The sequence below is a fragment of the Nocardia aobensis NBRC 100429 genome (assembly GCF_000308375.1).
Lineage (GTDB): Bacteria > Actinomycetota > Actinomycetes > Mycobacteriales > Mycobacteriaceae > Nocardia > Nocardia aobensis.
Genome location: NZ_BAFQ01000118.1, coordinates 1 through 56,326 on the forward strand (window position 1 = coordinate 1; position 56,326 = coordinate 56,326).

Below are 56,326 nucleotides of genomic sequence, written 5' to 3' on the forward strand. Positions count from 1 at the left end.
CCCCCCGTCGATGCTGAATTACGGCCCATTGCCGTGAATTCGCCATATTCGCTCCGCCCGGTCTCAGTGTCGAGCGCTGTAGCGGACGAACTCTGTCTACCCCCTTTATATTTCGATAAGTCGGCGTCGCGGGGCGGCCCGGTTGCTTCGCCGCCTCGTTTCGCGCCGTTCACAGAGAACGCCGAAAGACCCCGGAAATCTTCGGGCATTCGATACCTTTCGTCGCGGCGGCGGGGTCGGTCGACCGCGACCGGACCGACGGGTCGGGCCACGGGTTCGCCGGACCCCAGCCGGCATGACGGGCGCGGCTGAGTCGGGCGTGGATCGCACGACGCGGCCGATGTCATGGGCGGCGAAGAAGCTCGTGTCCGGAACATGAATCCGATTGCGCTGAAAGCTTTCTCCTCAGCGAGCGCTTCGGAGATCCACGCCGGGGCGCAAGCCCCGTGATACTGGACATCACCCAGTCGATCGACGAGGAGGATGTCCGTGCCCGCACTGTTCTTACTCGAAGGCCAGGGCCCTGAGGTGGCACTGCAAGGGTTCCTGCGCCGACACCCGTGGGTCCGGATGAGTACCGACCCGCTGTTCGTGCACCACGATCGCGGTGCGCCGACACGGCGGGTCGCCCTCGTCTCCGGCGGCGGTTCCGGCCACGAGCCGATGCACATCGGATTCGTCGGGATGGGAATGCTCGACGCGGCAGTACCGGGGAAGATCTTCGCCTCGCCACACAATCGCCAGGTCTACGAGGCGAGCAAGGCCGTCGCTCGTGACGGTGGGGTGCTGCACATCGTCAAGAACTACACCGGAGACAAGATCAATTTCGGTATCGCCGCCGAACGGCTCGCCGCCGACGGTATCGAGGTCGACCGGGTGCTCGTCGACGACGACGTCGCCACAGAATCCGGCGAGACGGCCACGGGACGGCGCGGGACAGCCGCGACCATCGTCGTCGAAAAGATCGTCGGCGCCGCCGCGGACCGCGGTGACACCCTCCCCGCGCTGGCCGCGCTCGGCCGCGAGGTGGCCGGGAACAGCCGCAGTATCGCGGTGGCCACCGAGGCACTCACGTCACCGAATACCGGGGCGCGTGCCTTCGAACTCGAACCGGATCAGCTCGAATACGGCGTGGGAATTCACGGCGAACGCGCCTCGACCTCGATCACCAGGCCACCACTCGCCGAACTCGTCGAGCGGATGCTCACCGATATCCTCACCTCACTGCCCGGTGATCATCGAAAGCCGTTGTTACTGTTGGTCAATGGACTCGGCGCGACGACGGAACTCGAACTGTGCACAGTTCTCGAACTCGCGGCGCGCACCCTCACCGCCCGGGGCTGCGAAATCTCGGCGGTCCAGGTCGGCACATTTGTTTCAGCACTGGACATGAGCGGCTTTTCGATCACCCTCACTCAACTCGCCGACGGCTGGCTCGATCTCTGGCATGCCCCCACCACCGCACCCGCCTGGAAGGACGTCGCGCGATGACCGGTGAGGCGATGAAGACACTCGACAGCCTCGTTATTCGACTGCAAAAGGTGTTCGTCTCGGCCGAGCCCGCGTTGACAAGGCTGGACGAGATCACCGGCGACGGAGATTTCGGCGTCAATCTGCGCGAGGGCTTCGCGGAGGTCGCCGACCGCCTCGGCGCACCGGACTCCCCCGAACCGTGGGATACGGTGCGAGCGGTCTTCCTCGACGAGGTCGGAGGCACGAGCGGCCCGCTGTTCGGACTGCTGTTCCAATCACTCGGCACCAACGCGGCACAGTCGGATTCCTATATCGACGCCCTCCGGATCGGTATCAGCGATGGGCTCGCCGCAATCCAGCGCGTCGGCGAGGCACAAGTCGGCGACCGCACCATGGTCGACGCTCTTGCTCCAGCCGTCGAGACTCTGAATGACAATCGCGAGATCGCCGCGATGGTGAGCGCCGCCGTGGACGGGGCGTTGTCCACTGCGACCCTGCGGGCACGTCGCGGTCGCGCGAGTTACCTCGGCGAACGCGCCGTCGGCCACCCCGACCCCGGTGCGGTAGGCGTGGCGCTGCTGCTGTGCGTGCTCGCGGAGCCGGTCTCCGGAACAGAGATATCGAACGGGGAGCGCGAGCGTCTGCTCGATTCGGTTTCCCGGGCGGCACCTGACAACGATTGAGGCGCAGGCCTTTTCGGATTTCCGAGACGATCGGTCGACAACTGCAGCCCCGACTTCGCCGATGCCGATAGCTCAGGCGGCGGCTGTCGTCCAGGTCGGGGGCGTGACAAGCGCGAAAAGCGCAGACGAGGGACGGCAATGACTACCGCCGAAACTTCCTTCCATTGGGAAGTACTTTCCGGTATGCATACGATTTTCGGGAATTGTTCTGCAGTACAGCGAAAGTGAGACCTCGGTGTCCACTCCCAGGAGAGGTACGCGGCGGCTATCGATCGTCGGCGCGGCGATATCCGGTCTCGCGGCCGTGACGGTATCGACGACCGTCGGCGCGGGATCCGCTCAGGCCTCGCGGCCCCGTGAAGCGTTCTGCTCAGCGGTTCCGGTCGACAGCCGTGTCGATATCGAATGCACGAATACCGACGTGGGCCCGGCAACCGCCGGAATATTCGTCATGTGCAGCGACCTCCGCCCGCTGGTCCAGGAGGTACGGATCCGGCCCGAATCGACAATCACGTCGAGCCAGGACTGCGGCCCCGGCGCACACCCGATCTCGTGGAACGTGAACGCCAAGAGCGACCATGAGCGCGACCGCGAACGCGACGCCGAGATCGACCACGAACGCCTCTCCGGCCACGATCACATCTGAGTCCGCCGTTCGGTCACCGAGCGTCCGAATCGAGCTCGCGCCAGCAGGCACCCTTATGCCTCGGACGACCGTGCCGCCGCCGTCGGTCCGCCAGGGATCTCACCCAGCTCGTCCGATCTCTCCCGCGGCGACAAGGTCCGTGACAACCTGTGGAATGACAGCGCCGCGATAATCGGCCTCACGACGGGTAGTCGCAGGGTGTTGTCGCCCGGTCGAGTCCTGGCACCTTCGACGAGGGAGCTGATATGGCATCCACCACCGCGCAGCAGTCGGGCAAGCTCGATCGCAGCGTCATCGTCACAGGACTCGTCGTCGTGTCCGGCATGATCATGGTGGTTCTCGACACCACCATCGTGAACGTCGCCTTGGACTCGTTGAGCACCGAACTCGGCGCGACCCTGTCCACAACGCAGTGGGTGGTGACGGGTTATCTGCTGGCGGTCGCGCTCGTCATCCCGGCCACCGGATGGGCGATGGACCGGTTCGGGCCCAAACCGGTCTGGCTCACCGCGGTGAGTCTGTTCGTAGCGGGGTCGGCGCTGTGCGCAGCCGCTTGGTCGATCGAAAGCCTGATCGCCTTCCGCATCCTGCAGGGACTCGGCGGCGGCATGCTGCTGCCCGCCGGGCAGGCGATCATCACCCGAGCCGCAGGCCCGCAACGCCTCGGAAGGGCCATGGCCATCCTCGGTGTCCCCATGCTGCTGGGGCCGGTTTTCGGACCGGTGATCGGCGGCCTGCTGGTCCAGTACACGAGCTGGCACTGGATCTTCCTCGTCAACGTTCCGGTCGGTGTCGTCGCCCTCATGCTCGCGGTCTGGAAGCTCCCCCACGGTGACACCGTGCCCGAGCACGGCCGCCTCGACCTGCGGGGGCTGATCCTGCTTTCCGGCAGCCTCGTCTGCCTGCTCTACGGGCTGTCGCAGGCCAGCTCGCACGGCGGATTCACCGAGTGGGGTGTGCTCGGCTGGCTCATCGCCGGCGTCGTGGGCCTGGCCCTCTATACCTGGCACAGCCTGCACAAGGGAGCCGACTCGATCGTCGACGTCCGCCTGCTCACCAACCGGGTCTTCGCCAGCGGAACCATCGCGGTCTTCCTCGTCGCCATCGGATTGTTCGGCGGCATGCTGCTGCTGCCGCTGTACTACCAGACCGTGCGCGGACAAGGCCCGCTCGACGCCGGCCTGCTGCTCGCGCCCCAGGGATTGGGCGCGATCGTGGCAGTGGTGATCGGTGGCCGGCTCACCGACCGTATCGGCGCAGGCTACGTGGTTCCCGTCGGCGTCGTGCTCGGCCTCATCGGCACCCTCCCGTTCACGCACGTGGGCACCGGCACCTCATACGTCTGGCTCTGTGTGGCCTTGTTCGTGCGCGGTATGGGCCTCGGTGCGGTGATGATGCCGACCATTTCGGCTGCCTACACGGAACTGGGCAAGGACGCCGTGACCCGCGCGGCACCCACGCTCTCGGCCATTCAGCAGGTCGGCGCGTCGCTCGGCAGCGCCTTGCTGGTGACGGCGCTGACGCAGCATCTCTCCGGACAGCTGGCCGAGCACGGAATGCCTTCCGGCAGTGGCGGTTCCGGCCAGATCAGCTCCGTCCCGCCCCAACTCATGCCGATCGTCGGGCCACTGCTCGCCGACTCCTTCGGCTTCGCGTTCTGGGTGGCGTTCGGGCTTACCGCGGTGATCATCATTCCGGCCATGTTCCTGCCTCGCCACGCTGCGCGGGAGCGGGAGGAGACACCGGTGGCGCCGGGCATCTGATCGACTCGGATCGTAAGACTCGCACGGCCCCGCTCCCGCAAACTGCACATACTTGTGTCGCAAATTGAACATTCAGCACTCGCATATCGAATATGGAACCGTCGCATATCGCACATGCCGGGATGTATCAACAGCACCATGCCTCCTGGAAACCTGCTGCCCAGACGTGCTGCCGCGGCCATCGGAGCCGCCCTGGCGGACGCTCGCGTGGTGCTGGTCAATGGAGCACGGCAAGCCGGTAAGAGCACGCTCGTTCGGCACATCGCCAGCCAATCGGCCGCGGAACGGCGCGACCGACCGACCACGGAACCGCGAGGCAGCAGTGGCCGATCCCGAGGGGTTCATCGAGACATCATTCTCGAGGACGCACACGGCCGGGTCGTCGGAATCGAGGTGAAGGCATCGAACACAGTCCGCGGTGACGACTTCCGCGGATTGCGGCGGCTCGCCGACCGGCTCGGGGATGACTTCCTGGTCGGCATCGTCCTCTACACCGGCACCGATACCCTGCCGTTCGGCCCTCGGCTCCGCGCTATGCCGGTTGGGGCCCTATGGGAGACCGGAACCAGCTGAACGAGACTGCACGCTTGACCGGCGGATTTTGAAGCAGGCAGTATCGTCGGCAACTCCTGCTCGAGCCTCGAACACGATTCGCGGAGCGCCTGCCGCAGGAGCCCATTGTCGACGCCGCCGTAGGTATAGTCGAACAGATGGAAAACGAGCGAGAGGTGCAGCGCGCCAAGGGGAAAGTCTGGCGCTGGAACGAGAAGCGTGCCACCGGGATAATCGAGACCGAAGACGGTTCGCATGTCTGGTTCGGCCTCGACTCGCTGGGAGAACACAAGAATTTCGGTGACGTTGCCCTCGACGACTCGGTTGAAGTGGAATACGAGGCAGCTCAACAGGATTCACACGATCTTCGGGCCACCAAAGTTACTTGGCCCTGAACCTCGCCACCATAAGTAGGGCTCTGCTCGAACCATGGTGCGACCAGAGCCCCTGAACTCCGTAGCCACTGACGGTCAGGCGCTGAAATCGATCGCTGTCACAACATTCGACGGCGTGGGACCAGCATCCGTCATGACCTTGAAGTCACACCGACTGCGAAGGCTGTAATTCACCCCTCCCCGGATCGTCACACTCGAATGCAGCAGGTAGTCCGCCGGGATATCCGCATGATTGTCGGAGTATCCCGAAACTCCGCTGATCGTGGTCCAACAACTCATCGGCCCCAAGACGATCGCCTGAACCGAAGGACTCAACCGGAGCGACCAGGCAAACGTCATGCTCGAATAGGCCACCTGACCGGTGAAACGCGCGACATTGTTCTCCCGGACCCACGACGGATCATTGGGTGTGAACTGATGAGATGCGGGAACCGGCTGTGCCGATGCCGGTACAGCCACCCCAACGGATAAACCCCCCAGCAGGAGAACTACTGCTGCGACCGCCCTCTTTATAAACATGTTGCCCTCCCCAACAACGCAGGGGCGTGAAACCGATTGCTCCACAATGTGTTCCCCCGCGACTATGTTGCTCGCTAGTTATGACGCAGTGACGACCGGGACGGTTCCCCACCGTGCAAATTGATCCATATCTTTCTGAGACGGCGGTGACCGCGAAAGAGATTCAGCCGCCGGTCACGGAAGAGTCCACAGCCGCTCACACGGCAGTCGGCGCCAATCCTGGAGCGGCACTTCGAAAGTCACGCTCATGGCCGCGTAGTCAGCGGACCAGTGCATGACGAATCGCATCGCGGCCGATATGCACGCAACGAACCTCAGCTCATGTTCGCTGGGGACCTTGATCAGAACACAGAGGCCGATATCCGGTTCATCCGGCAGCGGCGACTCTCGTTGATTTCCAGTAGGTTCGGCGAAGCTCATCGCGACCCGCTAAGGCTTCCCGACCGGGAAGTACTCGGCCAGACCTGCGAGAACATCGAGCAGCGTTTCGAGGTTCACACCCTCCGGTAGCGGGGCGTCGCTGTCAGGTCGCGGCCGGAACGGAATGTCGCGCGCAGCTGCACGTTCGCGCGGGGTGTCAACGGGCGGGACGATCTTGCCCTCGCGCACGAGGAGGCTGTACGCGCTCGACTTCCGGGCGCAGGTAACCGCTTGGCACTTCAAGTGCTGCTGCATGATTCGCTGTGCCGAGACCACCGTGAGCGGATGCTCCGGGTGTGCATGGTCAGCGTCTCCCGGGCTCAGCACAGCTGCGGCCCACGTCACCGGAGGGCAGACGGTCTCCAGGTCGAACAGCTCGCACACCCGGCTCGGAGTGTGCCCGACCGTTTCCAGGTCGTAGACGATCATCGCGTCGACACCGAGGCCGGCGGCGAGGCCGAGCGCGTACCCAGTCGGATCGGCATCACCTGCTGGTGGCTGCACGGTATAGGAGTAGACGTATCCCATACGCTCAGCATGGCGACGGATGCGCTCCGCGTGCTCCGGAGCTCGCGGGCCAGAGACATCGGCGCGTATCAGGCCGACTGCGATGGGTCGCCGCGCTTTCCGTGTTCCGGCATTCATACCCTGTCCTCTCGTTTGGCCATCCTGGTCGACACCCGCCCTCGAGCGCGGGCGGTGCATTCAGTAGGCCAAGGCGCACAAGACTTTTCGATCACACAGCGGGGATATCACCGGCCAATCTGATAATCTCGCGGTGAGATAAGCTAAGCGCTGGTGGGCGCTTAGAAGGGGGCAGGCGTGCATGGATCCGCGTTCGCACCGGTCGTGGTTCCCTCCGAAATCTGGACACGTGAGGATGTCCGGCGTCTTCTCACCGATCGGGATGTCGCCGGCATCCTCCGGCTGGTGCAGCAACACACCGGCGCCAGCCAGCAACGCTTGGCCACGGCGCTGGCCATTTCCCAAGGCCGAATCAACGAACTGATCAACCGGCGTCGGCAGGTCACCAGCCTCAGTTCATTTCAGCGACTGGCCGACGGACTGGGAATGCCGGACCCAGCCCGGATCGCGTTGGGACTCGCACCCAGGAACGACCGTTCGATGACATCGGACAGTCCCATCGAGATCACCCGCAACTACCCGACTCAGGCCGACGCTGCCGCGGACATCCGTACCGCGGTCCGTAATGCGGCGACCGTCGATGTCATGGCGGTGCGCGGGCTCGGCATACTGGGATTGAAGGACTCACTTCTTCGCGAGGTCATCCCGGTCGAGACCCGTCTACGCGCCCTTCTCCTCGACCCCGACTCGGCTGCCGCCGCATACCGTGCGCAGGAGGTCGGTGAATCAGGAGAGTCGTTCTCTGCCGGAATTCGCCTCTCCCTCTCCCGATTGCGTGAATTCGCCTCTGCCGGACGTCCAGTCGAGGTCTACCTGTACGATCACGTCCCGGTATGGCGGATCATCAGCATCGATGGGCCGCGCGGAATCATGTTCGTCTCCGCCTTCACCGATCACCGCGACGCCCATGCCTGTCCCACCCAACGGATCGAGCCAAATCCCGGCGGGATCCTGCACCACGCCCTGCGCCGGACTATGGAACAGACCATCACCACTGCACACCGCGTCGTCTGACCAGCGACAGAAAGGCAGCGCCGTGATCGAGGCAGAGTACAAAGCCAGACTGACCGCCCCAGAGCGGGTCCGGGCCGCCCTACGCGAGCGAGCCACTCCCAATATCGTGTTGTACCAGGACACCTACTACGACACCCCGAGCGGCGACCTCGACCGCGGCGGCCGTGAATTCCGCCTCCGCACTGTGGAGGACTCCTCCGGCGGACAGCGGCATGTACTCACCTTCAAAGACCCCGCCATCGACGAGGCGACCGGGTCCAAACCCGAATTCGAAACCCTTGTCGCCGATCCAGACGCCATGGACGACATCATCGCCCGGCTCGGCTACCAACCCGCCCTGTGCTTCACCAAGCGATGCGAGAACTTCGAATTCACCGCATCTGGTAGGCGCATGCTCGCCACAATCGCGAGCGTCCCGGAGATCGACGGCACCTTCCTCGAGCTGGAAACCCAAGCCGAAGAACCCGAATTGTCCCATGCTTTCACGGACCTGAAGACGATACTGACAGAACTCGGCGTCACCTCCGAAGAGCTGACTACCGAGCTGTACACCGACGCGGTACGAAAGGCACGTCGCTCAGTGGATCCTCGTTGAGCGTGCACGGTCGTCTGGACCACAGAAGCGTTGGCAAACGGCGAGCTGGACGGCCTATCGGTGTTTCGATGGTCCTACGGCCGGGCGTTCAGTGCACTGGCACGGCAGAAAGGCCGCCCGTAGAAGTCATGTGGCCTGACGGTGCAGTGCGCGATTAGTAGCCATCAAACCTGAGACATACCGAACGAAGGTGTGTCGCCAGATCTGGTACCTCTGATGCCTCTCACTCCGGCAGAAGGCTTGCGGCTCAGCATCAGCGCGCACCCAGGAGATCCTTCGGAACCTACCGGGGAATGAGTTCCGGCGATCGGCCGGAGGGGAGGCCGTATCGAGACGACAAGATGTGGGCCGAGGACGACGATCGTGGCCGGAAATCGATCGCGAATTTTGACATCGCTGTGCGAGCGTGTCATCAGGGGCTGCGGAAGAGGCCCCTCCGAATGGGGTCAGCCGGCTGACAACGCGAGCCGAGCTCTGACCGCTGTCAGTGTCTCGGCCGGTTCAGTCCCAGAAGTTGAAGAGAGCTTCGCCGAGAGTCTGCGGCTTCCAGTACCTGACGTCATCAGCGTCGATTGTCAGGCCAGCACCGATGTTGGTAGTTCAAGCCTCGATGACGAACGGATCGGCGGGTCGGCGATGTCGGGATTCGCGGTCAGACGCCCAGTTTCGCCATTAGAACCACCTGGAGTCTTCTCGACAAGAAGCCTTCGGACCAAACTGCCCAACTCCTGTTTCCGGCGCCTACCAAGCGTTCCGGCCGCGGCATCATGTGCGAGTCGCCGATCAGTGGTATGGGCTCAGCTGCCGTACAACGATTCTCGCGCCCGCGCATAGACGTGACGGATCCGCGTCCCCAGAGCACTGTCGACAGGTGCCGCAATCTCGACAGTCCCGGCAGCGGTCCATTGCGGCGGTTCGGCGCGGCCGCGCAACGCCCACGCGGCCTGTCGCGCCGCGCCCAACGCCACGTACTCCTCCGGCTCCGGCACGGTCACTGCCGCACCGAAGATCTGTGCGGCGGTCTCGGCGACGAATGCCGAACGCGATGCGCCGCCGATCAGCAGCACTCGCCGAGGGGTCGCGCCGGCTGCGCGTAGGCGGTCGAGCGCATCGGCCATGTTGCACAGCATTCCTTCGACGGCGGCGCGGGCCAGGTGTGCGGGTCGCATTGTCTCCGAACGCAAGCCGTGCAGGCTGCCCGCCGCGTGGGGCAGGTTTGGGGTGCGTTCGCCGGACAGGTACGGCAGCAGAACGAGTCCGTCGGCGCCCGGCGGGGCCTGGCGGGCGAGTGCATCTAGTTCGTTTATGCGGATTCCCAGAGCTGTAACCATCGCCTCGAGCACCCGGGCGGCGTTCAGCGTGCACACCAACGGCAGGAATTGTCCTGTCGCGTCGGCGAATCCGTTGACGAACGGATCGGTGTTCAGCCGCGAGGTGCGTGCGAACGCGGTACCGCTGGTGCCCAGCGAGATCACCACGTCGCCGTCACCGATTCCGAGTCCGAGCGCCGCCGCCGCGTTGTCCCCTGCGCCGGCAGCTATGACCGCGCCCGATGCGGTGCGTCCGGCACTCTCGAACGGTTCCAGCACTGTCGGAAGCTCCGGGGTTCGGCCGCGGAAAGCACTGGCCAACAGGTCTTCTCGATACCGGCCCGCCACCGGGGACCAGTACCCGGTGCCCGAGGCGTCGCTCCGATCGGTCGCCGGCGCAGCATCACCACCACCGCGCAATCGCCAGGTGAGGTAGTCGTGCGGCAGCATCACCCGGGTCACCCGGTCCGCGAGCTCGGGCTCGTGGTCGGCCATCCAGCGCAGTTTCGCGACAGTGAAGGCGGCGACCGGGACGCTGCCGACCGCGTCCAGCCACGCTTGCGGTCCGCCCAGTTCCGCGACGAGGTCGTCGGCTGCCTCGGCGGAACGAACATCGTTCCACAGCAAGGCATCTCGTACCGGTCGGTGCGAGCTGTCGAGTGCCACCAAGCCGTGCTGCTGGCCGGCGATCGACACGGCGTCGACGTTGTCGAGCAACCCCTCCCCTGCCTGCCGCAACGCGGTCCACCATGCCTCGGGCGCGACCTCGGTGCCGTCGGGGTGCGGTGCGTGTCCGCGCGCCAGGACCTCACCGGTGTCCGCGTCGCACACCACGACCTTGCAGGATTGGGTGGAGCTGTCCACTCCGGCGACGGTGGCCATCTATCCGCGCGGGGCGATCTGAATCTTGCGGCCGACGCCGTCGCGGAATGCCTGCAGCGCTTCGGAGAACTGGTCGAGGGCGAAGGTGTGGGTGACCATGGTGTCGGCGTCGATCGCGCCCTTGCAGACGAGGTCGACGGCGCGGCCGAAGCTGTGCACCACTGCCATCGAGCCGACGACCGTGATCTCGTCGTTGTAGATGCGGAAGGGGGAGAACGACGCCGTCGCGTCGCCGGGGGCTACGCCGAACTGCTGGTAGGTTCCGCCGCGGCGGACGCGGGTGAGGCCGTCCTCGATTGCCGGGATCGCTCCGGTGCAGTCGATGACGACTTCCCAGCCGCGCGGGCGGTCGAACTCGTCGGCGTTCGTGGCGACCGCGTCCGCGCCGAGTGCGCGGGCGACCTGCAAGCGGTCGGTGTTGAGATCGACCACCGAGATCGAGGCCGCGCCCGCGGCGACCGCGAGTTGCAGCATCATCAGGCCCATCGTGCCGGCGCCGTAGATCAGGTAGTGCGAGCCCAGCATTCGTGGCAGGCCGTCGAATCCGTGGACGGCGCACGACAGTGGTTCCACCAGGGCGCCGTGTGAGGCGGGGAGGTCGTCGGGCAGTCGGTAGCAGTTGGCGGCCGGGACAGCGACGTACTCGGCCATTGCGCCGTTCACCGTGTCGCCGATTGCGCCCCAGCGTTCGCAGAGGTTGCCGCGGCCGATTCGGCAGTAGTGGCAGGCGCCGCAGAACAGTGACGGGTCCACGGCTACCTTCTCGCCGGTGCCCGGGCCGTCGACGATTTCGCCGCAGAACTCGTGGCCGGGGACGATCGGGTATGGCGTGGGCGGAAATTCGCCTTCGACGATGTGGATGTCGGTTCCGCAGATCCCCACCGCGGCCACCTGGACCACAACCTCGCCTGGGGCGGGAGTCGGGTCGGGAATCGTTTGCACCGAGTACTCGCCGGGTTTCTCGATCACCAGCGCGCGCATCTACCTTCCCCTTTCCTGGTACCACCATGCGGTGGTGGCGATATCGGCGTCGGCCAGCGGCAGATACCGCCCGCCGTCTTGCCAGCCCAGCGCTTGCAGCGTGACGCGTAGTTCCTCGTGGAAGCGGATCGGATCACGGACGTGCCAGCGATACATGCCGAACCGTTGTTTCGGCGTGTAGATCTCGTCATGTGGAAGTACTTGGTGCAGGCCGAGATACGGGCTGGAATAGTCGCGGTAGGAGCCGTCCAGGTCGAAGTTCCAGGCGCCGCCGAAATAGTCCTCGGTGCCGGTGCCGCAGATGGTCGGGAATTCGTCGTCTCCGTCGAGGTGGAACTTGATTTCGCCCTCGCCCCACCAGCCCGGCGCATTCGGTGCGATCGCCAAATAGGTGCCGACGTAGCGGCCGCGGCCTCGGACCTCATCGACAATGGTGTGAACTGCCGGTGTTCCGAGCGGATTGCTTTGTCGCCGTTGGGAATGCAGGTAGCCGACGTCCTCGCCTACCGCGGTCTCGTCGTAGGTGAGCTGATAGTAGACCGGCACCGAGCGGTCGGTCGGGTTGTGCAGGGTGACACGCGCGTGCTGACGAAAAGGCATGGGCCAGAAACTGTTCAACCCGCCGGCGGGTGCGACCACCACCATTTCCGAACTCACCAGTGCCAGTTCGTCCCAGCCGTTGCAGAAGAAGTCGCCCAGCGGCACGTCGATCGACGGCTGCGATTCGTCGTCCCAGGTGAAGTTCAGTGTCAACCCACGCAGCACCGTGCGGTCGGTGGTCAGCCAGAAGTGCCGGATCACGCCCGGCCCGGAGACGTCGGCCAGTGTCGCGGTGGATCCGGCGGCCAGGTCGATCGACGGTGATACCTTCCAGCCGATACCGAGATCACGTGCCGCGCCCGCACCGGTGCCGGTTTCGGCCCGTGCGCCCGCGCCCGGCGCGCCGGTCGGGTTCTCAGGGCTGATCGAGCGGGTACGCGCCCGGTCCAGCCGCCAGAGTTCAGCCATGGTCCGCCGTCCGATGTTGTTCTGCGGCAAGAAAATGCGCGATATCCACAGTCGATTCGTAGAGCTCGCGATAGCGCCGGTAGTACTGGTCGTAGATCGCTTGCCGCTCGGCGTCCGGCTCGATCGTCGACGTCACCGGATTCCAGCCGGACGTGTCGACGCCGGCGGCTTCCGCGGCCAGCAGGGCATCACCGAGGCAGGCCCCGACAGTCTCCGCCGGCAACTCCTGTGGCAGACCGGTCACGTCGGACACGATCTGGGTCCACAACCCGCCTTTGGTGCCACCACCGACCGCGACCAGGCGTCTGGCGCGGCCACCGGCCTCGGACATTGCCTCCAGGTTGTGCCGCACCCCGAATCCGGTTGCCTCCAAAGCCGCGCGGTACAGCTCGGCGCGGCCGTGGCTGGTGGTGAGTCCGGCGACGATGCCGCGTGCGTCGGGATCGAACAGGGGTGTTCGTTCACCGGCGAAATACGGCAGCATCAACAGTCCCCGGCTGCCTGCCGGAACCTTGCCCGCCTCCTCGATCAAGTCGCCGAATTCTCCGCCGACCAGGCGGCGCAGCCACTCGGTGACCGCACCCGAGGTGGCCATTCCCGCTGCCAGCGAATAGGTTTCGGGCCAGGCGCCGCAGGTGCCCCACAGGCCGGGGTGTGGACGCGGTTGGGTGAGGATCTGGACCAGAAACATCGTGGTGCCGTACATGACCATCGCGTCGCCGGGCGCGCGCACGCCGACACTGGCGGCTTCCGCCCACGCGTCGACCGTGCCGGTGGTGACCGGTAACCCTTCCGGAAGTCCGGTCGCGGCCGCACCTTCCGCGGTCACCTGACCCACCACCTCTGTGGGCCAGGCGAGTTCGGGCAACCGCAGCCCAGGAGCGCAGCGCTCGGCCCACTCCGACCACTCTCGTTTACGCAGGTCGTACATGGGCACGCACTGACTCGCCGACTGATGGTCGAGGACGTATCGCCCGGTCAACCGGTGCACGAGAAAGGAACTCGCCATCAGCAGCATGCGGGTGCGCTCATAGACGTCCGGCTCGTGCCGCGCCAACCACCGCAGCTTCGGGCCGACGGCCTGGCTGGTCAACGGCGAACCAGCCCGTTCGAGGACGGCCGCCTCGCCCAATTCGTCTGCCAGCTCGGCGATTTCGACCGTCGCCCGGGTGTCGACGCCGTACAGGATGGCCGGCCGCAGCGGATTCCCCTGCGCGTCGGCGGGCAGCAGACACGGACCGATACCGCTGATCCCGAGCCCCTCCAGCCGTGCACCGGCGGCGGCGTCGACCAATTCGCGGGCGATGGCGACGAAGTCCGCCCACCACACCGATTCGGCGTCGTGCTCGACCCAGCCCGGTCGCGGCATCGACACCTCGTGCGGGCGCTCGGACCGGGCGAGCACCGTTCCGTCGGCGTCGGTCAGCACGCCCTTGGAACCGGATGTGCCGATGTCGATTCCGATGAACATGGTCACCGACTGAATTCGTCCACGGTGACGCCCAGCAGATCGCACGCGGCCCGCACGGCCGCGCGATGGTCACCGGGTACGGCGTGAATATGGTTGGCGCCGAACCGGGACAGGAAATCCTCGGCCCGAGCGTCCAGCCGCGCGAACGCGTGCGGCCATTCGCGGGTCGACTGGCTCATCAACTCGTCGTTGGTGGCGTCGTCGTAGGTTTCGAAGTCACCGAGCATCACCTGCATGCGGTAGTTGCCGTCGTTGCGGGTCAGCCGGCCGAAAGTCATCTGTCCCGGTGCCGCGAGATGATGGACGGATGCCCCACCGGCGGGGAAGAAGAACACCTCGGGGTACAGGTGCACCCGGGACAGGTTCTCGGCCGGATCGTCGCTGCGGGCGGCGAACCAGGTGGCGTGCTGGCCGGAGTTGCACAGATCCCAGATGTCGCGGTCCGCATGGTAGTGGCGGACGTCGGCGAACAACACCGGTGTCTTCGAAATCTGTTTGAGCAGTTGCATGGTCAGTGCGCCGTCCATGTCGGCCTCGGTGGCGCACACATGCGTCGGCTTCGGGCCGTTCCAGTCGTACGGGTCGTTGAGGAACGCCTCGGTGATGTCCATCGTGGCGAAGTACTGGGTGAGCTCGGGCTGACCTTTGATACCGGAGAAGTCGATGTTCCATTCGTCGATCAGCTCGCGCACCGCGAGGTAGGAGCGGATCTGGCGCTCCAGCAACTCCGGAGTGAGTTTGTCACCGTCGTAGTGCACGCCCGCGGTGGTCTCCTCCAGCCATGTCCGGGCCTTCGATACCTCGGCCGCGTCGGCCAACTCGGCGCGGCGGACGATCTCCCACTGGTCGATTTCTTCGACGTCGACACCGAAAATGCGTTGCCACTGATCGGTATTCGCGACGGCGGTGTTCATCCCCATCGGCCGGCCCCCGAACCGGCCGAACGTCGAACCGCGCAAGCTCGACACCGCCGCTGCGGCGCAAGCCTGCACACCGATCTTCTCGATCAGGTCCGGGTCGGCCGGGTCGCCCCACAGCCGGGTGTGCGTGCGGCCGATCTGATCCAGCGCTCCCCCGGCGGCCAGCATCCCGACCATTCCGGGCTGCACCGGGTCGATATTCGACAGCAACAGCAACGCGCCCGGCGTGGCTCCCTGCACGAGCATCGTGAAGTGCGGGAACGCCCACACCGCGTAGTGCAGCACGGTGAGATCTACTCCGGCCGAGGCGACTTCGCGTGCCACCGAGACGGCGAGTGTGTTGGTGCTGACCGGAGCGGAGCCGCGCACCACCTCGTGTCCCGCGCCGGTGAGTTCGGCGACGAGCCGGTCCTCATTGGTACGGATGAACTCGGCTATGCCGTCGTGCACATAGTCGCGTCCGTCGGAAATGCTGATTACACCGATACGTGCCACGCCGGATCCCTCCAAGAGACGAACGGTCGGACTACTCGCCTAGAGATATCACTCAGGGTGCGGTTTCCGGTGGAGTTCTCCCGATCTCGAGGGCTGCCAACGACACTCCGCCCTGTCCCCAGCCGCAACTGGTGATCCACAGGTCGCCGTCGTCGATCACCTCGGCGGCATGGGCGGCGATGTGGCCGACGCGGTCGTCGATCCGGAAGTGGTAGGGATCGTCGCTGCGGAACACGTCGGTGCCGAGGTAATCGGGTCGCGGGCCGATGAACAAATACCAGGAACCGTTGTGGCACAGAATGAATGGGGATTCGGTATTGCCGGCCTCTGTTCCGGAGGTGGGGTCGGTGAACGCGATCCGCCGCTCGCTCCAGGTGCGCAGATCGGTGCTCGTGCGGTAGGCGACCACATAGTTGCCGCCCGTCGGCGAACTCGTCGCGGCGTAGTACATCACCCAGCGGCCGTCGATCCACGCAACCATCGGATCGCGGGCATCGTATCCGTCGCGGAACACCGGTCCGGAAGGTTCGCGGGTCCACTCGAACAGGTCGTCGGAGGTGGCCGCGCAGATCAACGCCGCGGTGCGGTCCTCGCCGCCGCCCGCGTAGAACATGTGGTAGCGCCCGTCGGCGCGGATCACGTACGGCGCCCACAGATGAGTCTCGCCGTAGTCACGGTCCACGACCAGTGCCGAGGGGTGTTTGGTCCACGGGCCGTGCAGGTCGTCGGCGGTGGCGTGGGCGAATTCGATCTCGTCGAACGGATTCGCCGGTTCGGTATGGGTGATGCCGAACAGGTGCCAGCGGCCCGATTCGTCGCGAATGATGGTGTGGTCGTTGATGTACCACGGCTGCGGCTCGCCGACGCTCGGGTCGTAGATCGTGTGGAAATGCTCGGCCCGGACGCGCACTGCGGGTCCTGCGGGTCGATCATCGACACCGAGTCGGTCGGCGGCCGGTCCTTCTCGAAACTCGATCTCGGGCTCGGCCATCCGGCACCTCTCTCCTCGGTCTCGTTTTCCCGTCCCGATGCACATCTGCCGGGTGACGCCCGATGCGGATAGGTTCCTCGTGCAGCTCCCGCCGGGGCGATATCAGCCACGCCGCTCCTCGCGCAGGACAGCCACATCGCGATGCCATCCGCTGAGCAGAATTCAACCACGCACTCCCCCGCAGCCGGCAGAATTCCGACCACAATCGCCGTCGGCCTGAGCGGCGAATTCCGCGCGAATAGCGACGATCAGCGGGATCGCCGACACCATCCCCAACGGTGGCGGAGACCGGTATCGCTGTCCGAATAGACTGCGCCCCATGCGGACAGCGATGACGCTCGACAGCGGCCAAGTCGTCAGTTACATCGACCACGGCGGTTCCGGCCCGGCCGTCCTGCTCTTGCACAGCTACCTGATGGACGCGGACATGTTCGCCCCACAGGTTCGTTCGCTCGGCCGGACCTACCGGTTGATCGCCATGGACGAACGCGGTCACGGCCAAACCCCCGCCGACAGTCCGTTCACCTATTGGGACGTGGCCCGCGACGCACTCGAACTGCTCGACCACCTCGGGGTTGACCGGTGCGCGGTGCTGGGGACCAGCCAGGGCGGATTCATCGGTCTGCGGATGGCCCTACTGGAGCCGGACCGGGTTGCCGCGCTCGCGTTGCTCGGAACGTCGGGCGCCGCCGAGAATCCGCAGGTCGCCGCCGCCTACCGGCAGGCTGCCACCGCATGGCGCGAACTCGGGCCGACGCAGAATCTGCTCGATATGAACGCCGCCATCTGCCTGGGTCAGCACGATGCGACCGAGTGGCAGGCCAAATGGCGTGAACTTTCCGGAGATCACATCGACCGTGTCCTGACCCCACTGGTCGAGCGGGACAGCATCCTCGATCGAGCTTCCGAGATCGGCTGCCCCGCCGTGGTCCTGCACGGCTCGGCGGACGCCGCCTATCCGGTCGACCGGGCCGTCGAGTTGGCCGCAGCGCTGCCCAACGCGGGACCGCCGGTGATCATCGACGGCGGCGCGCACTTCCTGTCGCTCACGGATGCGGAGGCTGTGGAGCCGCACCTGCTGGCCTTCTTCGCGAAGTCGCTGCCGGGCTGAGGTCGACATCCGGATCACCGCCGGTGCCGGGGCAGATCAGTCGTCGATGGAGACCTTGTTCTTGTAGAAGGCGACGTACCCCTCTATGTCGGCTGCCGCCCGCTTCGTCTCGGGGTAGTACCAAGCGGCGTCGATGAGGGGGTTTCCGTCACCGACATCCACGGTGTAATAGCTCGCGCGACCCTTCCAGGGGCAGATGCTATGGGTCTCGGTGGGCGTGAAGTACTCCTTCTTGATCGATTCCGGCGGAAAGTAGATATTGCCTTCCACTGTTTCGTAGTGGTCGGACTCCGCGATGGTGACGCCGTTGACCGTTGCCTTTGCCATGCGTCCATTCTGCCCCGGCCAGCGAGCGAGCCCCAGCGCCGAACAGTGGCGAGAGAGCCTACGATCGCCCGGTGACGCTTTCCCCCGCCGACCTGATCGGCTATGTCGCCAGTGGCCTCGACGCCGATCTGAGCCGCTGGTTCCCCGACGCCGAACCTGTTGTCGTGCCCGAACAAACCCGTTCGGCCACACCGTTTCTCGAACGACTGGCACCGACGGACGCGACCGCGCTCGCCGCGCTGGACGCCCGGGTGCGCTCGGGGGTGATGCCGCACTTCCTCGACATATTCGACTGGTCCTACGGTTTCGACTTCGCCGGGAACGACTGCGGGATCCTCGACGCGGACTACACCACCGAACTCACCGATGCCGACGTCTTCTCCGTCGGTGCCGACGGCGGCGGAAATCTGTTCTGTGTACTCACCAATGGTCAAGTGGCGCTGTGGTTTCACGAGGAGGAGGTTCTCGAGGGCGGCACTCGCTTCGACCATCTCGATGTGTTCATCTGGTCGTTCCTGCGCTACCGCGCGGTTCGCGCGGGCCGTCTCGAGCTCGAGGCCGTGGAGGCCGATTTCCGTGCCCTCGGCCAGGATGGCGCAGTGGAACCGGAGCTGGGCCTGCTGAGCCACATGTCGCGACCGACTTCCCACGCGGTGGAGTAGCCGGTCGAGTCCGGTCACGGTCGTGCGGTGTGCTCCGGCCGGCCGTGCGTGCGGCGACGTTCCTTCATCTCCGCCTCGTGGACGTGGCGCCGGCCTTGAACAAGCTGGTCGCGAACCATGCGTTCCATGTCGGCGAACGCGGCGTAGTACCCGTCGTCGTACTCCTCCATGATCTGAAAGGTCCATCGCCCCGGCAGTACGTTGCGGCCGATCAACTCGCCACGCACGCGCCCGGCCAAATCCGGGCGACCCGCGGCGCGAAGCTGGTCGACAACGCTGTCCAGCAGCAGATCGGCATGCCCGGTCAACCGGTGGAACGCATACAGATTCCCGCGCGCCTGTTCGATCGTCTCCAGCGCTTCGGACAAGGTTCCGGCCGCGCGGACCGCGTCGTCGCCGACATCGTCCGGACGACGATGCCGGATCTCGGGTCGATCCTCGGTGGCGGTGCCGCGGTCTGCGAATTCTGATGTATCGGTGTCGTTGGTCATGCACTGGCTGTACCCAGCCACATCGATTCGATGCACAATCGATGCATCTGATCGATCGGTGAAGCACTGCGGGCGCTGACCGCCCGGCGGAGCCCCACGACAGGGCCGCGCGTGACGGATCCACTACCTCTGCCGAAGCCGTCCACCGCTGCGCGGCCTGCGGCGCAGCGGATCGCGATTCGGTGGCATCGTCGGGGCCGGTCAGCCGACACCGGCATCTACTTCGCTGATGGCCGGTAACTACGACGCGTACGCGAATTCCCTCGGGGACTGTGACAGGGCCGGGACGGCACCGTATCGGTGGCCTCATCCGCCCCGAAAGGCGTTGCGCTCAAAGATAACTCGATCCGCGGGATCTTCGACAAGCCGACGCCGCCTTGTCTTTTCGCGCGTTCGCCGCAGTGCGATTACCGAGGCCGTGTTTCCCGAGGCTGGTCTTCGGCTCTGCGCACGCCACCGTGATGTCCTCCCTCGGCTCCTTCGTCGGTGGCCTCGGTTTCGGGTGCCTGCGCCGCCGGTTGCTCTTCGGCCGGGGACGCGGTGGTCCCGCCGGGAGTCTCGTCTGGGGCCGGAGCCTTGAAATTCGGGTCGGTCACCGGGTGGGTCGCGCCCGCTGTTCTGGCGCCGCCCCCACCTTCTGTGGTGCCGCCTACCTCGTCCGCGCTCGTGCGCCGGCCTTCATAGGGCGGGACAGCGGATTCGACGTCGGCGGGTGGGAGCGTCCCGGTCGTGGCGACGTCGTCTTCGGACTGGTTCTGATCACGGACTGAAGTAACTTCTTCGTGGTCGAAGGTGCCGCCCGGGCGATCGGCCGAGCCGCCGCCCGCTGTATTCGACCCGGTGTCTCGCGAGCCTTCGGCTCCTCGCTGCGATTGAGGCTCTTCGGACAGATGTTCGCTGGACATAGCTCCATCGTCTCCTCGAGTAGAGCGCTGGATTATAACCTCTGCGTTCAAGCGTGGTGCCCGATTCGACTGCAGTCAAGCAAACCCGTGATGCGGAATTTTGCGACATTTTCGGCGTCGGCCGCCAAGACGATGTGGACCGTGCCACCGCGGCCCGGTCAGCGTCTGACGTGGGCTGATCTGTTCGCGATGAGGGCCTCGATCTCGGCGAGCGAGGCCATGGATGCATCTCCCGGTGTCGTCATGACGAGGGCCCCGTGAGCCGTGCCGTAGGCGAGAGCGCGCTCGACCGAGACACCGGCGAGCAGACCGTAGATCAGGCCGGCGGCGAAGCCATCGCCGGAGCCGACACGGTCCAGGACGTGCAGGCCATACACCCGGGGCCCGGCCACGAAACCGGTCTCGGTGGACCAGGTAGCCGAGGACCAGTCGTTGACATGGGCAGAGGAGACCTCACGCAGCGTGGTTGCCTTCCGCAGCTCGCCCGTGGCGGGCTCAGCCGACGGCGTATGTGGTGCACCAGCAGGCGACGGCGAGTTCGGCTGGTTCATTGTCGGCGGTCTTTCCGGTTCGGGGCGGCAGGGCCCGGTGATCCCGCGGGATAGTCGTCGAGCGGCACCAGATCACGTGACCAGGCCGAGATGACGGGGGTGACCACTCGCCACGACTCCTCCGCCTCGTCACCGCGGATGGACAGGGCCGGATTGCCGAGCAACACGTCCAGCAGGAGCCGTCCGTAGGCGGGCAGGTCGGGCGGCGGGATCGCCGCGCTCATGGTGAGCGGGACCAGAGTGTCCACGGCGGCGCCGATGGCGGTGAGGGTGAGCGTGAGGTTTTCCGGCTCGAGCCCGAACCGGAGGACGTTCGGCGCCGTAGTCCCGTGGTGGCCGAAAGGCATATGGGGGATCGGCCGGAAATGAATGGCGACTTCCTTGCGGTCGGCGGCGAGGGCTTTGCCGGTGCGCAGCACGAATTCGGTTCCGGCCCATCGCCAGTTGTCGATCGCCAGCCGGACTTCGGTGAAGGTTTCGGTCCGCCGTTGTGGATCCACGCCGGGCTCGTCGATGTAGGACGGGACGTGCCGGTCGCCGATCACGCCGGCGGTGTAGCGGGCTCGGCGGGTGCGGCGCCGGATATCGTCGTCGGTCAGGGTGCGGATCGACCGCAGTACGTCGACCTTGCGGTCACGCAGATCGCGTTCGGACAGGGTGATCGGCGGTTCCATGGCCACCAGGCAGAGCAGTTGGAGCAGATGGTTCTGCACCATGTCCTCGAGCGCTCCCACCTGGTCGTAGTACCCGGCACGATCCTCGAGGGTGAGAGTTTCTTCCCAGACGATCTCGACCTCGGCGATATGCGCGCTGTTCCACAGTGATTCGAGCACCCGGTTGGCCAATCGGCTGCCGAGCAGGTTCTGCACGGTGGTCATCGCCAGGAAGTGGTCCACCCGGAAGACGGCCTGTTCCGGAACCAGATCTGCCAGCAACGTGTTGAGTTCGTGCGCGCCGGCGAGATCCTCCCCGAACGGCTTTTCGAATACGAGCCGGCTACCGGAGGGAAGCTGCGCGGCGTCCAGGGTCCGAATCGCGGTGGCGAACAACGACGGCGGCAACGCCAGATAGACGGCCACCGCTCCCGCACCGCCGATCGCCTCCGCCACCTGCGCCGGATCACCTATGTCGGCCTGCTGGTATCGCGCAGCCGCGAGGATCGCCCGCCGGGTGTCGGCCGAAATGGCCGGGGCGTACCGATCGAGCTGGGCCGCAGCCCATTTCCTGAACTGTTCGTCATCGCGGCCCTTGCGGTCGGCGCAGACGACCTCGAAACCGGCGTCGAGGTGGCCGGTTTGGTGCAGAGCGGCCAATCCCGGCAGCAGATAGCGTCCGGCCAGGTCACCCGTGCCGCCGAAGATGACGAGTCGTCGGATCATCGCGTGGCCGCCTGTACCGGTGCGAGGGGGGCGTTCTCCGGAGGCAGGTGGCCATCGGCCCGGTGGGCCGGGCGACACGGTGGATCGAGATCGTGCATCACATCTCCTCCACGGCACACGCGGCGAAGCGGCGGCGGATCAACCGAAGCGGGTCAGCACCTTCACGAGATCGTCGATCTCCTTGCCCTCAATCTAACAGCCACCCACCTGTCCGCCGGCGATCGTTATCGCCACGCGATCCGCCGCCGACGGACACACCCGAGGTCACGCCGCTTCACCGGACAAAACCGACCGGTCATCAGTAGCATCGGATCCATGCGGTCGATCTGGAAGGGTTCCATCGCGTTCGGGCTGGTGAATGTCCCGGTGAAGGTCTATACCGCCACCGAGGACCATGACATCAGGTTCCATCAGGTCCACGCCAAGGACGGCGGGCGGATCAAATATGACCGTGTCTGCACGGTGTGCGGGCAGTCGGTGGCCTTCGCCGATATCGACAAGGCTTATGAGTCGCCCGAGGGCGACAAGGTGATTCTCACCGACGAGGATTTCGCGAAATTGCCGGTGGCCGAGAAACACGAGATTCCGGTGTTGCAGTTCGTGCCCTCCGAGCAGATCGACCCCATCCTGTTCGACCGCAGCTATTACCTCGAGCCCGATTCCACGACACCCAAGGCGTACGTGTTGCTGGCGAAAACACTCGATCAGGTGGATCGGGTGGCGCTGGTGCATTTCACGCTGCGGCAGAAGACGCGGCTGGCGGCGCTGCGGGTGCGGGACGGGGTGCTGGTGTTGCAGACGCTGTTGTGGCCGGACGAGGTGCGCGCGGCCGAATTCGAATCGCTCGACGATGCCGCCGCACCGCGATCGCAGGAGGTCGCGATGGCGCAGACTCTGGTCGACAGCATGTCGGAGGATTTCGATCCCGATCAGTACACCGACGAATATCAGATCGAGCTGAAAAAGCTGCTCGACGAGGCCATCGAATCCGGATCCGACCGCGTCACCCGCCACGAAGAGGCGGAACCGGCGCAGATGGATGCCGAGGTGGTCGATCTGGTGGCCGCATTACAGCGCAGCCTCGAAGCCACCGGTCGCGGTGGGGAATCCGGCAAGTCGAGCCGGGGCCGCGCCTCGAAATCCGCCGCCAAGTCGACCGCGAAGGCGACCACCAAGCGGGCCGCGTCGAAATCCACCGGTACCAAATCGGCGAGCAAGTCGACTGCGAAGAAGGCGGCGCCGAAGGCCGCCAAGCAGACCCGCAAGGGAGCCTAGGCGGCGATTCCGGCGTCGTCGCCGAATCAGGCAATCGTGAGATATCCGACTGTTCGGCGCGCCCACTGCGCGCGGGTCGGCCATACTTTGGCGGGGCCTGGCGGTTACCGTACGGTGCAATCACAGTTCGACCCGGTCGGGGCCCGGATCGTCCCCGTACCACCAGCTTCCGGAGGAACCACATATGACCAACCCGTCGGACCCGAACGGCCCGTACGGCCAGCCGGGGCAACCGGGCTACGGGTATCCGCCCGCCGGCCAGCAGCCGGGCTACGGCGCACACCCGCCGGGTTACGGCGCACCGCCGCCCGGATATGCCGCTCCCCCACCTGGTTACGGCACTCCCGCTCCGGGATACGGTGCGGCACAACCGAATTACGGCGCTCCCCCGCCGGGCGCGGGCTACCCGCCGGCCGGCCCGGGCTACGGGTATCCGCAATCCGGATACGGGCCGCCCGCACCCTATGCCCACTGGTTCGCCCGTGTCGGCGGGTATCTCGTCGACGCGCTGATCATCGGCGTACCGTTCGGCATCCTGTACGGACTCGCGTTCGGCCTGGGCACCAAAGATCTCGATTGCTCGGGCAGCGATGACTCCTACGGCTCCTCCTACTCCTACTCCGCCGCCTGCACCGGCGGTGGAATGACGGCCGTCGGCGTCATACTGATGTTGCTGGCGTTCGCCGTCATGGCCGCGGCGGCGCTATACCTGATCTATCTGGAAGGCACCACCGGGCAGACGCCGGGTAAGAAACTGGTCGGCATCCGTGTGATCAAGGAAGCCGACGGTCAGGTGCTCGGCTTCGGTATGGCCTTCGTGCGCAAGCTCTGCCACATTCTCGACAACGCTCTGTGCGGCCTCGGCTATCTGTGGCCGCTGTGGGACGAGAAGAACCAGACCTTCGCCGACAAGATCGTCGGCACCATCGTGGTGCAGGCTCAGCAGTAACGTCGCTGCTCAGCGTTGTCACGGCCCCGCGGTTCCCTGATCGGACGCGGGGCCGTTTCGTGTGGTGAGCGCCGGTGTCGGGCGGTTTCACACGCCCTTGGGCGCGCGGGAGGACATGAATCCGAACAGATAACCCGCTACTCGCCGCATCTGAATCTCCTCCGCTCCCTCGGTGATTCGATAGCGGCGGTGGTGGCGGTAGATGTGTTCGAACGGCTGGTGGCGCGAATAGCCGAGGCCGCCGAACACCTGCATGGCGCGATCGGCCGCCTCGCAACACAATCGGTTGGCCCAGTAGTTGCACATCGATACCTGCTCGGAGGCGGCGAAGGTGCCGCGGCGATCCATGGTCCACGCGGTTTTGTGGATCAGCGTGCGCAGCATCTCGCACTGGGTGTGCAATTCGACCAGCGGGAATTGGATCGCCTGATTGTCGGCGAGCGCTTTACCGAAGGGTTTGCGCTCCTTGGCGTATGCCACGGCCCGGTCGATGCAGTATTGCGCCGCTCCGAGACTCGACGCCGCCTGGCGAATCCGGTTCTCGTTGAAAAAATGCTGGACGACCGCCAGCCCGCGGCCCTCGGGTCCGAAGACGGCGTCGGCGCCGACGCGCACGTCGCGCAGGGTGACCCGCCCGTGATCGGTCGGCATGTTGAAGGTCCACAGATATTCCTCGACCGTGAATCCGCAGGTATCGGGCGGCACCAGGAATGCGGTGATGCCGGTGCCGTCCCCCGCTTCGCCGGCGGTGCGCGCGAAGATCAGATCGGCGTCGGCGGTGTGAATGCCGGTATTCCAGGTCTTTTCGCCGTTGATCACCCAGCCGTCGCCGTCGCGCACCGCGCGGGTGTCCATATGGGTGGCGTCGGAACCGTGTTCGGGTTCGGTGATGCCGAAGGCGAAGAATTTCGCGCCCGCCGCCAGGCCCTCCACCCATTCCGCTTGCTGTTGCGGCGAACCGTATTCCAGCATCAGCAGCAGGCCCACATTGTTGGCGACCACGGCGTGTTCGTTCTGCAGATCGCAGTGCAGGCCGAGACCCCGGCGGGCGAGATGTTCGCGAATGACGGCCATATCGAGATTGGTGCCGCCGCGGCCGCCGAATTCGGGCGGGAACGCGTAGCGGTAGTGCCCGGCGGCATCGGCGCGGCGGCGGGTCTCGGCGAGCAGATCCTCCCAGTCGGCACTGGGCAGCCCGCCGCGATCCCAGTCGGTGCGTGCGTCTTCACGGCGATGGTCGAAGAAGCGGATGTTGTCGTTCTCGCGTTCGAGCGGCACGATCTCGCGGTCGATGAAGGCATCCAGTTCGGCCAGATAGTCGCTGAGCTCCGAGGGTATGTCGAAATCCACTGCTGCTCCTACCGTTTCGGCCGGTCCGGCGATTCGGGCCTCACGATATCGCGCAGCATGCCTTCTCGGAGCGGGACGGACCCGGACATCGGTGACCGAGGGCGAAACAGCGGGACAGACGAGGGCGGCCGACCTGCCATGCAGGTCGGCCGCCATCGGTTTCGAAACGATCAGTGCGCGTTCGCGGTGCAACTGGTCAGGGCGATGGTCGCCGGGCGTGGGCTCGCACTCCCCAGGTCGGGGAACGGCGGCGCGCTCGGCCCCAGGAAATCCCTCGCCTGCTTCTCGGCCTCGACCTGAGTCGGACCCCAGCCCACCGCGATCCGGCCGTCCGCTCCCTGGGCGACAGCACCGCAGCCGTTGCTGAAATCCAAGATGACGCGGCAATCACCGCGACCACAGTGCGCTCGGGCCGCGGCATCCGCGCTGGGCGCGTCGGCGAAGTTGGTGGCCGCGGCCACCACTCCGCTGCTGTCGGAGTAGGCGATCGCACCGTGCAGGTCACCGTCGGCCTGAGCCGAACCGGCGGCGCCGGCCACCGCGAAACCCGCACCGGCCGCCGCCGCGACGGCCGCCGAGCGGACACGCCGGGAAAACTTTTGGGACATCCGTGAATCCACCCCGTTCGAAGTCTGCGTACTGGACGCAGGCGATCCTTCTCCACAGCGGCCCCGGATGTCCACTTCCCCCTACCCGGTGGCGAGAATCAGACCGTGAAGCCCAAGGCGCGCAGCTGCTCGCGGCCGTCGTCGGTGATCTTGTCCGGACCCCACGGCGGCATCCAGACCCAATTGATCTTGAGATCCTCCACCAAACCGCTGCGCACCAGGGCGTTTCGCGACTGGTCCTCGATCACGTCGGTGAGCGGGCAGGCCGCGGAGGTGAGGGTCATGTCGAGGACGGCCACCTCCTCCTCGAGCCGCATCCCGTAGACCAGTCCCAGGTCGACGACGTTGATGCCGAGTTCGGGGTCGACGACGTCACGCATCGCCTCCTCCATGTCCTCGAGCAACGCGACCTGCTCCTGGGAGAGTTCGGCCTCGGTGTTCGGCTGTTCGGTTGCCGGCGTCTCAGTCATGAGCTTCCCCATTTCCGGCGGACCCGTTGCCCATGGTCCGCTTGGTCTCTTCGGCCGAGGTTATCCGCACCACGGCATCTTTGAACGCCATCCAGCCCAGCAGGGCACACTTCACCCGCGCCGGATATTTCGACACACCGGCCAGCGCGATGCCGTCGCCGATCACGTCCTCGTCGCCCTCGACCGTGCCGCGGCTGGAGATCATCTCGCTGTAGGAGTCGACCACCTTCAGCGCCTGCTGCACGGGCTGGCCGATGACCTGATCGGTGAGGATCGAGGTGGCGGCCTGGCTGATCGAGCAGCCCTGCCCGTCGTAGGACACATCGGCGACATCGCCGTTGTCGTCGATGTGCACCCGCAGGGTCACCTCGTCACCGCAGGTCGGGTTGACGTGATGCACCTCGGCACCGAACGGCTCCCGCAGCCCGCGGTGGTGCGGATGCTTGTAGTGGTCCAGGATCACTTCCTGGTACATCTGTTCCATACGCATTGCGAAATCTCACGCCCCGTTCACTGGTCGCTCGCGCTCACCGGATTCAACGGTCGGCCACCCCGAAGAATTTCTGGGCCTTACGGACCGCGGCCACCAGCGCCTCCACCTCGTCCAGCGTGTTGTAGACGGCGAAGGAGGCCCGGGCGGTGGCGGGTACACCGAGCCGGCGCATCAGCGGCCAGGCGCAATGGTGCCCGACGCGGATGGCGACACCCTCGTCGTCCAGGATCTGGCCCACGTCGTGCGGGTGGATCCCGTCGACCACGAACGACACCGCGCCACCACGGTCCACGTTCTCGGTCGGCCCCACGATGTGCACCCCGTCGATCGCGCCGAGTCCCTCCAGGGCGGCACCGACCAGCGTATGTTCGTGCGCGGCAACGGCTTCCATCCCGATCTCGTCGAGATACCGCACGGCCGCGCCCAATCCGACCACCTGGGAGGTCATCGGCACACCGGCCTCGAACCGCTGCGGCGGCGCCGCGTAGGTGGTCGCCTCCATGGTGACCGTCTCGATCATCGAGCCGCCGGTGATGAACGGCGGGGTCTCCTCGAGCAGGGCGTAGCGGCCGTAGAGCACGCCGACACCGGAGGGACCCAGCATCTTGTGCCCGGAGAACGCGGCGAAGTCGACGCCGAGCTCACGGAAGTTCACCGGCATGTGCGGGACCGACTGGCAGGCGTCGAGCACCACCAGCGCGCCGACCGCCTTGGCGCGGCGCACCATCTCGTGCACGTCGGCGACCGCACCGGTCACATTCGACTGATGGGTGAACGCGACGACCTTGGTCGCGGGCGTCAGCTCCAGCGAATCCAGGTCGATGCGCCCGTCGTCGGTGATGCCGTACCACTTCAGGGTGGCGCCGGTGCGGCGCGCGAGTTCCTGCCACGGAACGAGATTCGCGTGATGCTCCAGTTCGGTGATCACGATCTCGTCGCCCGGTCCCACGTGGTACGGGAAGCGGTCGTCGGAGAACGAATACGTCACCAGGTTCAGCGATTCGGTCGCGTTCTTGGTGAACACGATCTCGTTCGCCTCCACCCCCACGAAGCGCGCGATATCGGCCCGTGCGCCCTCGTAGGCGTCGGTCGCCTCCTCGGCGAGCTGATGCGCGCCGCGGTGCACGGCGGCATTGGTGTGGGTGAGGAATTCGCGTTCGGCGTCGAGGACGGCCAGCGGTCGCTGCGAGGTGGCCCCGGAATCCAGGTACACCAACGGTTTTCCGTCACGCACCGTCCGGTTCAGGATCGGGAAATCGGCCCGGATCCTGGCGACGTCGAGTGTGCGTGTCACAGCGGTCATATCAGGCTCCCGCGGTCGCGGTCTGTGTGAAGCGGACGTAGCCGTTGGCGTCGAGTTCGTCGGCCAGCTCGGAGCCGCCCTCGGCCACGATGCGGCCACCCACGAACACGTGCACGAACTGCGGCTGGATGTAGCGCAGGATCCGGGTGTAGTGGGTGATCAGCAGGACGCCGCCGTTCTCGCGCTCCTTGTAGCGGTTGACGCCCTCGGAGACGATGCGCAGCGCGTCGACGTCCAGACCGGAGTCGGTCTCGTCGAGGATGGCGATCTTCGGCTTGAGCAGGCCCAGCTGCAGGATTTCGTGGCGCTTCTTCTCACCGCCGGAGAAGCCCTCGTTGACGCTGCGGTCGGCGAAGGCGGCGTCGATCTCGAGCTCGCCCATCGACTCCTTGACTTCCTTGACCCAGTGGCGCAGCTTCGGGGCCTCGCCGCGCACGGCGGTCGCGGCGGTGCGCAGGAAGTTCGACATGGACACACCCGGCACCTCGACCGGGTACTGCATGGCCAGGAACAGGCCGGCGCGGGCGCGTTCGTCGACGGACATGGCCAGCACGTCCTCGCCGTCGAGGGTGATCGAGCCCTGGGTCACGGTGTACTTGGGGTGACCGGCGATGGCGTAGGACAGCGTGGACTTGCCGGAGCCGTTGGGGCCCATGATGGCGTGGGTCTCGCCCGACTTCACGGTGAGGTTCACGCCCTTGAGGATCTTGATGGGCTCGCCGTTCTCGTCCGGATTGGCGACTTCGGCGTGCAGGTCCTTGATTTCGAGGGTGGTCATTGCATTCCTTCTGGGCTGGTGGAGGTTTCGGGCGGCCGGGACGCGCCGGTGCTAGGCGCCGATGGCGGCGAGTTCGGCCTCGATGGCCGACTCCAGCCGCTCCCGGATCTCGACGACCGCGATCTTCTGGATGATCTCGTGGAAGAAACCACGCACCACCAGGCGGCGGGCGGCCTCCTCCGGAATACCGCGAGCTCGCAGGTAGAACAGCTGCTCGTCGTCGAATCGGCCCGTCGCCGAGGCGTGGCCGGCGCCGAGGATCTCGCCGGTCTCGATCTCGAGGTTCGGCACCGAATCGGCACGAGCGCCGTCGGTGAGGACCAGATTGCGGTTGGCCTCGTAGGTGTCGGTGCCCTCGGCCTCCGCGCGGATCAGCACGTCGCCGACCCAGACGGTGTGCGCATCGGGCTTGGCCGAACTCGGATCGCCCTGCAGCGCACCCTTGTACAGCACGTTGGACTTGCAGTGCGGCTGCGCGTGGTCGACCAGCAGGCGCTGTTCGAAATGCTGCCCGTCGTCGGCGAAGTACAGGCCCAGCAGTTCGGCGTCGCCGCCCGGACCGTCGTAGCGCACGGTCGCGGTCAACCGCACCAGATCGCCGCCGAGGGTCACGTCGGTGTGCCGCAGCACGGCATCGCGACCCAGCTTGGCGTGATGGGCGGTGACGTGCACGGCGTCGTCGGCCCAGTCCTGGACCGCGACCACGGTCAGCTTGGCGCTGTCGCCCAGGACGAATTCCACGTTCTCCGCGTAGGTTCCGCTGCCGCGCTGGTCGATGACCACCGTCGCGACCGCGAAGTTGGCGAGCCGGATCTGCAGATGACCGAACGCCGTCTTGTCCGCGCCGGGGCCGGTGATCCGGACGACCACCGGGCGGCCGACCTCCGTCTCGGCGCCGACCGACACCACTGTCGCCTGCTCGAACCCCGAATAGGCTTGGGCGGCAACACGATCGGTGGGCACCCCACCCTCGCCGAGGCGGGCGTCGTCACGGCCGACGGTCTCGACCGTCACACCGTCGATCGCCGAGCCGTCGACCTCGATACCCGCCCGGCCGTCGCGCACCGCGGTGCCGTCGTGCAGGCCACGCAGCCGGCGCAGCGGGGTGAACCGCCAGGCCTCGTCGTGCGCCGAGGGCACCTCGAAGGCGGCCACGTCGAACGAGGCGAACAGCTCACCCTTGTTGACGGCCGGGATGCGGGCCTCGCCCGCGACAGCCACGTTCTCGACCGGCATCAGCCGACCGCTCCTTCCATCTGCAGCTCGATGAGCCGGTTCAGTTCCAGCGCGTATTCCATCGGCAGTTCCTTGGCGATGGGCTCGACGAAGCCGCGCACCACCATCGCCATCGCCTCGTCCTCGGTCATGCCGCGGCTCATCAGGTAGAACAGCTGATCCTCCGACACCTTGGAGACGGTGGCCTCGTGGCCCATCGTCACGTCGTCCTCGCGGATGTCGACGTAGGGGTAGGTGTCGGAGCGGCTGATCGTATCCACCAGCAGCGCATCGCATTTCACGGTCGACTTGGAGCCGTGCGCACCCTTGTTGATCTGGACCAGGCCGCGGTAGGACGCCCGGCCGCCGCCGCGCGCCACCGACTTCGACACGATGGTCGAGGAGGTGTGCGGCGCCAGATGCAGCATCTTCGAGCCGGTGTCCTGGTGCTGGCCCTCGCCCGCGAACGCCACCGACAGCACCTCACCCTTGGCGTACTCGCCGGTCATCCAGACCGCCGGGTACTTCATGGTGACCTTGGAGCCGATATTGCCGTCGATCCACTCCATGGTCGCGCCCGCCTCGGCCTTGGCCCGCTTGGTGACCAGGTTGTAGACGTTGTTCGACCAGTTCTGGATGGTGGTGTAGCGGCAGCGGCCGCCCTTCTTCACGATGATCTCCACGACCGCCGAGTGCAGCGAGTCGGACTTGTAGATCGGCGCGGTACAACCCTCGACGTAGTGCACGTAGGCGCCCTCGTCGACGATGATCAGCGTCCGCTCGAACTGGCCCATGTTCTCGGTGTTGATCCGGAAGTAGGCCTGCAGCGGGATGTCGACGTGCACGCCCGGCGGCACGTAGATGAAGGAACCACCCGACCACACGGCGGTGTTCAGCGCGGAGAACTTGTTGTCGCCGGCCGGAATCACCGAGCCGAAGTACCGCTGGAAGATTTCCGGGTGCTCACGCAGGCCGGTGTCGGTGTCGAGGAAGATCACGCCCTGGGCCTCGAGGTCCTCGCGGATCTGGTGATAGACGACCTCCGACTCGTACTGCGCGGCCACACCCGCCACCAGGCGCTGCTTCTCCGCCTCCGGGATGCCCAGCTTGTCGTAGGTGTTCTTGATGTCCTCGGGCAGATCTTCCCAGCTCTCGGCCTGCTTCTCGGTCGAGCGCACGAAGTACTTGATGTTGTCGAAGTCGATGCCATCGAGGTTGGAGCCCCAGCTCGGCATCGGCTTGCGGTCGAAGATGCGCAGTGCCTTGAGGCGGGCGGCCAGCATCCACTCGGGCTCGTTCTTCTTCGCCGAGATGTCGCGCACGACGTCCTCGGACAGGCCGCGCTTGGCGCTGGCGCCGGCGATATCCGAATCCGCCCAGCCGTAGCCGTAGGTACCCAGGGAGGCGATGGTCTCCTCTTGGGTCAGGGCCTGGTTCTGGGGCGCATCGGATTCACGGCTCGCCGCGGTGGTCGACGTCATTCGGCACTCCTTCCGGAGTCGTTTCGAGCTGCCGTTGCGGGCTGTGCAACGGCGCGGGTGGCGGGCTGAGCATTGCTCGTCGGGGGAACGGACAGGGGTACGTGGGTGGTGCAGGCGCAGTCACCGTTGGCGATGGTCGCGAGCCGCTGCACGTGGGTTCCGAGCAGCTCACGAAATGCCTCGAGTTCGGCAGCGCACAGCTCCGGGAACTCCTCGGCCACATGCGAGACCGGACAGTGATGCTGGCATATCTGGACACCGGAGCCGACCTTGCGGGTGGTGGCGGCGAATCCGGCATCGCTGAACGCCTCGGCGATCTCCTCCGCCTTCTCCGAGGTGGCGGCCGGGGTGTGCTGAGCCAGGCGGTCGATACCGGCGACGATCACACCGACGCGGCGGCGAGCGAAATCCATGATCGCGTTCTCGCCGCCGATCTCGCGCAGCTGCCGCATCGCGGCTCCCGCCAGATCGTCGTAGGCGTGACCGAGCCGGCCGCGACCAGCGGCGGTCAGCTGGAACTGCTTGGCGGGACGACCGCGGCCCTGCTGTTGCCACGGCGCCGAGCGCATGGCCCGAGCCTCGCCGGATTCGATCAGCGCGTCGAGATGACGACGCACACCGGCCGGACTCAGTCCCAGCCGCTGCCCGATGGCCGTCGCGGTGATCGGCCCCTCCTCCAGCAGCAGCTGGACGACGGCCGCGCGAGTATGCCCCTCACCGGCGGCGGCCGCGGGCGCGGCGGAAGGCCGGGCGCCCTGCTGACGCTCGGTATTCACCTCGTTCTCCCGCAAACCCACGGTTTTCACAACATCAGTGTGACGGAATTATTTCCCGCATTCTAGTAAGGGTGCCCTGAATCTCTCCCGGATACGGCTCCGACCTGGGCATCGACCCCCGGTGCAATATGTCACGGTCCGCGTCGCGACGTTGCGATCGGCCCGGCGTCCACCCCGGCTACGCTTGACCTCCGTGGCGGTTGTGGAAGGCGCATGGCGTAGGAGCATCGAGATCGGACGCCGGGCCCTGGGCCTGGACGTCCCGCCCGCCGATCACACCATCGCGGTGCTACACACCGTCGAAGCCGACGCACCGGGGCTCGACACCCGGGAAACCGCGCAGTTCAAGCGCATTCGGCTGCTCGGCGCCACCGGCTCGGTCCTCATGGCGATCAGTGCGCTGGGCGTCGCCGCCCAGCCCGTGCTGCAGAATCCGGTCTCCGGAGTCCGGGTGATCGGCGTCTTCGCGCGCTGGCAGACCTCGTCGCTGGCGCTGTGCATGATCGGCACGGTCTTCGTGGTGATGGCGTGGCTTCTGCTGGGCCGCTTCGCGGTCGGCGGATTCGGCGGCTCGCCGGTGCACCGGCTCAGCCGCTCCCAGCTCGATCGCACCCTGCTGCTGTGGATCATCCCGCTGTCGGTCGCGCCGCCGCTGTTCTCCAACGACGTCTATTCCTATCTGGCACAGGGCGAGATCGCGGCCCGCGGCCTCGATCCGTACGCGGTCGGCCCGGCCACCGGCCTGGGCCTGCACAACGTGCTGACCTACAACGTACCCAACATCTGGCGCGACACCCCGGCCCCGTACGGCCCGCTGTTCGTCTGGATGGGCCGCGGTATCGCGCATGTGACCGGCGACAACATCATCGTGGGCGTCTGGGCGCATCGGTTGCTGGCGCTGGCCGGGGTGGCCCTCATCGTCTGGGCGCTGCCGCGGCTGTCGCGGCGCTGCGGCGTCGCGCCGGTCAGCGCACTGTGGCTGGGCGCGGCCAACCCGCTGGTGCTTTTCCATTTGGTCGGCGGCGTGCACAACGAAGCCTTGATGCTGGGCCTGATGCTGGCCGGGGTGGAGTTCTGCCTGCGCGCGCTGGCCACCGAGCACACCCCCGGGCTGGGCGGGTTCGACCAGCGCGGCTGGCTGCTGCTGACCTCCGGCGCCGTGGTGATCACGCTGTCGTCGGCGGTGAAGATCCCCTCGATCATCGCGCTCGGATTCGTCGGTATGGCCCTGGCCCGGCGCTGGGGACGCGGCTGGCGGCCGCTGCTGGCCGCCGCGGCGGTCCTCGGCGCGATCACCCTGGTCACCACGCTGTTCGTCAGTTACACCTCCGGGCTCGGTTTCGGCTGGACACACACCCTCAATGCCGCCAGCACCGTGCGCAGCTGGATGTCGCTACCCACGGCGATCGGCATCATCACCGGATTCGGCGGCGTGCTGCTGGGACTGGGCGACCACACCACCGCGCTGCTGAGCATTACCCGCCCGATCGCCGCTGTCGTGGCGGCGCTGATCACCATGCGCATGCTCATCGCCACCTGGACCGGGCGATTGCAGCCGGTCGGCGCGATGGGTGTGTCGCTCGCGGCGATCGTGCTGCTGTTCCCGGTCGTACAGCCGTGGTATCTGCTGTGGGCGATCATGCCGCTCGCGGCGTGGGCGACCACTCCCGCGTTCCGGGTCCCCGCCGTGGTGTTCTCCGCAGTCGTGAGCGTGATCCTGATGCCGCGCGGCGCCGATTTCGGGGTCTTCCAGATCATCGAGGCGGCGGTCGCCGTGGTCATCGTCGCGCTCGGGTTCATCGCGGCGACCCGGAACCTGCTGCCCTGGCGCAATCGGACAGGGGTGTCTGCTCCGTCACAGCCGGGCCCGGCATACGGTGTCTCCTCGTGAGCGCAGCCTCGGAACCCGCTGTCTGTATCGACGGTGTCGTGAAACGCTACGGCGACACCACCGCTGTGGACGGGGTCGCTTTCGAGGTCGGACGGGCGGAGGTGCTGGCGCTGCTCGGCCCCAACGGCGCCGGCAAGACCACCACCGTCGAAATGTGTGAGGGCTTCCTGTCACCCGACGCCGGTTCGGTGCGGGTGCTCGGGCTCGATCCGGTCGCCGATTCCGATCGCCTGCGCCCGCGCATCGGTGTGATGCTGCAGGGTGGCGGGGCCTATCCGGGCTCGCGCGCCGGCGAGATGCTCGATCTGGTCGCCTCCTACGCCGCCGATCCGCTCGATCCGCAGTGGCTGCTCGACACCCTGGGCCTGCACGACGCCCGCCGCACCCCGTATCGGCGGCTCTCCGGCGGTCAGCAGCAGCGCCTCGCGCTGGCGTGCGCTCTGGTGGGACGTCCCGAACTGGTCTTCCTCGATGAGCCCACGGCCGGAATGGACGCCCAGGCCCGGCATCTGGTGTGGGAGCTGATCGACGCGCTGCGCCGCGACGGCGTCGGGATTCTGCTCACCACGCACATGATGGACGAGGCCGAACAACTCGCCGACCGGCTGGTGATCATCGACCACGGTCGCATCGTCGCCGCCGGCACCCCGGCCGAGGTCACCTCCGCCGGCGCCGAGGGGCAACTACGTTTCAGCGCGCCGCCGAAGCTCGACCTGTCGCTACTGGAAAGCGCACTGCCGGAAGGATTCGCCCCCAGCGAGACCGCGCCCGGCTCCTATCTGCTGTGCGGCGACATCACCCCGCAGGTGCTGGCCACCGTGACCGCCTGGTGTGCACGAATCGACGTGCTGCCCACCGATATTCGCATCGACCAGCGCCGCCTGGAGGATGTGTTCCTCGAACTGACCGGACGGGAGCTGCGCGGATGACCCGGACCGCCCCTCGTTTCACCCCCGGCACCTTCAGCCCCGCGCCGCGACCGGCTCCGCGCCTGGCCATGCTGGCCGCGCAGACCCGGATGGAGCTGATCCTGTTGCTGCGCAACGGCGAACAGCTCCTGCTGACCATGTTCATTCCGATCACGCTGCTGATCGGGCTGACCCTGCTGCCGCTGGGCTCGAGCCTCGGCGAACACCACAAGGTCGACCGGATCGTGCCGGCGGTGATGATGGTGGCGATCATGTCCACCGCGTTCACCGGCCAGGCCATCGCCGTCGGCTTCGACCGCCGCTATGGTGCGCTGAAACGCTTGGGCGCCACGGCATTACCGCGTTGGGGCATCGTCGGCGGCAAATGCGCGGCGGTGCTGATCGTGGTGGTGCTGCAATCGGTTCTGCTCGGCCTGATCGGTGTCGCGCTGGGCTGGCGGCCCGCGATCGGCGGGCTGGCGCTGGGCGCGCTCGTCATCGCACTCGGCACGGCCACCTTCGTCGCGATGGGACTGCTGCTGGGCGGCACCCTCAAGGCCGAGATCGTGCTCGCGCTGGCGAACATTTTGTGGTTCGTGATGCTGGGGGTCGCGAGCCTGGTCTTCGCCTCGGACAACCTCCCGCACGCGGTGACGCTGATCGCGCGACTGATCCCTTCGGGGGCGCTGGCCGAAGCGCTGGATCAGGCGCTGCACACCAGTGTGGACTGGTACGGCATCGCGGTGCTCGTGGTGTGGGGCGTGGTGACGGGCTGGCTGGCGACGCGCTGGTTCCGCTTCGACTGAACGACCGCGATGCCGGCACGGATGTGACGGCAACGACACAACGTAGTAGCCCCCGTGCGGGCGCGGATCCGGCTGCGTCTACCATCGTTTCGTGCTGTCACGCGCGTTTGTGCGACTCGTCGACTTTCTGCCGCTGCCCTCCCTGCGGGTGCAGCGCATCTTCGCGTTGGCGGTGATCCTGTCCCAGGCGGGCATCTCGGTGACCGGCGCGATCGTGCGAGTCACCTCCTCCGGCCTCGGCTGCCCGACCTGGCCGCAATGCTTCCCCGGCAGTTTCACCCCCACCGCCCACGCCGAAGTTCCCGCGATCCACCAGGCGGTGGAATTCTCCAACCGGATGCTCACCTTCGCGGTGACGCTGTGCGCGGCACTGATCGTGCTCGCCGTGGTCCGGGCGCGGCGGCGGCGCGAGGTCGTGATCTACGCCTGGCTGATGCCCGGCGGCACCGTCCTGCAGGCCGTGATCGGCGGGATCACCGTGCGCAGCGGGCTGCTGTGGTGGACGGTGTCGGTCCATCTGCTGGCCTCGATGCTGATGGTGTGGCTGGCGACGCTGCTGTTCGCCAAGGTCGGCGAACCCGACGACGCGGTCGACGTGGTCCAGGTCCCGGCACCGCTGCGCTGGCTGACCGCACTGAGCGCGGTCGCGATGACCGGCACCCTCATCGCCGGCACCCTGGTGACCGGCGCGGGACCCCACGCCGGTGACAAGAGCACCGAGCGGCCGGTGGCACGCCTGCAGATCGAGATCGTCACCCTGGTGCACGCCCACGCCGAATTGCTCGTGGCGTATCTGGCGTTGCTGGTCGGCCTCGGCTTCGGACTGGCCGCGGTGGGTATGACCCGCGCGATCCGGGTGCGTCTGATCGTGGTGATCGCCACGGTCTGCGCCCAGGCTCTGCTCGGCATCGTCCAATACTTCACGCACGTTCCCGCGGCGCTGGTGGTCTTCCACGTCGGCGGAGCCACCGCATGCATCGTCGCGACGGCCGCGTTGTGGGCCTCGATGCGCACCCGCGAACAGGTCACCGCGCCGGCCCCCGAAGCAGCCGCACGCGCCGCCTGACCCGGGCCCCGCATCCTCGGCGCTGACGGTTACACCGGTTTCCGTTCGAGTGCGCCCCAATCCCGGATCGCGGCACAGCTGCGGCGCGCCATGGCGGCGAACATCTCGTCCCCGCGCGGCGTGGCAGCACCGTAGGCGGCGCCGAACACCGCGACCAGCGGGCCCTGCACCAGCGCGAACCCGTAATCCTGGTGGCACTGCTCCAGTGTGTAATCGGTGACACCATAGGAACACAAGGCGCGCCAATAGGTTTCGATGATCGACTCCTCGTGGGCGCGGCGGATCTCGGGTTCCAGGGCGGTGGCGACGAAGTAGGACAGATCGCGCGCGGGCAATCCGAGGCCGAGGGTCTGCCAGTCGACCGCCCAGACCTCGATCTCGCCGCTCTCGATCTCGCCGCTGTCGCCGGAGAACATCAGATTGTCCAGGCGGTAGTCGCCGTGGACGGGCGCGAAGCGCTCGGGTGCGGCCAGTAGCCAGTCGGCGATGCCGGGAACGCAGGCGCGCAACGTCTCGTGATCGGCCGCTGAGAGCCGCTCCCCCAGCCGGTCGATGAAGATTTCCGTTGCGGGACCGTACAATTCGGCCAGAGCTCGAGCCTCTGCGTCACCGTTGAAGGCCAACCCCTCGATCGCGGGCAGGCCGGGATCGCACCAGCGCGGGCCGTGCAATCCGGCGAGATTACGTACCGCCGCATGCGCCTGGGCCACCGTACATCCGGTGAGCTGATCGCCCTGGCGAGCCGGGGTGAGATCGTCGAGCAAGAGGGTGAATTCCGCGCCGTCCCCGTCGAATTCGGCGTAATGACAGGCGGGCACGCGAACGGACACGGTGGGCGCGATCTCACGATAGAAGCGGATTTCCTGCCGATAGGCGCCCGCGACCATGGCACGCGCGGCGGGGTCGGCGGCCGGCAGCTTCGCGATCAACCGCGGCGGCGCGCCCTCGCCGCCGATCTCCAGCCGGAATACCGAGCCCATCTGACCGGTGCCCACCGGGGTCGCGATCACCTCGCGCACCGGCGTCGACAGCGCCGCACTCAACCACTGCGGGGTGATCTCGTCGGCGCCGGCCACGATCTTCGCGGTTGCCGTCATCTGCGCACTCCCTTCGCCCGGACAACAGGCCGGACATGTGTCCGGGACAGTAACACGGACGTACCTCCAGGACAGCGCAACGCGAGATCCCGGCAGCCCTGAGCGGCATCGACCCATGTCGACGCGTCCCCGGCCCCGGCAGCCATAATTCACCTATGCCGACCTACGCCTACCGCTGCCGGGAATGCACGGAATCGTTCGAACTGACCCGGCCGATGAGCGAATCCGGCGACCCGGCGGTCTGCCCGGGTGGCCACCGCGACACCGTCAAACTGCTCACCACGGTCGCCCTGACCGGCAAGGCCGCGGGATCGGGCGCACCGTCGGCACCGTCCGCACCGTCCGGCGGCGGTTGCTGTGGTGGCGGCTGCTGCGCCTGATCGCGATCAGACGCGGTCGGCGATCAGCGCGCGTCCCAATCCGTAGGCGCGGGACTGCCGAGCCGGCACGTCGAGTCGGCGCGCCGCCTCGATCAACTCGAGGTCCGCGGTGACGGTGAACCCGTAACGCGTTGTCAGCGCGGCGATTTCCGCGGGCGACCACGCCGACACGTGCGGTTCGTCGGCGAGCGGGTCCCGGGCGCCGGCCAGTTTGCTGTAGAGACGCATACCGGCACGACCGAGTGCGGCGAAGCGGTTCGGGGTGGGATAGGTCGCGATCAATCGGCTGCCGTTCGCGCTGCGCGCGGCGACGACGGCCAGCGTCGATTCGACCTGCGGCTGTGTGAGATACGGCAGGACGCCCTCCCACACCCATGTGGTCGTCGCGTCCGCGCGATGGCCCGCCTCGGCCAGGCGCGCCCCGAGGTCGTCGCGGCCGAATTCCACCGGCACATAGGTCAGCGACTTCGCGACCGGAACCAGCGCACCTACCCGTTCGCGCTTGTCCCGTTGCGAGGCAGGATGATCCACCTCGAAGACATCGGCGGCGGGTTCGCCGGTCCGCCAGGCCCGTCCGTCGAGTCCGGCGCCGAGCAGTACCAGCTGCGCGGCCGACGCCTCACGGATCGCCTCGTCGATGACGACGGTGCGGGTGGCCAGCACGGCGGCCGTGGCCGTGAGCATCTCGAATTCGAGCCGCTCCCGCCAGCCGCCGGGTGGCCGCGGTGCTCGCGCGCGCCGCACCGCCGCGCGTTCGTCGTCGTGAAGCAGTTGCGCCGCAATGGGATCCGAGAATTGCCCGACCGCCAGTCGTCCGTCTGCCACCGCCCGGCCCTGACAGACCAGGACCGCGGTCCGGCTCGCCGCTTTATCCGTCACCCGGTCGATTATGGTCGCGCGTCGCTCAGGCGGTGGCGTGCGGTCCGATCCATTCCGCGACCCGCCGGTCGACTCCCCCGGTCGCGAGCTGGCTCGCCAGCCAGGAATTGACCATCACCGCGGCCGGGACGTCGTTCTTCGGCAGCAGGAACACCTTACCGAAGGAGTCGAAGGGGGTCTCCGGGTGCAGTACCCGCAGCTCGGGATGCTGCCGCACGCGATAGCGGCCCTCCACCGAATCGGTGACGAAGACATCTGCGCGACCGGCGACGATCTGGTCGAAAATGGTGACGTTGTCCGGCCACACGGTCAGCTGCGCATGCAGGAAATGCGTGCGGGCGAATTGCTCGTTGGTGCCGCCGCGGTTGACGATCACCCGCACCTGCGGCTGATCGATCTGCTCGATCGTCGCGTACTTCCCGGCGTCGTCGGCACGCACGATCGGGGTCTTGCCGTCGGTGCCGTAGCTGAGCGAGAAGTCGGCATAGGCGCGCCGGGCCGCGGCGTCGGAAATTCCGCCGACCGCGAGATCACAAGCGCGCGCGGCGAAATCGCCGCCCATCGACGCCCAGGTCGTCGGCACGAACCGCACCTGGCGCCCCAGCAGCTGTGCCATGTCGCGGACCAGGTCGATGTCGATGCCGCGGTAGCCGCCGTGGCCGTCGGTCACCGAATAGGGCGGATAATCGCCGGTGGTGCAGACCCGCACGGTCGCGGGGTCCTCGGCTCGCGCCGGTACGACCATCGTCAGGACCGCGGCCGCACCGGCCGTCGCGGCGGCGATCATCCGATGCCGCAGAGCCATCTCAGTTCTCGTTGCGCGCCTTCGGGAACCGGGTCTGATGGGCGACCCAGCCGGCCATCCGCGCCCAGTGCCCCTTCGCGGGCGTGGCGGCCGAGCTCAGATCGCGATCCCAGTGCTCGGTTTCGGCGAGGCCGTCGACGGCCTCGACCACGGCCTTGGCGGTGGCCAGATCCGCGACGACTCGATCGCCGAGCACACCGTCGGCGCCGACGAGGGTGATGCGGACCCCGATCCGACCGATCGGCTGCAGCACGGCGGTACCCGAACCACCGTGGGCGGCGACGAACTTCTCGACCGACTCGACGACGGTGGACGACGGCGCGACCGGGGCCGCGGTGGCGGTTTCGCTCATGGCGTGGAGTTTACCGTCCGGTAAGGCCCACCCGACCGCCCTACCGGGGTTCGCGGCACACGGGGGTGTAGAACTGAAAGCCATGCGCGCCATTCAGGTCAGCGAACACGGTGGTCCCGAAGTGCTCGTCGCGACCGAGGTCGACGACCCTGTCATCGGGCCGAATCAGCTGCTCGTCGATACCGAGGCGGCCGGTGTCAATTTCATCGACACCTACATCCGCACCGGCACCTATCCGCAGGCGGTTCCCTACATTCCGGGCTCCGAGGGCACGGGCGTGGTCGCCGAGGTCGGTTCCGAGGTGACCGAATTCACCGTCGGCGATCGGGTCGCGTGGGCGGCGGCGCCGGGTAGCTACGCGGAGAAGGTCGCCGTGGACGCCGCGGTGGCGGTGGCCGTCCCCGACGGGGTTCCGGCCGCGGTGGCGGCCTCGGCACTGCTGCAGGGAATGACCGCGCACTACCTGATCGAATCGGTGTACAAGCCGCAGCCCGGGGAGACGATTCTGGTTCACGCCGGCGCCGGCGGCGTCGGACTCCTGCTGACCCAGCTGGCCGCCGCCCGCGATATCCGCGTGATCACCACGGTGTCCACCGACGCGAAGGAAGAATTGTCCCGCGAGGCGGGCGCCGCGCATGTGCTGCGCTACGGAGAGGATCTCGCCCAGCGGGTGCGCGACCTCACCGACGGGATCGGGGTGGCCGCCGTCTACGACGGGGTGGGCGCGGCGACGTTCGAGGCGAGCCTGGCGGCCTTGCGCATCCGCGGCATGCTGGCGTTGTTCGGCGCCGCCAGCGGCCAGGTACCGCCGTTCGATCTGCAGCGGCTCAATCCGGCCGGTTCGCTGTTCGTCACCCGCCCGACGCTCGCCCACTACACCCGCGATCGTGATGAATTGACCTGGCGCGCAGGCGATGTCCTGAACGCCGTCGCCGACGGGACGCTGCGGGTGCGGGTCGGCGCCGAATACCCGCTGACCGAGGCCGCGCAGGCGCATCGCGATCTGCAGGCCCGCAAGACCACCGGGTCGATCGTGCTGGTGCCCTGAGCGGTCAGTAGTCGCGGCCGGTGAGTCCCCGGTAGACGAACCGGGTCAGCCCGGCCACCGCCTGTTCGTCGTCGAGGGCGAGCACGCCCTCCTCCACCGCCTCCAGCAGTGCCCGCACCAACAGGAACATCATCGCCACGCTGACCTCGGGCGTGCCGGGCAGGCGGAGTCCGGCGGCCTCGAAACCGTCGACGTGGTCGACCACCTCGTCGAGTTGACCGGCGGTGAATCGACTGGTCAGCCGCGCGAAGTCCTCGTCGACGAGCGCCGCCTGCGTCACCGCCCGCAGCACCGGCCAGTGCCGGCGCGCATAGCGCCAGTACTGCTCGATATGGAATTCGACGGCCTGCGGCTTGGTGAAATCGGGATCGTGGGCGCCCGCACCGGCGGAGGTGTCCCCTTCGGCCGCGAAGTCCTCCAGTAGCGCCTGGAGCAACTGTTCCTTGCCGGCGAAGTGGTTGTAGAACGATCCCGCCGACCGGCCGGCCGCCGCGGTGATGTCGGTGATCTTGGTGTTCAGGTAACCGCGCTCGGCGAACAACCGCCGGGCGGCGTCCTTGAGCGCCTGCTCGGTTTCCGCGGACCGCTGCTTGCGACTGCCGACCTGCTCATGTCCGGTCGCCATCACCACCTCCTTGACTCCGGACAGTATCAACCCGATACTGAATCGAAATTCAGTGAAACTTGATTCAGTTAGAGGTTGTCATGACCCGGACAGTTCTCATCGCCGGAGCCGGCCCGACCGGACTCACGCTCGCCATCGACCTGGCCCGCCGCGGGGTCGATGTGCGCATCGTGGACAAGGCCACAACTCCGTTCACCGGGTCCCGGGGCGACGGCATCCAGCCCCGCACGCTGGAGGTGTTCGACGATCTCGGCGTGCTCGACGCCGTCCTCGCGGCGGGAACCCCCACTCCCCTCATGCGCGCCTACCTCGACGGCACGCTGGTGACCGAACGCCGGATGAGCGAACCCCGCGCGGCGAGCCCGGCCGTGCCGTATCCGAATCCGTGGGTGCTGGGCCAATCCGATACCGAGCGACTCCTGCGCGACCGCCTCGCCGAATTCGGTGTGCGCGTCGAATTCGGTACCGCCCTGGCCGGTTTCACCCAGGACACCGACGAGGTGCGAGCCACGCTGACCGGACCGGGCGGCACCGAAAACGTCGCGGCGCGGTATCTGATCGGCGCGGACGGCGGCGCCGGAACCGTGCGGCGCACGCTGGGAATCCCGTTCGAGGGGACCACCGACGAGTCGATTCGCATGCTGCTCGGCGACGTCCCGGTCGACGCGCTGGATCACGACTTCGGATACTGGTTCGCCACCGCCGCGACACCCACCGCGGGTGTCGCGTTGACGCCACTGCCCGGCGGACGGCTGTTCCAGTTCGCCGCCCCGCTCGGTGACGATCCGCGGCCCACCCGCGCGGTCCTGCAGGAACGGCTCGACCGGGTGAGCGGGCGCACCGATCTCACCGTCGGGGAGCCGGTGTGGTCCACGGTGTGGCGGCCCAATATCCGGCTGGCGCAACGGTTCCGGTCCGGGCGCGTATTCCTGGCCGGCGATGCGGCCCACGTGCACCCGCCCACCGGCGGGCAGGGGATGAACACCGGCATTCAGGACGCCTACAACCTGGGCTGGAAACTGGCCGCCGCGATGGGCGGCGATCCGGGCCCGCTCGAGACCTACGAGTCCGAGCGCCGCGCGGTCGCTCGGCGAGTGCTCGGCCTGAGTACGGCACTGCTCGACAAACACCTCGAGGGACACGAGGACGCGATGCACCGCGGCGCCGAGACTCATCAACTCGACATCAGCTATCGCGATGCGTCCGACGCCGCCGGGCTCACCGCGGGCGACCGGGCGCCGGACGCCCCGCTGCGGAGCGGTGACGGTGGTGCGCTGCGCCTGTTCGACCTGTTCCGCGGCCCGCACGCGACCCGCCTGACGTTCGGAGCACCGGCCGACATCTCGGAAGACGCCGGGGTGCGGGCGTATTCGATCGTCGCGCCCGGCCATCGGCCCGAACCCGGGCAGCTGATCGCGGTCGACGGCCACGCCTTCATCGATTACGCGGCCACCGCGGGCACGCAGGTGCTGGTGCGCCCGGACGGATACCTCGCCTGGTATCGGCAGGGGTGACCCGCCGACGACCCGGGCGCACCGATGGTGGATGATCTGTGCTGCCGCCCAAGCCGATTCGCCCGCTTCGCCGTACCGTCGTACGGTGGTCGGGCGGTCGCTCGGGGCGGCCGGCAGAACAGGCATCGGTCAGGGGTTGATCCAGATGTTGGTGAAGGTTCGCAACGACGACCCGTCGCGGCTGTCCAATTCCGAACGGACGGTGGCGAACTGGCTGAAGACCTGGACCGGCGCACACGCGTTACCCGGTATCGCGGTGGTCGCGGCCGGTGCCGCCGACGCGATCGTGTGGACGCCCAAGACCTGCGTGGTCGTCGTGATCAAGGACTTCACCGAACGGGCGAGCGGCACCCTCACCGTCTCCGGGTACCGGCCCTGGACCATCGGCGACCGCATCGCGCCGCTGTCGGGAACCGAGGCCGGAACCGAACCGATGACCGAGATCCGCGCCCGCACCGGCGAGATCGCCGAACTGTTGCGCGGCGCGCCCGGCCGGGAGCGGGTCGGGGTGACCGGCATGGTGCTGGTGATGCCGCAATTGAGCAGCCGGGTCGCCCTGGAGCAGGGTGACCTGCCCGACGGTATCGATGTGGTGCTCGGCGACGGCCCGGCGGCCTTGCGCAACTACTTCACCCGGATCACCGCGGACGCACCCGACACCTGGAATGCGACGCAGGTCAGCCAGGCGCTGGCCGCACTCGGATTCGCCGCGGCGGCAAGCCATTCCGATCTCACCGCGGAGGGCTTTCCCGCCCGGCTGGAGCGCACTCCCCCGCCGCCGAATCCCGTGCCGGCCCGCGGCCCCAAACCGCCGGCGGGAGCGCCGCTTCCCGGGACCGGTCCGGCCGGTGTCCCGGTCGCCGCCTCCGCAGCGCCGATGTCGCCGGGCGGTGCCCCGGTATCGATGGCGCGCCCGAATCCGGCGGCGCGACCCGCGACCGGAACCGTCCCTCAGCCGGTCGCCGCCTCGGGTTTCGGACCCGGCGGTCCCGCGCAGACGGGTCCCGCGCCGGCCTACGGCCAGAATCAGCAACCGTATTCGGTGCCCTTCGATCCGCGCCCGCCCGCGGCCCCGCCGCGACGCAACCGCAACCGCGGCCTGGTACCGCTGGTCCTGCTGGGCGTTCTGGTCGTCGTGCTGGCGTTGGCCGCCATGTGCACCGCCGGCGGCGGTTCCGGCTCCGGCCCCAGTCACGCCCCCGCCTCCGGTCACACCACCACGACGACCACCTCGCCCTACACCCCCGCACCGGAACGCACCGTGCCGCCCTCGACGCCCGGGCACGCGTGCTATCCGTTCCAGCCCGGCTGCCCCTGAGAAGAGGACGGACGGTTGTCTGCCGCTACGGCGACGGGATGACGCGGGCGACGGGATGGCGGTTCGGCCCCCCCGGCCGTACGGGCCGTGACCGCGTATGGCCCGAACGTCGGCGAGACGCGCCGACGTGGCTGTTCACGGGCGCGGACCGGCGCCCGGGGCGATCTCAGCCGAACAGCGTCGAGCCGATGGTGTGCCAGCCGAGAACCGAATCCACGGCCAGACCGCAGAACACCACGGCGAGGTAGTTGTTGGACTGCAGGAACAGCCGCAGCGGCTTGACCGACGCGCCGCGCCGCACGCCGGAGTACAGCTGATGCGCCATCAGCAGGAACCAGGCGCCCGCGACGATCGCGACCGCCGCGTACACGACACCCGTCGCCGGAATCAGCGCCAGGGTCGCGAGCACGGTCAGCCAGGTGTAGATGACGATCTGCTTGGTGACCACGCGCTCGGTCGCCACCACCGGCAGCATCGGCACACCGGCCGCGCGGTAGTCGTCCTTGTAGCGCATCGCCAGCGCCCAGGTGTGCGGCGGCGTCCAGAAGAAGATGACGGCGAACAGCGCGACCGCGGGCCAGCCGATGGTGCCGGTGACCGCCGACCAGCCGACCAGGGCGGGCATACAGCCCGCGGCACCGCCCCACACCACGTTCTGCGAGGTCCGGCGCTTGAGGCCGAGGGTGTAGACGAAGACGTAGAACAGGATCGTCGCGACCACGAGCAGGCCGGAGAGCAGATTGGCCTGCCACCACAGCCAGGCGAACGAGCCCGCGCCGAGAGCGACACCGAAGACGAACGCGTTGCGGGTCGGCACCGCCTCCCGCGCCAGCGGACGCTTCGACGTGCGCTTCATGACCTTGTCGATATCGGCGTCGGCGACGCAGTTGAGGGTGTTGGCACTGGCCGCGCCCATCCAGCCGCCGAACAGGGTGGCCACGATCAACCGGATGTCGACATGGCCGCGGTCGGCCAGCAGCATCGTCGGGATGGTGGCCACCAGCAGCAGCTCGATGACCCGCGGCTTGGTCAGCGCGATGTAGGCGAGCACCCGGCGGGTCAGCTTCGACAGCGGGCCGCTGCCCTGGACACGGTCGGCGAGCGCCGTCGCGGAGGAGCCATGCGCATCACCCGGCTGTTGCCCAATCCGCACTGTCTCTCCTCGCAGGTGGTGCATCGATCCGGTAGGGAAGCAACGGTTTCGGCGGCGTGGCGGGCCTCCCGCGCGCAGCCGTTTCCGCTGTCACCGCAGAGCGCGGCGCGGGCGGCGCAGCCTCTACTACAGACGATGGTAGACCCCCGCGTGTTGTGCTCCGGCACCCACCCGCCGCGAAACCGCCCGTGCCGCAGGCGATCGGCCCCGGCCGGTCCGGACGCGAGGGCCACGTCACATATCCGCCGTCGGCCGCTGTGCGGAATCGCTTCGGCCCGGCACGTCGGCGGCTGTCATCATTCACCGTAACCCCGCGCACCTGCACGGGGTGCGGGCGAAGGGTTCCCCACTCACGGCCATCAGGCGACCTCTAGGGTGGTGGGTACAGCCCGCAAGCCGCCGTTGTACACACACGAGAAGGTCAGGAGAACCTCGGTCGTGTCAGTCACAGACGACATCCGCGCACTCACCCAGCCCGCACATCCGGCCGACTGGACCGAACTGGACACCAGAGCCGTCGACACCGTCCGTGTCCTGGCCGCCGACGCGGTACAGGCCGCCGGCAACGGCCACCCCGGCACCGCGATGAGCCTGGCGCCGCTGGCCTACACCCTCTACCAGCGGGTCCTGCGCTACGACCCGAGCGATCCGGACTGGACCGGCCGCGACCGGTTCATCCTCTCGTGCGGACATTCCAGCCTGACCCAGTACATCCAGCTGTACCTGTCGGGACTGGGCCTCGAACTCGATGACCTGAAGCACCTGCGCAAGTGGGGTTCGCTGACCCCGGGCCACCCGGAGTTCCGCCACACCAGGGGCGTGGAGATCACCACCGGCCCGCTCGGCCAGGGCCTGGCCTCGGCGGTCGGCATGGCGATGGCGGCCCGCCGCGAGCGCGGTCTCTACGACCCGTCCGCCGCGACCGGCGCCAGCCCGTTCGACCACTTCGTCTACGTCATCGCCTCCGACGGCGATATCGAAGAGGGCGTCACCTCGGAGGCCTCCTCGCTGGCCGGCACCCAGCAGCTGGGCAATCTGATCGTCTTCTACGACGACAACCGGATCTCGATCGAGGACGACACCTCCATCGCGCTGACCGAGGACACCGCCGAGCGCTACCGCGCCTACGGCTGGCACGTGCAGGTCGTCGAGGGCGGTGAGAACGTCACGGGCATCCTGGAGGCGATCGAGGCCGCCAAGGCCGTCACCGACAAGCCCTCGTTCATCCTGCTGCGCACGATCATCGGCTATCCCGCGCCGAACAAGATGAACACCGGGGCCGCGCACGGGGCCGCGCTGGGCGCCGACGAGGTCGCCGCCACCAAGGAGATCCTCGGCTTCGATCCGGGCCAGAGCTTCGTCGTCGACGACGAGGTCATCGCCCACACCCGTGGCAACGCCGCCGAGCGCGCCAAGGCCGCGCGCGCCGTCTGGCAGGAGCAGTTCGACGCATGGGCGCAGAACAACCCGGAGAACAAGGAGCTGTTCGACCGGCTGCGTGAGCGCCGGCTGCCGAAGGGCTGGACCGAGGGACTGCCCTCGTTCGAGCCCGACGCCAAGGGCATGGCCACCCGCAAGGCCTCGGGCAAGGTGCTGGCCGCGCTGGCGCCGGTGCTGCCGGAGCTGTGGGGCGGTTCGGCCGACCTCGCCGAATCGAACAACACCACCATGCCGGGCGTGCCGAGCTTCGGCCCGGCGTCGATCTCCACCGGTATGTGGAAGGCCGAGCCCTACGGCCGCACGCTGCACTTCGGTGTGCGCGAGCACGCGATGGGTTCGATCCTCAACGGCATCGCCCTGCACGGCCCGACCCGGCCCTACGGCGGCACCTTCCTGGTGTTCTCCGACTACATGCGCCCCGCGGTCCGGCTGGCCGCGCTCATGCGGGTGCCGGCCATCTACGTGTGGACCCACGACTCCATCGGCCTGGGTGAGGACGGCCCCACCCACCAGCCGATCGAGCATCTCGCCGCGCTGCGTGCCATCCCCGGACTGAACGTGGTCCGCCCCGGCGACGCCAACGAGACCGTGTACGCGTGGCGCACCATCCTCGAGCTCGAAAGCGCCGAGCAGCATTCGCATTTCGTGCCCGCCGACCACCCGCACACCGACGGCCCGTCGGCGCTGGCGCTGACTCGCCAGGACGTGCCCACCCTGGAGGGCACCAGCTACGAGGGCGTCTCCCGCGGCGGATACATCCTGGCCGAATCCTCCACCGGCACACCGCAGGTGATCCTGATCGCCACCGGTTCCGAACTTCAGCTCGCCGTCGCCGCGCGCACTACGCTGGAGGAGCAGGGCATCGGCACCCGGGTGGTGTCCATGCCGTGCGTGGAATGGTTCGACGCGCAGGAACAGTCCTACCGCGACGAGGTGCTGCCCCCGCAGATCACCGCCCGCGTCACGGTCGAGGCCGGTATCGCGATGCCGTGGCACCGCTTCACCGGCAGCGACGGTGAGAACGTCTCGATCGAGCACTTCGGTGCCTCGGCCGACTTCAAGACCCTGTTCCGCGAATTCGGCATCACCGCCGAAGCCGTCGTCGACGCCGCGAAGCGCTCACTCGACAAGGTGAAGGGATAACCAATGGCACAGAACGAGAATCTCGCCGCACTGTCTCGAGCAGGCGTGTCGGTGTGGCTCGACGATCTGTCACGCAACCGGATCCGCTCGGGCAATCTCGCCGAACTCGTCGCCACCCGCAGCGTCGTCGGCGTGACCACCAACCCGACCATCTTCCAGGCCGCGCTGAGCGAGGGCCACGCCTACGACGACCAGGTCAAGGAACTGGCCGCCCAGGGCGCCGATGCCGACGCCGCCATCCGCACGATCACCACCGACGACGTTCGCTCGGCCTGCGACGTGCTGGCCGAGGTCTTCGAATCGACCGGCGGCGTGGACGGCCGGATCTCGATCGAGGTGGACCCCCGGCTGGCGTTCGACACCGACAAGACCGTCGCGCAGGCGGTCGAGCTGTGGAAGATCGTCGACCGGCCGAATCTGTTCATCAAGATTCCGGCCACCGAGGAGGGCCTGCCCGCGATCACGCGCGTGATCGCCGAAGGGATCAGCGTCAACGTCACGCTGATCTTCTCGGTGCAGCGCTACCTCAGCGTGATGGGCGCCTATCTGGACGGCCTGCGCAAGGCACGCATCGCCGGCCACGACCTGGCCCGCATCCATTCGGTCGCGTCGTTCTTCGTCTCCCGCGTGGACACCGAGATCGACAAGCGGCTCGAGCAGATCGGTTCCGACGAGGCGCTGGCGTTGCGCGGTAAGGCCGGAATCGCCAACGCCCGCCTGGCCTACGCCGCCTACCAGGACGTGTTCGACGGGGGTAACCACACCTCGACGTACTCGCACCTGGCCTCCTCCGGCGGTAACCGGCAGCGGCCGCTGTGGGCGTCCACGGGTGTGAAGAACCCGGACTACCCCGACACTATGTACATCACCGAACTGGTGGCGCCGAATACGGTCAACACGCTGCCGGAGAAGACCCTCGAGGCGTTCGCCGACCACGGCGAGCTGCGTGGGGACACGGTGTCGGGCACGGCAGCCGACGCGCAGGGCGTGTTCGACGCGCTGACCGGGGTGGGAATCGACCTCGACGACGTGTTCGCCGTCCTCGAGCGCGAAGGTGTCGAGAAGTTCGAGAAGTCGTGGGACGAGCTGCTCACCGCGACGACCGCCGAGTTGAAGAGCACCGGAAGCAACTGACCGCGATGGCCGGCCAGAAGAAGACGGCCGCCCCGGGGAATCCGCTGCGCGAGGAGCGCGACAAGCGGCTTCCCCGGATCGCCGGCCCGTGCAGCATGGTGATCTTCGGGGTGACAGGTGACCTGTCACGCAAGAAACTGATGCCGGCCATCTACGACCTCGCGAACCGGGGGCTGCTGCCACCCGGTTTCGCGCTGGTCGGGTTCGCCCGGCGCGACTACGCCGACGAGGATTTCGCTCAGGTCGTCCTCCAGGCGGTCAAGGAGCACGCCCGCACCCCGTTCCGGCAGGAGGTGTGGGATCAGCTGTCGGAAGGTATCCGCTTCGTGCAGGGCACCTTCGACGACGACGCCGCCTTCGGCACGCTCGCGCAGACGCTGAAGAAGCTCGACGCCGAACGCGGCACCGGCGGCAACCACGCCTTCTACCTGTCGATTCCGCCGAACGCGTTCCCGGTTGTGCTGGAACAGCTTTCGCGGACGGGGTTGGCGAAGGCCTCGGAGGCGGCACCGGGCAAACCGCAGTCGTGGCGGCGGGTGGTGATCGAGAAGCCCTTCGGGCACGACCTGAAGAGCGCCCAGGAACTCAATGCCCTGGTCAACCGGGTGTTCCCCGAGGAGACGGTCTTCCGTATCGACCACTACCTCGGCAAGGAGACGGTGCAGAATCTGCTGGCGCTGCGGTTCGCGAACGAACTGTTCGAACCGATCTGGAACGCCAACTTCGTCGACCACGTGCAGATCACGATGGCCGAGGACATCGGATTGGGCGGGCGCGCAGGCTATTACGACGGCATCGGCGCCGCCCGCGACGTGATCCAGAACCATCTGCTGCAGCTGCTGGCGCTGACGGCGATGGAGGATCCGGTCAACTTCCAGCCGCGGCAGCTGCAGATCGAGAAGATCAAGGTGCTCTCGGCGACGAAACTGGTCGAACCGCTGGAGGAGACCACCGCGCGCGGTCAGTACGCGGCCGGCTGGCAGGGCAGCGAACGCGTGGTGGGCCTGCTCGAGGAGGAGGGTTTCGATCCGCATTCGCGCACCGAGACCTACGCCGCGATCACACTGAACGTCGACACCCGCCGCTGGGCGGGCGTGCCGTTCTATCTGCGCACCGGAAAACGCCTGGGGCGCAGGGTCACCGAGATCGCGGTCATGTTCAAGCGGGCCCCGCATCTGCCCTTCGATCAGACCATGACCGAGGAGCTGGGCCAGAACGCGCTCGTCATCCGGGTGCAGCCGGACGAGGGCATCACCATGCGGTTCGGGTCGAAGGTGCCCGGATCCAGCATGGAAGTCCGCGACGTCAACATGGATTTCAGCTACGGCGAATCGTTCACCGAATCCTCGCCCGAGGCCTACGAGCGGCTCATCCTGGATGTGCTGCTGGGCGAGCCGTCGCTGTTCCCGGTCAACGAGGAGGTCGAATTGGCGTGGCGCATCCTCGATCCCGTGCTCGATCACTGGGCCGAGGGCGGTAAGCCCGAGTCCTACGAGGCCGGCACCTGGGGTCCGGCCTCGGCCGACGAGATGCTCGCCCGCACCGGGCGCGAATGGCGGCGGCCATGATCGTGGACATGCCCGACACCAGTACTCGCGACGTGACCAAACGCCTGGTCAGCCTGCGGGAGTCCAACGGCGTGATCGCCATGGGCCGGGTGCTGACGCTGGTGGTGTGCACCCTGGATTCCTCGGAGGCCGAAGACGCCATCGACGCCGCCAACGACGCCAGCCGCGAACATCCCTGTCGCGTGATCGTGCTCGCCCGCGGCGACCGGTTCTCCGAGACCAAACTCGACGCCCAGATCCGGGTCGGCGGTGATGCCGGGGCGGCCGAGGTGATAGTGCTGCGGCTGCAGGGCGAGCTGGTCAACAACGAGAGCAGCGTCGTCATCCCGTTCCTGCTCCCGGACACTCCGGTGGTGGCGTGGTGGCCGCGGGGCGCGCCGGAGTTCCCGTCGCGGGATTCGGTGGGGCGCTTGGCCATTCGCCGCATCACCGATTCCACCTACGCTCCCGATCCGCGTGCGGCGATCACCCGGCGGCTGGATTCCTACGCCCCCGGCGACACCGATCTCGCGTGGAGCCGGATCACGTTCTGGCGGGCGCTGCTGGCCTCCGCGCTCGACGTGCCGCCGTACGAGCCGATCGAATCGGTGACCGTGTCGGGCCTGGCGGAGGAACCCGCGCTCGACATCCTGGCGGGTTGGCTGGCGGCCAAACTGGACTGCCCGATCCGCCGGCAGACCGGGGAGTTGAAGGTCGTCATGCACCGGGCGTCGATCTCGGTCGGGATCGAACGCCCGCAGACCGGGCGCACCGCGACCCTGACGCGCACCGGTGAGCCGGATCAGCGGTTCGCACTCGCCCGTCGCGAGACCAAGGACTGCCTGGCGGAGGAACTGCGGCGGCTGGACGCCGACGAGGTCTACGCCGAGGCACTGGCCGGAATCGGGAAGGTGATCTATGAGTAAGCCGGACATCGAGGTCTTCGCCGGGCACGATGAACTGGTGACGGCGGCAGCCGTGCGGTTCGTGCAAGTGGTCACCAGGGCGCAGAGCGAACGTGGGTCGGCGTCGGTGGTTCTCACCGGGGGCGGCACCGGCATCGACCTGCTGAAGAAGGTCCGCCAGGCGCCCGGGGCCATCGATTTCGCGCGCCTGGACGTGTTCTGGGGCGACGAGCGGTTCGTCCCCGCGGGCGATGCCGAGCGCAACGAGTTGCAGGCGCGCGAGGCGTTGCTGGATCACGTGCCGGTCGACCCGGCGCGGGTGCATCCGGTCGCGACCTCCGACGGGGAGTATCCGGATCCGGTCGAGGCCGCCGCGGAGTACTCGGCGGCGGTGCACGCGCATCTGGCCGAGCACGGCGCATTCGATCTGCATCTGCTCGGCATGGGTGGCGACGCGCATGTCAACTCGCTGTTCCCGCATTCCGCGGCCGTGGCGGAGGAGCACGAACTCGTTCTCGCCGTGACCGATTCACCGAAGCCGCCGCCGGTGCGCGTCACCCTGACCCTGCCCGCGGTCGCCCGCGCCCGGCATGTGGTCCTGGTGGTCGGCGGCGAGGGCAAGGCCGATGCGGTGGCCCGAGCGGTGGCCGGCGCGTCCGCGCTGGAGATCCCGGCGGCCGGGGCGCACGGCAGTGAAACCACCACCTGGATGCTGGACGAGGCCGCGGCCGCGAAACTGCCCTGAGCTGGGCACTATCCCGGCTAGTCGTCGTCCGTCTGCGCCCACGCGGCGACGGGCAGGCTCAGGTACACACCGACGAGGTGGCCCGCGGGCAGGATGCGGGCCACCTCGTCGCGGATGTGGGCCGCACGGCGGTCGCGATCGGCGGCGCGGTCCTCGAACCACTTCGACTGCACTTCGATCAGCACATCGATGTCGAACCGGTCGGCCGGCTCGGCGGATCGGCAGCGCACCAGGACGTCACCGGGTTGCAGGCAGCCGTCGTAGGGTTCCGCCGCACACGCCACCGCCACGGAGACGATATGCGGCAGTTCCTCGACGAGCCGGCGCTTCGACTCGTCGGACACACGGGGCGAGCAGGTGACATCGATGAGGGGCACGCGGCCAGCATGCCAGACCGCATCGTCGACGGGCGTGCCCGTTACCGCAGCGCGGAATCGCGCTCCGGGTCGCTCGCGACGAGGTCGGAGAGGTGACGCAGGAGGAAGTCGTTCACCGCGCCGGTCCGCTCGAGTTGAACGAGATGTCCTGCGCCCGGGACCTTTTCGACCGTGCGCAGATCCGGTACGTGCGCGCGCAGCACCGCCAGCGGGTCGCGGCCGCTGAAACCTTCCATATCCGGGTCGTTCTCGCCGTAGAGGAAGCAGGTCGGCACCGTCACCGTCGTGGGCAGGCCTTCGGTCAGTTCCCAGTTGCGGTCCAGCGCCCGGTACCAGGTCAGCCCGCCGGTGAAGCCGGTTCGTTCGAATTCGGCTGCGAGGGTGTCGAATTCGGATTCCGGCAACCACGACCAAGGCAGTGCGGGCGCCTGCGGCAGTGCGTCGAGGTAACCGATGCCGGGCGGATTCTTCCACGTGTCGAGGTAGTGGAACTCGCCACTGAGCGCGTAGTACACGCGGGCCAGGAATTCGCGTGGGCGCGCAGCCAGTTCGGCGTCGGCGACACCGGGCTCCTGGAAATACGACAGGTGCAGGAAATGGCGCTGCGCGGCGCGCGTCCAGAACTCCGACGGCGCCTTCGGTGGCCGGGGCGCGTACGGATTGTTCAGCACCATGATCGCCTCGACCCGATCCGGCGCCCGCAATGCCAGCTCCCACACCAGCTGGGCGCCGAAGTCCAGGCCGACGAAAACCGCTCGCTCGGAACCGATCTCGTCGAGCAGCCCGAGCAGATCGCCGATCACGGCCCGGTTCGTGGTCTCCTCCACCCCGCCGGGCGCCTCGGTGCGGCCGTACCCACGCAGATCCGGGGCGATGGCGTGATATCCGGCCGCCGCCAGCGCCGACAACTGCCGATGCCATACGTACCAGCCGTGCGGAAATCCGTGACAGAAGATCACCGGATACCCGCGGCCCTCTTCGGCGATATGCAGCCGAATCCCGTTGGTCTCCACGAACCGATGTGTCGGCCCCACTGCGCCTCCCAGGTACTAGAACACGTTCTCGTTTCACGGTAGTGTCCCGGAGTCGTGAACGGAATACTGACCGATCGAGTCGCCGTCGTCACCGGCGCGAGCCGCGGCATCGGCAAGGGCATCGCGCTGGAGCTGGGCGCGGCCGGCGCCACGGTGTACGTGACCGGGCGCTCCGAACACCCCGGGCAGCTGCCGGGTACCGTGGCCGCGACCGCCGGCGAGATCGACGAGCTCGGCGGGCGCGGGGTGCCGTTCGTCTGCGACCACCGCGACGACGAGGCGGTCGCCCGACTGTTCGAGACCGTGCGCGCCGACCACGGCCGGTTGGATGTGCTGGTCAACAATGTCTACAACTCCCCCGCCTCGGCGCGCTGGCTCGGCAAACCGTTCTGGGAGGTGCCGCCGAAGGCGTGGGACGAGGGCTTCGACATCGGCGTGCGCTCCCATTACGCTGCCGCCCATTTCGCGGCGCCGCTGCTCATCGAATCGGGCGGGCTGATCGTCGACATCTCCTCGCCGGGCGCCGAACATTTCACCCACAACGTCGTCTACGGCGTGGGCAAGGCCGCCGTCGACCGGTTGACCGCTGATATGGCGCACGATCTGGCCGGCACCGAGGTCACGGTGGTGTCGCTGTGGCCGGGCATCGTGAATACCGAACTGCTGCAACTCGTTCCGGCCGATGCACAGGGACGACGGCTGATCACACTGCCCGGTGAGGGCACCTTCGATCTGAACGAGGCCGAGACTCCGCATTTCGCCGGGCGCGCGGTGGTCGCGCTCGCGGCGGATCCGGGCCGTCGTTCCCGCACGGGCCGAGCGTGGCGGGTGGCCGATCTGGCCGAAGCCTACGGGTTCACCGATATCGACGGTCGCGTGCCGCGCACGTGAGGGCCGCCGTTGTCCTAGCCTGAGGCGGCGGGCCGCATCGCGCGGCGCCGGCGGTGAAGGAGGGTGGATGGACGCGATCGCGAATTTCGACGCGTTGGTAGCGGCGGCGGACGCTCCGATCTATGTGGTGACAGTGGCGACCGAGTCCGAGCGCGCCGGGTGTGTAGTCGGCTTCGCATCCCAGGTCGGCATCGAACCACGCCGATTCCTGGTGTGCGTTTCCGAGCTCAACCACACCTACCGGGTGGTGGCCGCCGCCACCCATGTCGCAGTTCATCTCATCGATTCCGGGTCGCGAGCGCTGGCCCAGCTCTTCGGCGCGGAAACCGGCGATGATATCGACAAGTTCACCTGGTGCCGGTGGCATCACGGGCCCGATGG

The 56,326-nt window shown here is 67.5% G+C and carries 57 protein-coding genes (1 of these 57 cut by a window edge); 27 read left to right on the top strand and 30 right to left on the bottom strand.

What is annotated here, in order from left to right:
• Positions 1-209: hypothetical protein (locus tag RJ03_RS38100; RefSeq protein ID WP_218000966.1), on the bottom strand; the 209-nt coding region annotated here is incomplete at its 3' end.
• 280 nt (positions 210-489) lie between these two features.
• Here RJ03_RS38100 and RJ03_RS14510 point away from each other — a divergent pair.
• From RJ03_RS14510 to RJ03_RS14535, 6 genes are all read left to right on the top strand, one after another.
• Complete coding sequence (locus tag RJ03_RS14510) at positions 490-1,491, top strand: dihydroxyacetone kinase subunit DhaK (RefSeq protein WP_086007252.1); 1,002 nt, start codon at positions 490-492, stop codon at positions 1,489-1,491.
• Positions 1,488-2,156 carry a dihydroxyacetone kinase subunit DhaL gene (gene dhaL / locus RJ03_RS14515; protein ID WP_198163722.1) on the top strand — a complete coding sequence of 223 codons (669 nt, stop codon included), beginning with the start codon at positions 1,488-1,490 and terminating at the stop codon, positions 2,154-2,156. Before RJ03_RS14510 ends, dhaL begins: the two co-directional genes overlap by 4 nt.
• Positions 2,157-2,460: 304 nt before the next feature.
• Complete coding sequence (locus RJ03_RS38105; RefSeq protein ID WP_036502431.1) at positions 2,461-2,802, top strand: hypothetical protein; 342 nt, start codon at positions 2,461-2,463, stop codon at positions 2,800-2,802.
• Between the two features lie 245 nt (positions 2,803-3,047).
• A complete protein-coding gene (locus RJ03_RS14525) occupies positions 3,048-4,565 on the top strand; it encodes a DHA2 family efflux MFS transporter permease subunit (RefSeq protein ID WP_036502434.1) in 1,518 nt (505 codons plus the stop codon).
• Between the two features lie 138 nt (positions 4,566-4,703).
• Complete coding sequence (locus RJ03_RS39245; RefSeq protein ID WP_506330218.1) at positions 4,704-5,138, top strand: DUF4143 domain-containing protein; 435 nt, start codon at positions 4,704-4,706, stop codon at positions 5,136-5,138.
• Positions 5,139-5,275: 137 nt separating this feature from the next.
• A complete protein-coding gene (locus RJ03_RS14535) occupies positions 5,276-5,512 on the top strand; it encodes a hypothetical protein (protein WP_036502440.1) in 237 nt (78 codons plus the stop codon).
• Between the two features lie 75 nt (positions 5,513-5,587).
• Here RJ03_RS14535 and RJ03_RS37155 read toward each other — a convergent pair whose 3' ends face one another.
• Positions 5,588-6,076, bottom strand: coding sequence for a hypothetical protein (locus tag RJ03_RS37155; RefSeq protein WP_157163425.1), 489 nt, complete (start codon positions 6,074-6,076; stop codon positions 5,588-5,590).
• A gap of 384 nt (positions 6,077-6,460) precedes the next feature.
• Entirely contained in the window at positions 6,461-6,979 is a 519-nt protein-coding gene (locus RJ03_RS14550) for a hypothetical protein (RefSeq protein ID WP_036502448.1), read from the bottom strand.
• Positions 6,980-7,300: 321 nt separating this feature from the next.
• Here RJ03_RS14550 and RJ03_RS14555 point away from each other — a divergent pair, with 321 nt between their 5' ends.
• Both RJ03_RS14555 and RJ03_RS14560 read left to right on the top strand, forming a co-directional pair.
• Positions 7,301-8,110, top strand: a complete 810-nt coding sequence (locus RJ03_RS14555; RefSeq protein WP_051024692.1) for a helix-turn-helix domain-containing protein — start codon at positions 7,301-7,303, stop codon at positions 8,108-8,110.
• 22 nt (positions 8,111-8,132) lie between these two features.
• Positions 8,133-8,705, top strand: a complete 573-nt coding sequence (locus RJ03_RS14560) for a class IV adenylate cyclase (protein ID WP_036502452.1) — start codon at positions 8,133-8,135, stop codon at positions 8,703-8,705.
• Positions 8,706-9,502: 797 nt separating this feature from the next.
• Here the strand turns inward: RJ03_RS14560 and xylB are convergent.
• The 6 genes from xylB to RJ03_RS14590 are packed head-to-tail and all read right to left on the bottom strand — an operon-like array spanning position 9,503 to position 16,763.
• Positions 9,503-10,897 (bottom strand): xylulokinase, encoded by a 1,395-nt coding sequence (gene xylB, locus RJ03_RS14565; RefSeq protein ID WP_036502453.1) that lies wholly within the window; start codon positions 10,895-10,897, stop codon positions 9,503-9,505.
• Positions 10,898-11,878 (bottom strand): zinc-dependent alcohol dehydrogenase family protein, encoded by a 981-nt coding sequence (locus tag RJ03_RS14570; RefSeq protein WP_036502455.1) that lies wholly within the window; start codon positions 11,876-11,878, stop codon positions 10,898-10,900.
• Positions 11,879-12,886, bottom strand: a complete 1,008-nt coding sequence (locus RJ03_RS14575) for a glycoside hydrolase family 172 protein (RefSeq protein WP_036502673.1) — start codon at positions 12,884-12,886, stop codon at positions 11,879-11,881.
• Positions 12,879-14,357: an FGGY-family carbohydrate kinase gene (locus RJ03_RS14580; protein ID WP_036502457.1), complete on the bottom strand. Its 1,479-nt coding sequence runs from the start codon at positions 14,355-14,357 to the stop codon at positions 12,879-12,881. The genes RJ03_RS14575 and RJ03_RS14580 overlap by 8 nt, the downstream gene beginning before the upstream one ends.
• Before the next feature lie 2 nt (positions 14,358-14,359).
• Positions 14,360-15,772, bottom strand: coding sequence for an L-fucose/L-arabinose isomerase family protein (locus RJ03_RS14585; protein WP_036502458.1), 1,413 nt, complete (start codon positions 15,770-15,772; stop codon positions 14,360-14,362).
• A gap of 52 nt (positions 15,773-15,824) precedes the next feature.
• Entirely contained in the window at positions 15,825-16,763 is a 939-nt protein-coding gene (locus RJ03_RS14590; protein WP_083870824.1) for a family 43 glycosylhydrolase, read from the bottom strand.
• 319 nt (positions 16,764-17,082) lie between these two features.
• On the opposite strand from RJ03_RS14590, the gene RJ03_RS14595 reads away from it, so the two are divergent.
• Complete coding sequence (locus tag RJ03_RS14595; protein WP_083870825.1) at positions 17,083-17,874, top strand: alpha/beta fold hydrolase; 792 nt, start codon at positions 17,083-17,085, stop codon at positions 17,872-17,874.
• A gap of 36 nt (positions 17,875-17,910) precedes the next feature.
• Here RJ03_RS14595 and RJ03_RS14600 read toward each other — a convergent pair whose 3' ends face one another.
• Positions 17,911-18,201 (bottom strand): DUF427 domain-containing protein, encoded by a 291-nt coding sequence (locus RJ03_RS14600; RefSeq protein ID WP_036502462.1) that lies wholly within the window; start codon positions 18,199-18,201, stop codon positions 17,911-17,913.
• Positions 18,202-18,272: 71 nt separating this feature from the next.
• Between RJ03_RS14600 and RJ03_RS14605 the strand changes: the two genes are divergently transcribed.
• Positions 18,273-18,863, top strand: coding sequence for a hypothetical protein (locus RJ03_RS14605; RefSeq protein WP_051024694.1), 591 nt, complete (start codon positions 18,273-18,275; stop codon positions 18,861-18,863).
• A 14-nt stretch (positions 18,864-18,877) separates the two neighbouring features.
• Here RJ03_RS14605 and RJ03_RS14610 read toward each other — a convergent pair whose 3' ends face one another.
• From RJ03_RS14610 to RJ03_RS14620, 3 genes are all read right to left on the bottom strand, one after another.
• Positions 18,878-19,354 carry a hypothetical protein gene (locus tag RJ03_RS14610; protein ID WP_051024695.1) on the bottom strand — a complete coding sequence of 159 codons (477 nt, stop codon included), beginning with the start codon at positions 19,352-19,354 and terminating at the stop codon, positions 18,878-18,880.
• A gap of 1,063 nt (positions 19,355-20,417) precedes the next feature.
• Positions 20,418-20,810 carry a PfkB family carbohydrate kinase gene (locus RJ03_RS14615; RefSeq protein WP_218000969.1) on the bottom strand — a complete coding sequence of 131 codons (393 nt, stop codon included), beginning with the start codon at positions 20,808-20,810 and terminating at the stop codon, positions 20,418-20,420.
• Positions 20,807-22,189, bottom strand: coding sequence for a glucose-6-phosphate dehydrogenase (locus tag RJ03_RS14620; protein ID WP_036502464.1), 1,383 nt, complete (start codon positions 22,187-22,189; stop codon positions 20,807-20,809). The genes RJ03_RS14615 and RJ03_RS14620 overlap by 4 nt, the downstream gene beginning before the upstream one ends.
• A 315-nt stretch (positions 22,190-22,504) precedes the next feature.
• Here RJ03_RS14620 and ku point away from each other — a divergent pair, with 315 nt between their 5' ends.
• Positions 22,505-23,464: a non-homologous end joining protein Ku gene (gene ku, locus RJ03_RS14625; protein WP_036502466.1), complete on the top strand. Its 960-nt coding sequence runs from the start codon at positions 22,505-22,507 to the stop codon at positions 23,462-23,464.
• A gap of 184 nt (positions 23,465-23,648) precedes the next feature.
• On the top strand, positions 23,649-24,413 hold the full coding sequence (locus RJ03_RS14630; RefSeq protein WP_036502468.1) for an RDD family protein: 765 nt from the start codon (positions 23,649-23,651) through the stop codon (positions 24,411-24,413).
• A gap of 87 nt (positions 24,414-24,500) precedes the next feature.
• On the opposite strand, the gene RJ03_RS14635 is transcribed toward RJ03_RS14630, so the two are convergent.
• From RJ03_RS14635 to RJ03_RS14675, 9 genes are all read right to left on the bottom strand, one after another.
• Positions 24,501-25,763 carry an acyl-CoA dehydrogenase family protein gene (locus RJ03_RS14635; protein WP_036502470.1) on the bottom strand — a complete coding sequence of 421 codons (1,263 nt, stop codon included), beginning with the start codon at positions 25,761-25,763 and terminating at the stop codon, positions 24,501-24,503.
• Between the two features lie 170 nt (positions 25,764-25,933).
• Complete coding sequence (locus tag RJ03_RS35025; protein ID WP_051024696.1) at positions 25,934-26,371, bottom strand: DUF4189 domain-containing protein; 438 nt, start codon at positions 26,369-26,371, stop codon at positions 25,934-25,936.
• A 98-nt stretch (positions 26,372-26,469) separates the two neighbouring features.
• On the bottom strand, positions 26,470-26,841 hold the full coding sequence (locus RJ03_RS14645) for a metal-sulfur cluster assembly factor (protein WP_036502473.1): 372 nt from the start codon (positions 26,839-26,841) through the stop codon (positions 26,470-26,472).
• Positions 26,834-27,331 (bottom strand): Fe-S cluster assembly sulfur transfer protein SufU, encoded by a 498-nt coding sequence (sufU, locus tag RJ03_RS14650; protein ID WP_036502476.1) that lies wholly within the window; start codon positions 27,329-27,331, stop codon positions 26,834-26,836. The genes RJ03_RS14645 and sufU overlap by 8 nt, the downstream gene beginning before the upstream one ends.
• 46 nt (positions 27,332-27,377) lie before the next feature.
• Entirely contained in the window at positions 27,378-28,637 is a 1,260-nt protein-coding gene (locus tag RJ03_RS14655; protein ID WP_036502480.1) for a cysteine desulfurase, read from the bottom strand.
• Position 28,638: 1 nt separating this feature from the next.
• Entirely contained in the window at positions 28,639-29,415 is a 777-nt protein-coding gene (gene sufC, locus RJ03_RS14660; protein WP_036502483.1) for a Fe-S cluster assembly ATPase SufC, read from the bottom strand.
• A gap of 51 nt (positions 29,416-29,466) precedes the next feature.
• Positions 29,467-30,651: a Fe-S cluster assembly protein SufD gene (gene sufD, locus RJ03_RS14665; RefSeq protein WP_036502485.1), complete on the bottom strand. Its 1,185-nt coding sequence runs from the start codon at positions 30,649-30,651 to the stop codon at positions 29,467-29,469.
• Positions 30,651-32,111 carry a Fe-S cluster assembly protein SufB gene (gene sufB / locus RJ03_RS14670; protein WP_036502488.1) on the bottom strand — a complete coding sequence of 487 codons (1,461 nt, stop codon included), beginning with the start codon at positions 32,109-32,111 and terminating at the stop codon, positions 30,651-30,653. The genes sufD and sufB overlap by 1 nt, the downstream gene beginning before the upstream one ends.
• Positions 32,108-32,917, bottom strand: a complete 810-nt coding sequence (locus RJ03_RS14675) for a helix-turn-helix transcriptional regulator (protein WP_036502490.1) — start codon at positions 32,915-32,917, stop codon at positions 32,108-32,110. Before RJ03_RS14675 ends, sufB begins: the two co-directional genes overlap by 4 nt.
• Before the next feature lie 163 nt (positions 32,918-33,080).
• Between RJ03_RS14675 and mptB the strand changes: the two genes are divergently transcribed.
• The 4 genes from mptB to RJ03_RS14695 all read left to right on the top strand — a co-directional run bounded on the left by mptB (position 33,081) and on the right by RJ03_RS14695 (position 37,558).
• A complete protein-coding gene (mptB, locus tag RJ03_RS14680; protein WP_036502685.1) occupies positions 33,081-34,778 on the top strand; it encodes a polyprenol phosphomannose-dependent alpha 1,6 mannosyltransferase MptB in 1,698 nt (565 codons plus the stop codon).
• Positions 34,775-35,707: an ABC transporter ATP-binding protein gene (locus tag RJ03_RS14685; protein WP_036502493.1), complete on the top strand. Its 933-nt coding sequence runs from the start codon at positions 34,775-34,777 to the stop codon at positions 35,705-35,707. Before mptB ends, RJ03_RS14685 begins: the two co-directional genes overlap by 4 nt.
• On the top strand, positions 35,704-36,492 hold the full coding sequence (locus RJ03_RS14690; RefSeq protein WP_036502496.1) for an ABC transporter permease: 789 nt from the start codon (positions 35,704-35,706) through the stop codon (positions 36,490-36,492). The genes RJ03_RS14685 and RJ03_RS14690 overlap by 4 nt, the downstream gene beginning before the upstream one ends.
• A 91-nt stretch (positions 36,493-36,583) precedes the next feature.
• Positions 36,584-37,558 (top strand): COX15/CtaA family protein, encoded by a 975-nt coding sequence (locus tag RJ03_RS14695; RefSeq protein ID WP_036502500.1) that lies wholly within the window; start codon positions 36,584-36,586, stop codon positions 37,556-37,558.
• 29 nt (positions 37,559-37,587) lie between these two features.
• Here RJ03_RS14695 and RJ03_RS14700 read toward each other — a convergent pair whose 3' ends face one another.
• Entirely contained in the window at positions 37,588-38,655 is a 1,068-nt protein-coding gene (locus RJ03_RS14700; protein WP_036502504.1) for a phosphotransferase, read from the bottom strand.
• Between the two features lie 155 nt (positions 38,656-38,810).
• Between RJ03_RS14700 and RJ03_RS14705 the strand changes: the two genes are divergently transcribed.
• Positions 38,811-39,035: an FmdB family zinc ribbon protein gene (locus RJ03_RS14705; protein ID WP_036502507.1), complete on the top strand. Its 225-nt coding sequence runs from the start codon at positions 38,811-38,813 to the stop codon at positions 39,033-39,035.
• A 6-nt stretch (positions 39,036-39,041) separates the two neighbouring features.
• On the opposite strand, the gene RJ03_RS14710 is transcribed toward RJ03_RS14705, so the two are convergent.
• Genes RJ03_RS14710 through RJ03_RS14720 form a run of 3 tightly spaced genes read right to left on the bottom strand, consistent with a single transcriptional unit; the run spans position 39,042 to position 41,071 of the window.
• Positions 39,042-39,914 (bottom strand): class I SAM-dependent methyltransferase, encoded by an 873-nt coding sequence (locus tag RJ03_RS14710; RefSeq protein WP_036502510.1) that lies wholly within the window; start codon positions 39,912-39,914, stop codon positions 39,042-39,044.
• Positions 39,915-39,939: 25 nt separating this feature from the next.
• Positions 39,940-40,719 (bottom strand): transporter substrate-binding domain-containing protein, encoded by a 780-nt coding sequence (locus RJ03_RS14715; RefSeq protein ID WP_036502512.1) that lies wholly within the window; start codon positions 40,717-40,719, stop codon positions 39,940-39,942.
• A 1-nt stretch (position 40,720) separates the two neighbouring features.
• Positions 40,721-41,071, bottom strand: coding sequence for a hypothetical protein (locus RJ03_RS14720; RefSeq protein WP_036502514.1), 351 nt, complete (start codon positions 41,069-41,071; stop codon positions 40,721-40,723).
• A gap of 82 nt (positions 41,072-41,153) precedes the next feature.
• On the opposite strand from RJ03_RS14720, the gene RJ03_RS14725 reads away from it, so the two are divergent.
• Entirely contained in the window at positions 41,154-42,119 is a 966-nt protein-coding gene (locus RJ03_RS14725; protein WP_036502516.1) for a quinone oxidoreductase family protein, read from the top strand.
• Between the two features lie 4 nt (positions 42,120-42,123).
• Here the strand turns inward: RJ03_RS14725 and RJ03_RS14730 are convergent, their stop codons facing one another.
• Positions 42,124-42,744 (bottom strand): TetR/AcrR family transcriptional regulator, encoded by a 621-nt coding sequence (locus RJ03_RS14730; protein WP_036502688.1) that lies wholly within the window; start codon positions 42,742-42,744, stop codon positions 42,124-42,126.
• Between the two features lie 80 nt (positions 42,745-42,824).
• Here RJ03_RS14730 and RJ03_RS14735 point away from each other — a divergent pair, with 80 nt between their 5' ends.
• Positions 42,825-44,258 (top strand): FAD-dependent monooxygenase, encoded by a 1,434-nt coding sequence (locus RJ03_RS14735; RefSeq protein WP_036502518.1) that lies wholly within the window; start codon positions 42,825-42,827, stop codon positions 44,256-44,258.
• A gap of 145 nt (positions 44,259-44,403) precedes the next feature.
• Complete coding sequence (locus tag RJ03_RS14740) at positions 44,404-45,576, top strand: hypothetical protein (RefSeq protein WP_036502520.1); 1,173 nt, start codon at positions 44,404-44,406, stop codon at positions 45,574-45,576.
• 166 nt (positions 45,577-45,742) lie between these two features.
• Here the strand turns inward: RJ03_RS14740 and RJ03_RS14745 are convergent, their stop codons facing one another.
• The gene (locus RJ03_RS14745; RefSeq protein WP_036502522.1) at positions 45,743-46,729 is read right to left on the bottom strand and encodes a heme o synthase; all 987 of its coding nucleotides are present in this window, start codon (positions 46,727-46,729) and stop codon (positions 45,743-45,745) included.
• 438 nt (positions 46,730-47,167) lie between these two features.
• Here RJ03_RS14745 and tkt point away from each other — a divergent pair, with 438 nt between their 5' ends.
• The 5 genes from tkt to pgl are packed head-to-tail and all read left to right on the top strand — an operon-like array spanning position 47,168 to position 53,643.
• Positions 47,168-49,312: a transketolase gene (tkt, locus tag RJ03_RS14750; RefSeq protein WP_036502525.1), complete on the top strand. Its 2,145-nt coding sequence runs from the start codon at positions 47,168-47,170 to the stop codon at positions 49,310-49,312.
• Positions 49,313-49,315: 3 nt separating this feature from the next.
• Complete coding sequence (gene tal, locus RJ03_RS14755; protein WP_036502528.1) at positions 49,316-50,446, top strand: transaldolase; 1,131 nt, start codon at positions 49,316-49,318, stop codon at positions 50,444-50,446.
• Positions 50,447-50,451: 5 nt separating this feature from the next.
• On the top strand, positions 50,452-52,014 hold the full coding sequence (zwf, locus tag RJ03_RS14760; protein WP_036502531.1) for a glucose-6-phosphate dehydrogenase: 1,563 nt from the start codon (positions 50,452-50,454) through the stop codon (positions 52,012-52,014).
• Positions 52,011-52,919, top strand: coding sequence for a glucose-6-phosphate dehydrogenase assembly protein OpcA (gene opcA / locus RJ03_RS14765; protein ID WP_174372309.1), 909 nt, complete (start codon positions 52,011-52,013; stop codon positions 52,917-52,919). Before zwf ends, opcA begins: the two co-directional genes overlap by 4 nt.
• Positions 52,912-53,643: a 6-phosphogluconolactonase gene (gene pgl, locus RJ03_RS14770; protein ID WP_036502537.1), complete on the top strand. Its 732-nt coding sequence runs from the start codon at positions 52,912-52,914 to the stop codon at positions 53,641-53,643. Before opcA ends, pgl begins: the two co-directional genes overlap by 8 nt.
• Positions 53,644-53,660: 17 nt before the next feature.
• On the opposite strand, the gene RJ03_RS14775 is transcribed toward pgl, so the two are convergent.
• Both RJ03_RS14775 and RJ03_RS14780 read right to left on the bottom strand, forming a co-directional pair.
• Entirely contained in the window at positions 53,661-54,020 is a 360-nt protein-coding gene (locus RJ03_RS14775; protein ID WP_036502539.1) for a hypothetical protein, read from the bottom strand.
• 41 nt (positions 54,021-54,061) lie between these two features.
• A complete protein-coding gene (locus tag RJ03_RS14780) occupies positions 54,062-55,054 on the bottom strand; it encodes an alpha/beta fold hydrolase (protein ID WP_036502542.1) in 993 nt (330 codons plus the stop codon).
• Between the two features lie 54 nt (positions 55,055-55,108).
• Between RJ03_RS14780 and RJ03_RS14785 the strand changes: the two genes are divergently transcribed.
• Both RJ03_RS14785 and RJ03_RS14790 read left to right on the top strand, forming a co-directional pair.
• Complete coding sequence (locus RJ03_RS14785; protein WP_036502545.1) at positions 55,109-55,945, top strand: SDR family NAD(P)-dependent oxidoreductase; 837 nt, start codon at positions 55,109-55,111, stop codon at positions 55,943-55,945.
• A gap of 67 nt (positions 55,946-56,012) precedes the next feature.
• A protein-coding gene (locus RJ03_RS14790) for a flavin reductase family protein (protein WP_036502547.1) crosses the window boundary here: on the top strand, positions 56,013-56,326 show its 5' portion. 178 nt of this gene lie beyond the right edge of the window; the window shows 314 of its 492 coding nt (coding positions 1-314); it begins with the start codon at positions 56,013-56,015; its stop codon lies beyond the right edge, outside the window.

Bases quoted from the DNA above. Each gene is read 5' to 3' on its own strand.
- dhaL (WP_198163722.1), top strand. From the start codon at position 1,488: ATGACCGGTGAGGCGATGAAGACACTCGACAGCCTCGTTATTCGACTG.
- RJ03_RS14525 (WP_036502434.1), top strand. From the start codon at position 3,048: ATGGCATCCACCACCGCGCAGCAGTCGGGCAAGCTCGATCGCAGCGTC.
- RJ03_RS39245 (WP_506330218.1), top strand. From the start codon at position 4,704: ATGCCTCCTGGAAACCTGCTGCCCAGACGTGCTGCCGCGGCCATCGGA.
- RJ03_RS14535 (WP_036502440.1), top strand. From the start codon at position 5,276: ATGGAAAACGAGCGAGAGGTGCAGCGCGCCAAGGGGAAAGTCTGGCGC.
- RJ03_RS14550 (WP_036502448.1), bottom strand. From the start codon at position 6,979: ATGGGATACGTCTACTCCTATACCGTGCAGCCACCAGCAGGTGATGCC.
- xylB (WP_036502453.1), bottom strand. From the start codon at position 10,897: ATGGCCACCGTCGCCGGAGTGGACAGCTCCACCCAATCCTGCAAGGTC.
- RJ03_RS14570 (WP_036502455.1), bottom strand. From the start codon at position 11,878: ATGCGCGCGCTGGTGATCGAGAAACCCGGCGAGTACTCGGTGCAAACG.
- RJ03_RS14575 (WP_036502673.1), bottom strand. From the start codon at position 12,886: ATGGCTGAACTCTGGCGGCTGGACCGGGCGCGTACCCGCTCGATCAGC.
- RJ03_RS14580 (WP_036502457.1), bottom strand. From the start codon at position 14,357: ATGTTCATCGGAATCGACATCGGCACATCCGGTTCCAAGGGCGTGCTG.
- RJ03_RS14590 (WP_083870824.1), bottom strand. From the start codon at position 16,763: ATGGCCGAGCCCGAGATCGAGTTTCGAGAAGGACCGGCCGCCGACCGA.
- RJ03_RS14595 (WP_083870825.1), top strand. From the start codon at position 17,083: ATGCGGACAGCGATGACGCTCGACAGCGGCCAAGTCGTCAGTTACATC.
- RJ03_RS14600 (WP_036502462.1), bottom strand. From the start codon at position 18,201: ATGGCAAAGGCAACGGTCAACGGCGTCACCATCGCGGAGTCCGACCAC.
- RJ03_RS14610 (WP_051024695.1), bottom strand. From the start codon at position 19,354: ATGACCAACGACACCGATACATCAGAATTCGCAGACCGCGGCACCGCC.
- RJ03_RS14615 (WP_218000969.1), bottom strand. From the start codon at position 20,810: ATGAACCAGCCGAACTCGCCGTCGCCTGCTGGTGCACCACATACGCCG.
- RJ03_RS14620 (WP_036502464.1), bottom strand. From the start codon at position 22,189: ATGATCCGACGACTCGTCATCTTCGGCGGCACGGGTGACCTGGCCGGA.
- ku (WP_036502466.1), top strand. From the start codon at position 22,505: ATGCGGTCGATCTGGAAGGGTTCCATCGCGTTCGGGCTGGTGAATGTC.
- RJ03_RS14630 (WP_036502468.1), top strand. From the start codon at position 23,649: ATGACCAACCCGTCGGACCCGAACGGCCCGTACGGCCAGCCGGGGCAA.
- RJ03_RS35025 (WP_051024696.1), bottom strand. From the start codon at position 26,371: ATGTCCCAAAAGTTTTCCCGGCGTGTCCGCTCGGCGGCCGTCGCGGCG.
- RJ03_RS14645 (WP_036502473.1), bottom strand. From the start codon at position 26,841: ATGACTGAGACGCCGGCAACCGAACAGCCGAACACCGAGGCCGAACTC.
- sufU (WP_036502476.1), bottom strand. From the start codon at position 27,331: ATGCGTATGGAACAGATGTACCAGGAAGTGATCCTGGACCACTACAAG.
- RJ03_RS14655 (WP_036502480.1), bottom strand. From the start codon at position 28,637: ATGACCGCTGTGACACGCACACTCGACGTCGCCAGGATCCGGGCCGAT.
- sufC (WP_036502483.1), bottom strand. From the start codon at position 29,415: ATGACCACCCTCGAAATCAAGGACCTGCACGCCGAAGTCGCCAATCCG.
- sufD (WP_036502485.1), bottom strand. From the start codon at position 30,651: ATGCCGGTCGAGAACGTGGCTGTCGCGGGCGAGGCCCGCATCCCGGCC.
- sufB (WP_036502488.1), bottom strand. From the start codon at position 32,111: ATGACGTCGACCACCGCGGCGAGCCGTGAATCCGATGCGCCCCAGAAC.
- RJ03_RS14690 (WP_036502496.1), top strand. From the start codon at position 35,704: ATGACCCGGACCGCCCCTCGTTTCACCCCCGGCACCTTCAGCCCCGCG.
- RJ03_RS14700 (WP_036502504.1), bottom strand. From the start codon at position 38,655: ATGACGGCAACCGCGAAGATCGTGGCCGGCGCCGACGAGATCACCCCG.
- RJ03_RS14705 (WP_036502507.1), top strand. From the start codon at position 38,811: ATGCCGACCTACGCCTACCGCTGCCGGGAATGCACGGAATCGTTCGAA.
- RJ03_RS14715 (WP_036502512.1), bottom strand. From the start codon at position 40,719: ATGGCTCTGCGGCATCGGATGATCGCCGCCGCGACGGCCGGTGCGGCC.
- RJ03_RS14720 (WP_036502514.1), bottom strand. From the start codon at position 41,071: ATGAGCGAAACCGCCACCGCGGCCCCGGTCGCGCCGTCGTCCACCGTC.
- RJ03_RS14725 (WP_036502516.1), top strand. From the start codon at position 41,154: ATGCGCGCCATTCAGGTCAGCGAACACGGTGGTCCCGAAGTGCTCGTC.
- RJ03_RS14730 (WP_036502688.1), bottom strand. From the start codon at position 42,744: ATGGCGACCGGACATGAGCAGGTCGGCAGTCGCAAGCAGCGGTCCGCG.
- RJ03_RS14735 (WP_036502518.1), top strand. From the start codon at position 42,825: ATGACCCGGACAGTTCTCATCGCCGGAGCCGGCCCGACCGGACTCACG.
- RJ03_RS14740 (WP_036502520.1), top strand. From the start codon at position 44,404: ATGTTGGTGAAGGTTCGCAACGACGACCCGTCGCGGCTGTCCAATTCC.
- tal (WP_036502528.1), top strand. From the start codon at position 49,316: ATGGCACAGAACGAGAATCTCGCCGCACTGTCTCGAGCAGGCGTGTCG.
- zwf (WP_036502531.1), top strand. From the start codon at position 50,452: ATGGCCGGCCAGAAGAAGACGGCCGCCCCGGGGAATCCGCTGCGCGAG.
- opcA (WP_174372309.1), top strand. From the start codon at position 52,011: ATGATCGTGGACATGCCCGACACCAGTACTCGCGACGTGACCAAACGC.
- pgl (WP_036502537.1), top strand. From the start codon at position 52,912: ATGAGTAAGCCGGACATCGAGGTCTTCGCCGGGCACGATGAACTGGTG.